This is a genomic window from Micromonospora sp. SL1-18 (assembly GCF_047921505.1).
Lineage (GTDB): Bacteria > Actinomycetota > Actinomycetes > Mycobacteriales > Micromonosporaceae > Micromonospora.
Genome location: NZ_JBLROA010000050.1, coordinates 1 through 46384, shown reverse-complemented (window position 1 = coordinate 46384; position 46384 = coordinate 1). Strand labels below are relative to the sequence as shown.

Annotated in this window: 32 protein-coding genes and 1 pseudogene; 20 read left to right on the top strand and 13 right to left on the bottom strand. The window is 68.1% G+C overall.

Going from position 1 to position 46384, the window contains the following annotated elements; translation table 11 throughout:
- Positions 1–300 precede the first annotated feature (300 nt).
- Entirely contained in the window at positions 301–627 is a 327-nt protein-coding gene (locus ACNAW0_RS21920) for a VOC family protein (protein ID WP_416289826.1), read from the top strand.
- Between the two features lie 40 nt (positions 628–667).
- Here ACNAW0_RS21920 and ACNAW0_RS21915 read toward each other — a convergent pair whose 3' ends face one another.
- Positions 668–1048, bottom strand: a complete 381-nt coding sequence (locus tag ACNAW0_RS21915) for a UTRA domain-containing protein (RefSeq protein ID WP_416289825.1) — start codon at positions 1046–1048, stop codon at positions 668–670.
- Positions 1049–1181: 133 nt separating this feature from the next.
- Complete coding sequence (locus ACNAW0_RS21910) at positions 1182–3842, bottom strand: glycoside hydrolase family 97 catalytic domain-containing protein (protein WP_416289824.1); 2661 nt, start codon at positions 3840–3842, stop codon at positions 1182–1184.
- A 736-nt stretch (positions 3843–4578) separates the two neighbouring features.
- Between ACNAW0_RS21910 and ACNAW0_RS21905 the strand changes: the two genes are divergently transcribed.
- A complete protein-coding gene (locus ACNAW0_RS21905; protein ID WP_416289823.1) occupies positions 4579–7224 on the top strand; it encodes an NPCBM/NEW2 domain-containing protein in 2646 nt (881 codons plus the stop codon).
- 151 nt (positions 7225–7375) lie between these two features.
- Here the strand turns inward: ACNAW0_RS21905 and ACNAW0_RS21900 are convergent, their stop codons facing one another.
- A complete protein-coding gene (locus ACNAW0_RS21900) occupies positions 7376–7927 on the bottom strand; it encodes a YceI family protein (protein ID WP_416289822.1) in 552 nt (183 codons plus the stop codon).
- Between the two features lie 519 nt (positions 7928–8446).
- Between ACNAW0_RS21900 and ACNAW0_RS21895 the strand changes: the two genes are divergently transcribed.
- A complete protein-coding gene (locus ACNAW0_RS21895) occupies positions 8447–11896 on the top strand; it encodes an alpha-glucuronidase family glycosyl hydrolase (RefSeq protein WP_416289821.1) in 3450 nt (1149 codons plus the stop codon).
- 207 nt (positions 11897–12103) lie between these two features.
- Here the strand turns inward: ACNAW0_RS21895 and ACNAW0_RS21890 are convergent, their stop codons facing one another.
- On the bottom strand, positions 12104–14947 hold the full coding sequence (locus ACNAW0_RS21890) for an InlB B-repeat-containing protein (RefSeq protein WP_416289820.1): 2844 nt from the start codon (positions 14945–14947) through the stop codon (positions 12104–12106).
- A 6-nt stretch (positions 14948–14953) separates the two neighbouring features.
- Positions 14954–17035, bottom strand: coding sequence for an alkaline phosphatase family protein (locus ACNAW0_RS21885; protein ID WP_416289818.1), 2082 nt, complete (start codon positions 17033–17035; stop codon positions 14954–14956).
- A gap of 253 nt (positions 17036–17288) precedes the next feature.
- On the opposite strand from ACNAW0_RS21885, the gene ACNAW0_RS21880 reads away from it, so the two are divergent.
- The 3 genes from ACNAW0_RS21880 (at position 17289) to ACNAW0_RS21870 (ending at position 23532) form a co-directional block, all read left to right on the top strand.
- Entirely contained in the window at positions 17289–17468 is a 180-nt protein-coding gene (locus ACNAW0_RS21880) for a VanZ family protein (RefSeq protein ID WP_416289817.1), read from the top strand.
- 180 nt (positions 17469–17648) lie between these two features.
- Positions 17649–18779, top strand: a complete 1131-nt coding sequence (locus ACNAW0_RS21875) for a HupE/UreJ family protein (protein WP_416289816.1) — start codon at positions 17649–17651, stop codon at positions 18777–18779.
- Positions 18780–18813: 34 nt separating this feature from the next.
- Complete coding sequence (locus tag ACNAW0_RS21870; protein WP_416289815.1) at positions 18814–23532, top strand: PQQ-binding-like beta-propeller repeat protein; 4719 nt, start codon at positions 18814–18816, stop codon at positions 23530–23532.
- Between the two features lie 391 nt (positions 23533–23923).
- Here ACNAW0_RS21870 and ACNAW0_RS21865 read toward each other — a convergent pair whose 3' ends face one another.
- Both ACNAW0_RS21865 and ACNAW0_RS21860 read right to left on the bottom strand, forming a co-directional pair.
- On the bottom strand, positions 23924–27031 hold the full coding sequence (locus tag ACNAW0_RS21865) for a S8 family serine peptidase (RefSeq protein ID WP_416289814.1): 3108 nt from the start codon (positions 27029–27031) through the stop codon (positions 23924–23926).
- Positions 27032–27079: 48 nt separating this feature from the next.
- A complete protein-coding gene (locus ACNAW0_RS21860) occupies positions 27080–27421 on the bottom strand; it encodes a hypothetical protein (RefSeq protein ID WP_416289813.1) in 342 nt (113 codons plus the stop codon).
- A gap of 59 nt (positions 27422–27480) precedes the next feature.
- Here ACNAW0_RS21860 and ACNAW0_RS21855 point away from each other — a divergent pair, with 59 nt between their 5' ends.
- Together ACNAW0_RS21855 and ACNAW0_RS21850 are read left to right on the top strand one after the other, a co-directional pair.
- Positions 27481–28152, top strand: coding sequence for a DUF998 domain-containing protein (locus ACNAW0_RS21855; protein ID WP_416289812.1), 672 nt, complete (start codon positions 27481–27483; stop codon positions 28150–28152).
- A gap of 131 nt (positions 28153–28283) precedes the next feature.
- Positions 28284–28736 carry a YdeI/OmpD-associated family protein gene (locus ACNAW0_RS21850; RefSeq protein WP_416289811.1) on the top strand — a complete coding sequence of 151 codons (453 nt, stop codon included), beginning with the start codon at positions 28284–28286 and terminating at the stop codon, positions 28734–28736.
- An 87-nt stretch (positions 28737–28823) separates the two neighbouring features.
- On the opposite strand, the gene ACNAW0_RS21845 is transcribed toward ACNAW0_RS21850, so the two are convergent.
- Positions 28824–29390, bottom strand: coding sequence for a dihydrofolate reductase family protein (locus tag ACNAW0_RS21845; RefSeq protein WP_416289810.1), 567 nt, complete (start codon positions 29388–29390; stop codon positions 28824–28826).
- A gap of 14 nt (positions 29391–29404) precedes the next feature.
- Positions 29405–29533 (bottom strand): hypothetical protein, encoded by a 129-nt coding sequence (locus ACNAW0_RS21840; RefSeq protein WP_416289809.1) that lies wholly within the window; start codon positions 29531–29533, stop codon positions 29405–29407.
- Positions 29534–29757: 224 nt separating this feature from the next.
- Here ACNAW0_RS21840 and ACNAW0_RS21835 point away from each other — a divergent pair, with 224 nt between their 5' ends.
- The 3 genes from ACNAW0_RS21835 to ACNAW0_RS21825 all read left to right on the top strand — a co-directional run bounded on the left by ACNAW0_RS21835 (position 29758) and on the right by ACNAW0_RS21825 (position 32858).
- Positions 29758–30579 (top strand): hypothetical protein, encoded by an 822-nt coding sequence (locus ACNAW0_RS21835; RefSeq protein ID WP_416289808.1) that lies wholly within the window; start codon positions 29758–29760, stop codon positions 30577–30579.
- Between the two features lie 118 nt (positions 30580–30697).
- Entirely contained in the window at positions 30698–31375 is a 678-nt protein-coding gene (locus ACNAW0_RS21830) for a response regulator transcription factor (protein ID WP_416289807.1), read from the top strand.
- Between the two features lie 133 nt (positions 31376–31508).
- Positions 31509–32858 (top strand): sensor histidine kinase, encoded by a 1350-nt coding sequence (locus tag ACNAW0_RS21825; RefSeq protein WP_416289806.1) that lies wholly within the window; start codon positions 31509–31511, stop codon positions 32856–32858.
- 32 nt (positions 32859–32890) lie between these two features.
- On the opposite strand, the pseudogene ACNAW0_RS21820 reads toward ACNAW0_RS21825, so the two are convergent.
- Together ACNAW0_RS21820 and ACNAW0_RS21815 are read right to left on the bottom strand one after the other, a co-directional pair.
- Positions 32891–33016: pseudogene (locus ACNAW0_RS21820) on the bottom strand (IS701 family transposase); the annotation flags it as partial.
- 106 nt (positions 33017–33122) lie between these two features.
- Positions 33123–34145: a LacI family DNA-binding transcriptional regulator gene (locus tag ACNAW0_RS21815; protein WP_416289805.1), complete on the bottom strand. Its 1023-nt coding sequence runs from the start codon at positions 34143–34145 to the stop codon at positions 33123–33125.
- Positions 34146–34320: 175 nt separating this feature from the next.
- Here ACNAW0_RS21815 and ACNAW0_RS21810 point away from each other — a divergent pair, with 175 nt between their 5' ends.
- From ACNAW0_RS21810 to ACNAW0_RS21785, 6 genes are all read left to right on the top strand, one after another.
- Positions 34321–35784, top strand: a complete 1464-nt coding sequence (locus tag ACNAW0_RS21810; RefSeq protein ID WP_416289804.1) for an alpha-N-arabinofuranosidase — start codon at positions 34321–34323, stop codon at positions 35782–35784.
- Between the two features lie 12 nt (positions 35785–35796).
- A complete protein-coding gene (locus ACNAW0_RS21805; protein ID WP_416289803.1) occupies positions 35797–37134 on the top strand; it encodes an ABC transporter substrate-binding protein in 1338 nt (445 codons plus the stop codon).
- Between the two features lie 6 nt (positions 37135–37140).
- The gene (locus ACNAW0_RS21800) at positions 37141–38097 is read left to right on the top strand and encodes a carbohydrate ABC transporter permease (RefSeq protein WP_416289802.1); all 957 of its coding nucleotides are present in this window, start codon (positions 37141–37143) and stop codon (positions 38095–38097) included.
- On the top strand, positions 38098–38928 hold the full coding sequence (locus tag ACNAW0_RS21795; RefSeq protein ID WP_416289801.1) for a carbohydrate ABC transporter permease: 831 nt from the start codon (positions 38098–38100) through the stop codon (positions 38926–38928). It begins immediately after the preceding gene.
- A 74-nt stretch (positions 38929–39002) separates the two neighbouring features.
- On the top strand, positions 39003–39260 hold the full coding sequence (locus ACNAW0_RS21790) for a family 43 glycosylhydrolase (protein WP_416289800.1): 258 nt from the start codon (positions 39003–39005) through the stop codon (positions 39258–39260).
- 75 nt (positions 39261–39335) lie between these two features.
- Positions 39336–41102, top strand: coding sequence for a family 43 glycosylhydrolase (locus ACNAW0_RS21785; protein ID WP_416289799.1), 1767 nt, complete (start codon positions 39336–39338; stop codon positions 41100–41102).
- Here the strand turns inward: ACNAW0_RS21785 and ACNAW0_RS21780 are convergent.
- Positions 41081–41959, bottom strand: a complete 879-nt coding sequence (locus ACNAW0_RS21780; RefSeq protein ID WP_416289798.1) for a transposase — start codon at positions 41957–41959, stop codon at positions 41081–41083. The two genes, ACNAW0_RS21785 and ACNAW0_RS21780, sit on opposite strands and share 22 nt — an antisense overlap.
- Before the next feature lie 405 nt (positions 41960–42364).
- Here ACNAW0_RS21780 and ACNAW0_RS21775 point away from each other — a divergent pair, with 405 nt between their 5' ends.
- The 3 genes from ACNAW0_RS21775 (at position 42365) to ACNAW0_RS21765 (ending at position 45515) form a co-directional block, all read left to right on the top strand.
- Positions 42365–44215: a CocE/NonD family hydrolase gene (locus tag ACNAW0_RS21775; protein WP_416289797.1), complete on the top strand. Its 1851-nt coding sequence runs from the start codon at positions 42365–42367 to the stop codon at positions 44213–44215.
- A 716-nt stretch (positions 44216–44931) separates the two neighbouring features.
- Positions 44932–45264: a hypothetical protein gene (locus ACNAW0_RS21770; RefSeq protein ID WP_416289796.1), complete on the top strand. Its 333-nt coding sequence runs from the start codon at positions 44932–44934 to the stop codon at positions 45262–45264.
- On the top strand, positions 45255–45515 hold the full coding sequence (locus ACNAW0_RS21765; protein ID WP_416289795.1) for a hypothetical protein: 261 nt from the start codon (positions 45255–45257) through the stop codon (positions 45513–45515). The genes ACNAW0_RS21770 and ACNAW0_RS21765 overlap by 10 nt, the downstream gene beginning before the upstream one ends.
- A 406-nt stretch (positions 45516–45921) precedes the next feature.
- Here ACNAW0_RS21765 and ACNAW0_RS21760 read toward each other — a convergent pair.
- The coding region (locus tag ACNAW0_RS21760; RefSeq protein ID WP_416289793.1) for an ester cyclase at positions 45922–46384 on the bottom strand (463 nt) is incomplete at its 5' end.

Sequence of the window (46384 nt, the reverse complement as noted above, 5' to 3'; positions counted from 1 at the left end):
CCGGCAGTTCCGGCCAATCGAGAGCGCGGTAGAAGCGGCGGAGGGCGCTGATGTCGCGGGTGCCGATGGTCACGACGGACAACCGCGAGGGAACTGCTCACGCTGCCGATCATGCCTTCTGCTGCCGCCCCATGGCCGCTGACATCACCAGTTGGCATCAACTCCGGTAGCTATCGGCGGCCGTCCTCGTACAAACCTTCGCCTTGACTTGGACGGGGCGGCCGCGGCATTTTCTGGCGAGATTGGCGTTGCCATGTCGGACCTCAGCATTATTGTCGGTGGATGATCAATGGCGCTCATATGATCATCTACAGTCGCGACCCGGAGGCCGACCGCGCCTTCTTCCAGGACGCGCTCGACTACCACCACGTCGACGCCGGCCATGGCTGGCTCATCTTCAAGCTCCCGCCGGCCGAACTCGCCATGCACCCGACCGAGGGCGAGCCGGCCCACGAGATCTTCCTCCTGTGCGACGACGTCGCGGCGACCATGGCCGACCTGGCCGCGAAGGGCGTCAAATTCACGATCCCGGTCACCGAGGAGCGATGGGGGCTGCGCACCGCGCTGCGGCTGCCCGGCGGCGGCGAACTTGGTCTCTACGAACCGCGCCACCCGGTCGCAATCTGACGCGCCGGCTTGCCGCCTCGTCGAGGGCCGACCCAGGCGACTACCGGTACCGGCAGGTCTGACGTGCCCGTCTGGTGGCCGCGGTCCGGCAGGTGTTCGACGACTCGGGCGGCACCTTCGGCATCGAACTGCGGTAGTGGGGATTGCCCCGTTGAAACGGCCTCGACCAGCGGGTGCGCTCGAAGTCTTCGCGGCATACCGAGCGCTCGAGCATCGTCGGCTGACCGTCGAGGGTGCGTAGCCGTAGGACGTGCACGGCGATGGTTTCGGGGTCGATGTCGAGCGCGGTCGCGGCGACGACTTCCGCCGGTCGGCGTATCAGCTCGATCGATTTTGCCCCCGCGGCGCGACCGGTGCCGCGGGCGAACCGCGAGAAGTACATGAACTCGACGACCGTTTGGCGAAGGGCACGGGACGCCACCCGGGCGACCCGCCCCTGGCTTGTCTCGACGAGACCCTCCGATCGCAGCGTCGCCAGCGCGGATCCGGGAGGGGCGGCGTGTTGACCGCACCCTCCCGGCCCCTCCCGGTGCCAGTGACTCCGCTGAGACGGCCTATCCGCAGGTCACCCGGGCCTCGCCCCAGTCGGCGTGATCGAAGTTTCTGCCGTCTCCACCGTCGGTGACCTTCAAGGTCAGCATGCGCACTCCCGCGACGTTGACGTCGAGTGGGCGCGCGCCGTCGGCACGCCGGACGACTCCGGTGTCGGCGAGTTGCCGGCCGTCGCCGAGGACCTGGAACGCGACCGAGCCGGACTGGGTAACCTCGTCGTCGATGCCGACCTCGGCCTGCAGTTGGCTGCAGGCTCCACCCAGCCACACGGTGAGTTCGCTCGGCGCGTGGGTCCCGATGCCCTTGGCGTACGTCCTGCCGTCGATGGACAGGGTCTGCCCGTCGCCGGTGCCCGTCTCCCCGTTGGATCTGTCGCGCTCGACCGGCCCCCACCCGTTGCTCTCGCTCAGGAACGGCAGGTCGCTAATGTACGCTGTTCCGCTCGGGCTAGGCGGCGGAACGAACACCCGGACCGCCTCCTCGACATGCACCGGGCGCTTCTGCGGGTCGTCGGAGAAGCGGTAGGTGGCGACGACCGGGACATCGACGTAGCCGGAGGCGGCATCCCCCGCGGCGGTGACCGTCCACGCGCCACTGATCGACTCGCTAGCCCGCAAACGCTTCGTCGATACTGACGCGCCGTTCACGCTCCAGCCCGCAGGCGGCGTCACCCGCAGCGTGACGTCGGTTATCGGCCCGCCGGCGGGCAGGGCGAACGTGCCGCGCACGTCGATGGTGCTGCCTGGCCGTGCCTCCGCCTGGGTGGGCGTCACCGCAAGATTCGTCTGCGGCACGCGGCGCACCGGCTGGTCACAGGTCGACATTCCCTTGGCGTACTTGCAGACCACGGAGACGAAGCCTCCGTTGGTGGCTACCGGCACCGCGAGCGTGTTGTCCGAGTTGACAATCCGCGCCTCCCGGACCAGGCCGTGCGGGCCGTCGCGGAGGGTCTCCACGAGCCATTGGCCCTTGCCCAGAAACGTCAGCGGCGTCTCGAACGTCTTTGCCGGCACGGCCGAGATCGCGCCGAGGTACCAGCGCTCACCCGCCCGTCGGGCGAGGAAGACCTCCTGCCCTGGGCGTCCGCCGAGCAGGCGCGTCTCGTCCCAGGTCGTCGGGAGTTGGTTCAGCGTTCGGAGCGCCTCGGGGCGCGATTCGTAGTTCTCGGGCTTGTCCGCGGCGTGCTGCCAACCCGACTCGTACACGAGGAACGTCGCCACCTCGTGCGCGGCAGTGGTGTCGCGGTCGGAGACGACGAAGGCGACCGGGGTGTAGTCCATGCCACCGACGACGTTGCGCGTGAACGGGAACATTGTGTTGGTCGCGGCCCGGGTACGGAACTGCTCCGCGCCGCGGATCCCCTCGACGGTCATGACGTGCGGCCACGTCCGTTGGATGCCGCGGGGGATGGTCGCGCCGTGGAAGTTGATCATGAGTTGCAGGTCGGCGGTCTTGCGGAGAATGTCGTCGTACCACGCAAAGCGCGCCTGGGAATCCGAGTCCATGAAGTCGACCTTCACGCCAGCGACACCCCAGGACTTGATGAGCGGGAGCATCTCGTCTCGTTCCTGCGCGGTGTCCAGGGCCGTCCAGTGGAACCACAGCAGCACGTCGACACCCCGAGCGCGCGCGTAGCGCACCACGTCCGGCACCCAGCTGCGGTTCCAGCCCTCGTCGATCAGGACGTAGGACCATCCGTTGCGGGCGGCGAAGTCGACGTACTGCTTCTGGCGTACGGGGTCCCGAGGGCTGTCGTGCTCCGACAGCCACGACCACGCGACCGTGCCGGGACGGGTCCACGAGGTGTCGGCCACCTTCGACTCCGGCGCCAGGTCGTCGACGAGCGTCGAGGCGGTCACCGTGGCCAGGTCGCCGACGATCGCGGTACGCCAGGGCGTGACCAGCGGGCCAGGTGAGGTGACCTCCCCGTCGGCGAGCTTGATCGTGTAGTTCCCCGATCCCGCCTGGTGGGTGAGGCGGCCACCCGAGTATCGCCCGTCGACGTCCGACTCGGTGAGCAGGACGTAGGTGTCCTCGACGTCGAACAGTGCCGGGAAGCCGAAGTCGCCCGTCGCTGCCGCTGCGGCGGTCGTCTCGATCCGGGTCCCCTCGTAGTTGGGGGTGTACGGCAGCAGCCACGCCGGTGCGCCGCCCGGCAGGGCGTACGACGATGTCTCCCGCTTGACGGTGACGCCGTCCGCGTCGGGAAGGACGTACCGGAAGGCCACGCCGTCGTCCGAGACGCGGACCACGAGGTCCATCCGCGTGCCGGCGGCGCCGGCGAACGAGAGCGTCGACTCCGCCAGCAGGGCGTGCCTGACACGCTGCTTTCCGGTGGTCATGGTGTAGTTCTCCGCCACGATCCGATCGGTGCGGCGGAGGAAGCTGAGGCCTCTGGTCAGGTCGGCGGCCGTGGTCTCGATGCCGACCGCGGAGGGCGCGAGCACGTTCCTGCCCCGGTAGGCGACGGCGAGCGACAACGTGCCGTCGGCGTCGAGCGCGACCGTCGCCGATATCGGCGTTACCGGCGACGAAGGACCGATCGCCCAGGTGGCGGAATCCGAAGCCGTGGCGGGGCTAGCCGCCACTGCCGCCGTAGCGGCGGCGAGTATGGGTACGACGCAGCGAACGAGGAGCCGGTGCCACGAGCTGTGCACACGCATAGATCATCCCTTCTACACGGGTTCGATCAGCGGATGCCGAAGCAGCAGGCACGTGCCAGGGCGAAGACGCGGCAGGTGATTGACGCGAGGCCCGTGTCCGCGCCGCCAGTTGCGGGACCCTCTCAAGCTGACCGCGGTCGCGTTGCCTACGACGGCAAGAGCCGGCCGGGTATGACCGGCGTGGGGAGCCAACCTCCATCCTGTCCGTTCACAAAAATCCAACACCAGTGAACAGGGGTGCCGATTGTGCGAGCGCCCTCACGGCCTTCGTGATGCGGAGCTTAAGGGACGGACTCGCCCCGGATCAACCGCTGCGTGTTTGGTTCGTAACGCTGAAGCGATGTGTCTCGCTGCGATTCCGCAGGGCAAAGGATCATAAATGATCGCAATAGGAACGGCTGGCCCTGAGTCGTTCGATGATGCCGTCAAATGTGCGTCCAGGAGCCTTTGTGGTGGAGGGGTCGGTTGGCTGCATGCGAGCGCGCCGCAAGCGTCCGTGATGGCCTGCGGAAGCTGGGGGTCAATGGGATGGGTTAACGGGCCCTGCCCCGCAACATCCAGTGTTCGTTCATGTCCATACTTGATCGATCCTGTTGCGGTCGTTATTCTCGCCGAACCACCCCCGTCGACGTGATCGCCAACGGCGGCTTCGCCGCCCTGACATGCCGCTGGCACGCGAACATCACCACCTGCGACCGGCCATATCCGCACCCGCGAGTTCCCCAGGAGCAGAGCCATGCGCACACCACCATCAGGCAGGTCGCCGTCCAGGCGACGCACCATCTGCGCGGCGCTGGCCGTGTCCGCGTCACTGCTGCTCGCACCGGCAGGCGTCGTCCCGGCCAGCGCTGCGGACCCCGCAACCACGGGCGCACCCGACGAGAAGACACTCACCGCCGCGAGCTCCTCGCCACAGCTCGCCGAAGCCGTCAACTGGGCCATGTCGCGCGCACGGCAGCATGTGCAGACCGGCAAGCACGGCCCGGTGAACAGGAACGGCAGTAACCCCGGCACCGGCGAGGCCGACTACATCCCGTCGTACTGGGCGGGCTACGCCCACCGCACCGCCTTCTACTCGCGCGACTTCGTCCACCAGGCCGCGGGCGGGCACCTGCTCGGCTTGGAAAAGGAGAACAAGTCGATGCTCACCGCCTTCGCGGCGAGCGCGAACGAGGCGCGCAAGTGGTACCCGCTGTGGGCGTTGAACTTCGACGGCAGCCCCTACAACGTGGACTACCGCAGCGACACGAACTTCGTGCGCGAAGTCCCCGCGGTGTTCGAGCTCGTGCAGGAAGCCGAAGAGCAGTACCGCTGGACCGGCGACGCCGACTACCTCAACGATCCCGTGCTCTGGCAGTACTACACCAAGGCAGTCACCGACTTCGTCGCGCTCCACGACACGCAGCTGCCCAACGGCATCGCCGAGGGCACCGGCCGTGGCATCTTCCAAGGCGCCGCGAGCTACAACGAACGCAGCGACCACGCCGTGATCGAAGCCGGCGACGGAGTGGCCTCCCAGTACCGCGCGTACCTCGCCTACGCGTACCTCGCCAAGGAAAAGGGCGACGCCGCTACGGCGGCCACCTTCGAGCGCAAGGCCGCGGAACTCAAGCAGTACTTCGAGGACGAATGGGGCGTCACCCGGGACGCCTGGGAGTACGTGCGCGGCCGAGGCCCAGCGAACGAACCGTACGCCGGCTTCGGACGCGAGAACTCGGTCTTCTACGCCGCCAAGGAGTTCATCGACGCCCACGACAAGCGCACGTGGGACTACCTCGAATACCTCGACCGCATGTACGTCAAGGACCGGCCCCCGAACATCGAGGCAACGACCTACGTCCCCGACGCGCTGTTCAACTACGGCTTCGACGCGCACGCGTGGACCTGGATGAAGGACATCATCTCCAAACTCCAACTCCCGCACGAGGTCCGCACTCAGGGCACGAACGGCGACTACCCCGAAACGAGCTTCACGCTCGTATCGCAGACCGTCGAGGGACTCGCCGGGGTTCGGCCGAACGCACCCGAGCACGCCGTGTCGGTGCGCTCGCACCTGCCCGCCGAGATCGGATGGCTCGACCTCGACCACATCAAGGTCGGCGCGCACGACATCGGCGTCCGCCACGACGGCACGACAAAGACGGTCGTCAAACACAACGACGGACCGCAACCGCTGACGGTCACCGTGCAGTTCCCGGGCGGCTGGTCGAAGCTCAAGGTCGACGGCACGCCCGTAGAGCCCGAATACGTACACGTGAACGGCCGAGCGCTCTCCCAGGTCACGCTGACCGTTCCCGTCGGCCGGTCCGTCACCGTCACCACCAGCGGCGACGTGAACCCGAACCGACACGGCGACCTCATCCTCACCCACCCGCAGGACTTCGCACTGCTCTCGCCGGCCAACGGCGCGACGCGCGTGCCCGCCAACGGCGCGACCTTCACCTGGGAGCCCGCGGTGAACGCCCGGGAGTACCGCCTGCGCGTCGCCCGGGACGCGGCGATGACCGACGTCGTCGCCGAGACCACAGTCAAGGAGCCGACCGCGACGATCGGTTCACTCGATGCCGGGCAGACCTTCCACTGGGAGGTCACCGCCGTGAACCCCCGCACCGGGCAGAAGCTCGTGGTGCCCACCGGGGAGTGGCACTTCCGCACCATGCCCACAGTGGTGCCGGATGCGCCGTCCCCGGTCGGCGCCTACCGCGTCGGGGACCACGTCGGCGTCACCTGGACAGCATCCGACGGCGCACTGACGTCGACGATCTACCGCGCGCCAGCGGGAAGCGACGACTTCACGGCCATCGCCACCGATCAGACGGGCACCTCCTTCCTGGACCGCGGCGCAGTCGGCGGGCCCTACCGGTACAAGGTGACATCGACGAACGAGGTGGGCGAGGGGCCGGGAACGGTCGCCGAGGAGCAGGCGGCACCCGCCGACGGCCCCGCCGAATACCTCAGCGACCGCAACTGGGTCTCGGCGACCGCCGGATGGAAAACGGTGCAGAAGGACCACGCCGTATCAGGCAACCCGATCCGCATCAACGGCACCGAGTACGCCAAGGGCATCGGCACCCACGCCAACTCCGAGATCGTCTACGACCTCGAACCGGCGGACACCAGGTTCATCGCGACCGTCGGCATCGACGACGTGCAACGCAACTCGCCGAACGCATCGATTATCTTCCAGGTGCTCGCCGACGGCAAGGTCATCTACGACAGCGGGCTCATGCGCGCGCAGCCGTACTCACCGCCGCAGCGCGTCGAACTCGACATCCTCGGTATCAAGCGACTCGTGCTGCGCGTCACCGACGCCGGCAACACCAACAACAGCGATCACGCCGACTGGGCGGACGCCAAGGTCATCCGCCTTCCGGGAAGCTGAAGATTGCCGCGGGCGGGGAGTCACTCCGGTCCTTCCCGCCCGCGGCATCGCCGCGCGTCCAATGGCTTCGCCTGCTGGCGTCTGAGGTCGCGATCCGGCCGGATCAGGTGCGCCTCTTCAGCCCCGCCTGGCATCACGGCCCCCGCGCCGTTCAGCGTCCGAGGTCGATCTCGATCTCCACCTCGACGTCGTCGCGGACCTTGAGCGCGCCGAGAAAAGCCGAGTACGGCTTGATTCCGTACGCCGACTGGGTGACCACGGTGGTGGCGCGGTACCGGTCGGGTGTCACCTCGCGTACTTCGACGTCGACGGGGGCGGCGACCCCGTGCAGAGTGAGCGTTCCGCTGATGGTGGCGGCATCGCCGCCGGTGACGACGCGGGTGGACTCGAAGGTGGCAGTCGGGTGGCGGTCGACGTCCAGCGTCCGCCGGGCGTTGTTCTCGATCTCGCCGCGGTCCTTGTCGGTCAGTGGTCGCGCACCGCCAGTGCCGGTCCGCACGGCCAGCGATCCCAGCTCGACGCGAGCCGTCGCGGTGGCATCCGCCGGCCCGGTTTCGGGAACGTTCACCTGCACCGACCAGTCGGTCACCTCGATGGTCAGGTCGTGGCCGACGGCCGACCCGGCGCCCTTGCGGCCGGTACGCAGCAGCATGCGCCCGCTGTCCGGGCCGAACCGCAACCGGCCGCCCATTCTGATCTCCACCCGCCAAGCGTAGGCGGATTCATCACCACCTGGGCCGCGATCAGCCGTTCCATGCCGATCGGCGTTGCCCGAGGGGCTGCGGCATCGACCCGGACTGGCGGCCCACTGCCCGCCCGCTGTCCGTGGCCGCCGAGTCCGCCGCGATACGGTCAGCGTGGCCAGGGCTCGGACAGCCCGGCCCAGGGGCCCTTCCCGTGTCACACCGACTCCCGGCCCCACGGGTATCCCCGGTTCTTTACGCACTGGCGCTGGGCGACCGCCTGATTGCATGACGGCTTTGAAACATGTTTCAGGCGCCGCCCGGCCGAACGAGCGGCGCGCCGTTAGGGGGCCGGCCACTCCGGACCGGCCGTCATCGATGAAACAAGTTCCAACATCGGCGACCGTTGACTGACGTGGTCCGGTTCTGGTGTGGTCATTCTCGGTTGCAAAGGATTTCACGCCGGCCGGCGAGGACGTGATGCCAGCGGGTCACCGCCAGGCACCCATCACGTTCCCTGTATCGAGGAGTAATTCGCGATGAACGTACAGGCGGTGTCCAAACCCCAAGGAAAGATCCTTGCGCTGTTCGTGGCCCTCATGATGGTCGCCACCACCCTCACGGTATCGGCGTCGCCCGCGGCCGCGGTTTCATCCGAGGACAGCTACAGCGGCTCCGACATGTGGCTGCACTATGTGCCAATCAGCAATCCGGGTCTGCTGCGCCAATACCGGCGTCTTGCCTCGACCGTCATCGTGGAGAACGTCGCCAGGAACAAGTTGTACCGCCACACGGCGGACCTGAGCATGGAACCCGGGTCCACCGAGAAACTGGTGGAGACCAGCCTCGAAGCGGCGCGGGACGAACTGGTCAGGGGCCTCGGCGGGCTGCTGGGCCAGGCCGTACCGGTGCAAACCATTGCGGACGACATCCCCGACGGCGCGGTGGTCGTGGGAACCCCCGACAGTTCACCGGCGGTGGCGCAGCACCTTCCCACCGGCGACCTGGCCTCGGTCGGCGACGAGGGATACGTCATTCGATCCGTGGTGAAGGGACAGAGAAACGTCACCGTCATCGCCGGCAAGACGGAAGTCGGCGCCCTGTACGGGGCCTTCGCCTTCCTGCGACTCATGCAGACACAGAAGCCCATCACGAATTTGAACATCTCACAGTCGCCGAAGGTCAAGAACCGTCATCTGGACAACTGGGAAGGCACGCGGCTCTACGCGGGTAACAGCCCGTCGGGAACGGGCGGGCTGAACGGAGAGAACGGGACGATCTTCAACTTCGCCGCCACCGGCGCCAGCGCCGGGCGTAACCTGCCCGTCATCCTCAACCGTTACATTGTGGTGGCGCGGGCCATGGCGTCCCTCGGGATCAACGGCTTCGAGATCAACCTGGTCAACGCCAATAACGTGTACCTGACGCCGGGCTACATTGCCCAGGAGGCTGCGCTGGCCGACGCCCTTCGGCCCTACGGGATCAAGATCTCCCTGGCCATCAACTACACGGCGCCCACCGACAACCGGTTCGCGCCGGACACGCTGACCAACCAGCAACTGGATCCCTACAGCGCCGAGTTCCGTGGATGGTGGAACCGGAAGGCGACGCAACTGCAGGCGTCGATCCCGGATTTCATGGGCTTCACCGTGAAGGCCAACTCTGAGGGCCAGCCGGGACCGCAGGATTTCGGTTACGACCACGGGGACGGCGCCAACGGGATCGCCGCGGCGGTGGCGCCGCTGGGCATGAAGGTGTACTGGCGCACCTTCGTCTACAACGCCAACGTGGACAACGACAGGCTGAAGCGGGCCTATCTGGAGTTCGGACACATCGACGACGAGCCCCAGGCGGACGGGACGACGGGACGCTTCCTGAACAACGTCTTCCTGCAGACCAAGAACGGCCCGCTGGACTTCCAGGCCAGGGAGCCCTTCCATCCGATGTTCGGCCGCATGGAAAACACCAACCAGGCCATGGAGCTACAGATCACCCAGGAATACACCGGCCAGGACAAGATGCTCGCCTACCTGGCACCCATGTGGGAAGAGGTGCTGAAGACCGACACCTACGCCACGAACAAGGAAGGCAAGCTGCTCAAGAAGCGGCTGGTGGGCGACATCCTGGACGGAACAGCCCAAGGTCACTCGGATACGGCGATCGTGGGTGTGGCCAACCTGGGCAACGCCGACAACCTGACCGGCCACCACTTCGCCCAAGCGAACCTGTTCGCCTTCGGCCGCCTGGCTTGGGATTGGACGCTGAAGTCCGCGGACATCGCGACCGACTGGGCGCGTATGACCTGGGGCAACGACGACAAGGTGGTCGACACCATCGTCAAGATGATGATGGATTCCCGGGAAGCGCTGGTGAGCTATCAGACCCCGCTGGGCATGGCGCATCAGTTCACCTCCAGCAACCACTACGGCCCTGACCCCTCCCAGTGGGTCACGCAGGACGACTGGAGCCCGGTGTACTACAACAAGGCGGACAGTGCCGGCCTCGGCTTCGACCGTTCGGCCACCGGTAGCGATTTCATCGCCCAATATTTCCCCACGCTGGAGCAACGGTACGGGAACATCGACACGACCCCGGAAAACCTGCTGATGTGGTTCCACCATGTGCCCTGGGATCACAAGATGAGCAGCGGCAGGACCTTCTGGGACGAACTCGTTTACCGCTATCAGATGGGCGTCCAGTACGTGACCTGGATGCGGGAGGCCTGGGATTCACTGAAACCCTATATCGGCACCCGCCGTTTCTCCGAGGTGAAGGCCAAGTTGGCGATCCACGAAACCGACGCGGCCAACTGGAGAGACACCAACGTCAACTACTGGAAGGAATTTAGTGGCCGGGACATCCCCGTGGATGGCGGCCCGCTTTCGGCCAAGATCGTGGTGAACGGGAAGGAGATCGGCGGGTTCAACCTGTCCGCCGGGTCCTACACGATCCCGGTGGCCGCCGGGGCGTCGCCAGCGATCACCCAGGTCATAGCGGCCGATCCCGCCGCGAAGTACGAAATCGTCTCCCAGGCGAGGAGCGTTCCCGGACGGGCCGTCGTCAAGGTCACGAAGGAGGACTTCTTCGGGCCCATCGTGAAGACCTACGTGTTCAACATGGTGAACGACACGACGCTGAAGAGCCTGAAGGTCAACGGCAAGGACCTGGCTTCCTTCAAGCCGGACGTCCTCAGTTACAACACCCTGGTTCCGGCGGACTCGGTCGCGAAGGTGGAGGCCGTCGCGAACGATCCCGCCGCCATCGTCGCCATCGACCAGGCGGCCAGCGCCACCGGGCAGGCGAAGGTCACCGTCACCAACGGCGGATCCTCGTCTGTCTACACGGTCGACCTGGGCACCGCCATCACCGGCAGCGATGAATTCGGATCGGCGGAACTGGGCTCCCAGTGGCAATGGCTGCGGCCGGATGACAGCAAATGGCGTCTCGCCGACGGCTCGCTGGTCATCACATCACAGAACGGCGACCTTCAGGGCAACGTGAACACGGCGAAGAACCTGGCGCTGCAGGACGTGAACGGAGACTGGACGGCGGAGTCGAAGGTCGTCTTCTCAAGGCCGCTCGCCAACAACAACGAACAGGGCGGCGTCATCGCCTACGCCAACGACGACAACTATGTGAAGCTGGCCTGGGAGATGGCGAGCGCTACCGCGCCCATCAACAAGCTCCGCGTCGTGCTCCTCCGCGAGCAGAACGGCACGGCGACCACCGTGCAGGTCACCGGATCCGACGCGCAGCGCATCGTGGGCGCGGACGGCGCGATCTGGTTCAGGCTCGCGAAGACGGGAAACACCTACAAGGCCTACTACTCAAACGACGGGAACGTATATAGGTACATGGGATCCGCGACGCTGAACGTGGAACCGGCGAAGGCGGGGCTGGTGGCCCTCAACCGGGGCGGCACCTCCACCGATCTTGACGTCGCCTTTGACTACTTCCGCATAGGCAGCAAGGGTGATCCGGTCTCATAGCTGCCGCCGGCTGTCGCGCACCCGCCCGCCACGGGAGCTGGTGCGGCGCCAGGGCCGCGTGGGCGAACCATCCGTCGCCCGGGCGGCCCTGCGCTACTTCTCCCGAGTCGCGCGAAGCGTGTCGCTGCTCCGCCGCTGTGGGCCAACCGCCCGCGTGGAGTGGGGGGCGTACCTGCGGGCTACGCCCCCCACTTCGAGGGTTGGTCGTTAGTGGGATTTGGTGGTGAGACGGAAGGTGGTTACTACTGCGGCGTGGTCGCTGGGCCAGGAGTTGGCTGACGGGTTGGTCGCCGACGGACGGCCGACGAAGAGGGTGTCGGAGGAAATCAGTTCCAGGCCGCCGGAGGTGGTGTAGTCGACGTAGTCGATCCGGTCCTGCGGCTCCGGCTTCCCGTTGGCGTTGGTGTTGATGACCGGCGACCAGGTGATGCCGGGCTTGGCGCTCGGGTCCGGGTTCGCGGTCCGGTAGGAGTCCAGCAGGCCCGCCGCGCGGAACACAGCGGGAACCGGCCAGTCGACCGCTCCCGCATTGCAGTGGGACGCTGCCGTGGCGGTGGCCCAGTCGGTCCCGGACGGAGAGGCCAGGTCGCCGAGCAGGACGAGCGGCGTACCCGACCGGAGGTCGGTGGCCATAGCCTTGGCGACAGCCTGCGCCTGGGCGTACCGGGTCGTCGACGTCTCCTTGGCTACTATGGACGCGACGTCGGCGCCGTCGAAGCAGGTGCCGTACGGACCGTAGTTCGACTCGTCAAGGTGGACGTCCCAGATCCGTACCGGCTTGCCGCCGACGCTGACCGTCTCCGCGGCAGCCGGAGCCGACGCGGTCGGGAAGACTGTCGTCGTACCGGGAGCCCTCGGGTACGACGACACGATGCCGAGATCACCAATTCCATGCACGGACCATCCCAGGGCGGCGCCGACGGACTGCGCCATCGCATAGCCGCCGTCCTGGAAGCCGATGACTCCGAGACCGCGAGCGGCGATGACAGCGAGGTTCTTGCCAATCGCATCATTGACCTCGCTGCCCGCGTTCCAGGCGTTCCACGTTGCCGCCTTGAAGTCCGGCGACGTGTTGGGGGCCGCGACCGGCACCTCGACCAGGATCATCGAGGTCGTACTGCCGCTCGTGGCCGAGACCGTGATTTCTCCGGCATTCTTCTGCCGGCGGTCCGGCGCGGTTCCGGTGACGGTGCCGTCGGCGGTCACGTCGAGCCACGCATCGCCCGAGACCTTGGTGAACGAGGTCGGCGCCGGGCCGTTCCACAAGCCCAGCAGCGGCTGGCTGACGGCCCCAGAGGCGGGCACCGCCGGAACCTTGAACGTATCGCTGACGAAGCCCTTGGGCAGGCTCGGCCAGTTGCCGGCCTGAACCGAGAGCTTGACCCACTGGGCGTACAGAGTGGCGACTCCACCGTTCTCGGCAATCAAGTTCTTCACCGATACCAGGTCGCTGTACACGACCACTCCGGTGGGAGTCGTGCTCCAGCCCGCGAAGCGGTAGTTGTCCCGGACGAAACCGTTGGGTGCCAGCGCGGCCGCGGTGTCGTAGGTGAACGTACTGGCGTCCGTCGTACCGGCCTCAGCGCCGTTGCCGTCAAAGATGACCTTGTACGTGTTGGCCTCGAAACGCGGCACGACCACGACATCGGCTGTCGGCATGGTGAAGCTGCCCGCAGCGTCGATGGTGAGACCGGAGGGCGTCGACACCTGCCAGTCGTCGAAGTGGTAGCCCGTCGCGGCCGATGGCGTGAGCTTGACGGAGTCACCGGGTGCGGCCGAGCGGACCGACGGCGTACCGCTCCCATGGTCGGCGTCATCGATCGAGACGAGGTACTGCCCGTGCGCGCGCCAGCGGGCGTACAGCGTGATCGACGCACCATCGGTCGGGACCCGGTCGGTGAAGTCAGCGCCATTGGCGTAGACGACAGGCCCGACGGGGGTGGTGGCCCAGCCGGCGAAGTCGGAGCCGCTCAGGGTGTAGCCATTGACGCGCAGCGGTGCGGCAACGTCGTACTGGACTGGCTGGTCGGCCATGGTCCCGCCGTCGGCGCCGTTGCCGTCGAAGTGCACGGTCGCCGAGTCAGGGACGAACGTGGCCTCCACGGCCACCGCCGCGTTCGGCATGGTGAAGGTGCCGTCGGCCGCGATCGTCAGGTCGCTCGGGCTGGTCACGTGCCAACCGGCGAACTTGTAGCCGCTGTCAGGCGTCGCGGTCAGCGTGACCTTGTCGCCCGGCGTCACCGCACTGGACGATGCCGAGGCGGTGCCGTGGCCGGAGGACTTCACACTCACCGTGTTGGTCGGGTAGACGATGTTGATGATGAGGGGCGATCCGATGATCGTGTGCCCGTCGTTGTAGAGCAGGCAGACGGCGTACGACCCAACGGTCATGCCGGTGAAGGTCAGCGTGCCGCCGGCGACCGGTGACGAATCGGCCGGCGGGTAGTTGTGCGTACCGGTCTGGGTGTACTGCCAGTACGTCGATCCCACGCCGCAGGTCGTCTTGCCGCGGTACCAACCGATCCAGTTGCTCGTGCTCAGCTGATTGGCGGGCGCCTCGTAGGAAAGGGATACCGGCGTACCCACCACGGCGGTCGTCTGTGACGCGGCGAGCGGGGCGTTCACCACGGTCATGGTGATCTTCGAGCCGATGATCGTGTAGCCGTCGTTGTAGAGGAAGTAGACCTCGTAGGTTCCAGCAGCCACGCCCGGGAACTGGAGAGTGCCGCTGGCGATCGCCGTACCAGGCACGGTCTGGCTGTTGGTCGCCGTGTACACCCAGTACGTCGACCCGACCTGGCCCGGCTTCTGACCGGGCTTGTAGAAGCCGATCCAGTTGGTGCGGGAGACCTGGTCGGCCGGGGCGGAGTAGCTGAAGGTGATCGGGGCACCGGCGGCCACAGTCGTGGTCGGGGTGCTCAGGGCCGGAGTGGCCTCGGTGGTAGACGTCGGCGCGGCCGGCGCGGCCGGCACCGCGACCAGAAGTGCGACGAGGAGCGCGACCACCGCCGTCATCGCGGCGGCGACGCGGGTGCGAAGCGTGCGGATCACCAGGACTCAGCCCTTTCCGATCGCCGCGACGCGGCCGGCGTACCGCTGGGTCCAGCCAGTGCCGGTGTCAGCGGTGATGACGAGGTCGTAGTACCCCTCCGTCGTCGGCCAGGGGACGACCTTGGACTTGCCGCCATCGAGGTGAACGACCTGGGTGCCGCCGAGGTAGTCGTGCGCGCTCAGCTTGTAGCGCACCGGCTCGGTGCCGTCGTTGTACAGCGTGACCTTGACCTTGCCCTCCTGGCCGTTCTCGGCCATCTTCAGGTCGACGTCGACACGCGGGATGCCGAGGTCCTGCTGCCCAGCGGGCACGAGCTGTCCAGCGAACGAGCGTACGAATCCGTCGTTGCAGTAGATCGAGAACGCGTACTTGCCGTCCGTGGTCGAGCTGTCCCAGGTGTACTCGCGCGGCGCGTTCGCACTGACGGTGAACGGCGTACTGGAGAACGCCCGGTACTTGTCCGGGAAGGCCTGGAAGCTCACGGCCTTGCCGTCGGGACCGCCGGCCAGAGTCATGGTGGCGGTGACCTTGCCCGTGACCCGGTCCTCGGACAGCGTGGCGTGCGGGTGGAACGAGAGCGGCCGCGGCTTCATGTGGTCGGCAGGGACCGACACCGGCTGCTCGTCGACCGGATTCGGGAAGGTCACCGGGTCGACCTGCGGATGCGCGAAGTCGAGCGCGCTGGTCAGATCGCCGGCGATCGAACGCCGCCACTCGGTGATGTTGGGGCAGGTGAACGGCTTGCCGAGGTAGGCGGCCCACTTCTCCAGGAACTTGATCGGCGAGACGTGGTCGAAGACCTCCGAGGCTACGTAGCCGCCGCGAGTCCATGGTGAGACGAGCAGCATCGGCACGCGCGGACCGAAGCCGAGCGGGTAGGAGCCCGCGTACTCGCCCGCCGTACCCGCCTCAGGCCACGGCGGCAGCACGTGGTCGAACTTCCCGTCGTTCTCGTCGTAGTTGAGGATGAAGAGCGTGTGGTTCCAGATCTCGGGGTTGCCCTGCAGGATGTCGATCACCCGCTTGACGTAGCGCTCGCCGTGCAGGGCGTCCGCGGACGGGTGCTCACTCCAGCCGTACGGCGCAACGATCCAGGAGACTGCGGGCAGCGGGAACGCCGCACCCGGCTGGCACGCGTCATGGAAGTCCTTCAGGACGACGTCGAGGTTCTGCTCGGAGTCGTTGTTCGGCGAGGACATGCCGGAGTAGTACGTGCAGTTGCCGCGCCAGATCAGGCCGGTGCCGGGCTGCAGCTTCGGGTCGTCGGGACTGAGCCCCTTCGGGTCGAACCCCTTGAAGTACTTCAGCTCGTTGTCGCCGTAGTCGCCGACCCAGGCGCTGATGTAGCCCTGCCGCCCGTTGCCGCTGTTGTCCGAGTAAAGGCGCCAGTCGATGCCGACCTCCTGGAGCTGCTCGGGCACGGTGATCCAAGGGCGGCTGTAGTTGGACTCGTCAGTGTTGCCGGTCTCGCTGTTGGCGGTACCACTCCACAGGTACTTGCGGTTGGGGTCGGTCGGCCCAAACTCGGAGCAGAAGTTCTGGTCGCAGATCGTGTACTGCGCGGCCATCGAGTGGTAGAAGCTCATGTAGCCGCCGGAGTGGTAGTTCATGCAGCTGGCGCCGTTGTGCCGCACCCACAGGTCCCACTTGCGGTGGTCGACGTCACCCCACGGCCCGTGGTCGTTGCCCCAGGGACCGTCGTCGACCTTCGGCGTGACGATCTTCCCGGTGCTGTCCTTCTGCTGGAAGACGTTCGTGCCGTCCTGGAAGGTGAGCGCCTGCTTGTCGCCGAAGCCGCGGACGCCGGGGAACTGGCCGAAGTAGTGGTCGAAGGACCGATTCTCCTGCATCAGGATCACGACGTGCTTGAGGTCGGACATGTCGCCGTGGAAGCCCGTGGGCAGGACATACTCGTCCGAGCTGCCGGCGAATGCACGGCTGGCCGGCCCGGCGAGCCCGCCAAGAGCCAGGGCGCCGGCGGCGAGGCCCGCGCCCTGCAGGACACGGCGCCGGGTGACGCCGGTGACCTGCCCGGCGCTGTCGCCTGACGCAGGCTCAGGTGAAGGGGTGGTTCGGTCGGTGGCCATCGATGAAGTCTCCTCTGGACCGACGGATAGGAATCTGGCGACCCTCACGCAATCAATCGGACCGAAACACCGCATGAACACTGCCGGACCGTCTCCTTCACGCCCCATGTCACCCCGACGCGTGTTCTACCTCGAGCGGCAGGCGGTCAAGTGGCGGTTAGCGTCACCGATGGCGGCGGCGCCGACTGTGGAGAGGAGTGACCCAGACTCGGTGCCCAGACCGGCCAGGAGCTGGCGAGTTCGTCCACCGAGGGTGAGTGCCTGGCCGGGCGGGCGTGGGGCTACGGTCGCGGCGTCGCTGCTCACCGAGCTCAGCCAGTTGCTGTTGAGCCGCGCTGCCGACGTCGACGACGTCATGCTCAGCTCGTGCGGGCGCGCCCTGGGGGTCGGGATCGTCGCCGGGCTCACCCGGCTTCGCGTGTGGGCCTCGTAGCCGGGCCCCAAAAAGCCGGCTTTCGGCGCCCCCAAAAACCCGGCTTTCGGCCGGTGGGGTGACCGGCAGCGGAAGGTTCGGTGAATTGGGCCGTCTTGAGTTGCCTGGTGTGGAGCGAGCACTGCAGGGTCAGGGAACGATCGTCGCCCCCCAACACACACACGACGGAAGTGCTTGCCTGTGCGTCCACTGGCGTTCCTCGCCGCCCTTGTTGCCGTGCTCCTCGTCGCCGCTCCGGCGCGGGCGCACGTCCGCGCGACCTCGGTCGCGGTCGACCTGCGCAGCCAGGGCGACGGCGTCGCAGCTGTCGTCGACGTGGAGTACGACGTCCTCGCCCGGCTGCTGAGTCTCGACGGCACCCTGAGCCCGGACGCGGTCGGCGTGGACGGCGCGGCCGCCGAGGTGCCGACCGAGCTGCGGCGCAGTTCGCTGGACGCGCACGCGAGCGACGTGGCGGCGTACGTCGGCGGGCGGCTGCGGCTGAGCCGCGGCTCGATCGGGTGCATCGCTGAGGACGACGCCCGCGTCGAACTCGCCGACTCCGGCGCGGTGCGGGTCGCGCTCGCCTACGACTGCCCGGCGTCCGGCGCGCTCACCGTCCGCAGCGACATCTTCCGCGCCTCCGACGGCGTCATCGACGACACCACCACGATGGTGGCCTACGACATCGACGGCCGCCGCGGTTCGACGTTGCTCGACACCGCCCGCACCAGCATCACCGTGGGGCGCACCGACCTGCTCAGCGAGATCCCGCGGTTCGTCCGGCTCGGGGCGGAGCACCTGCTCTTCGGGCTCGACCACGTGCTGTTCCTGCTGGCGCTGCTGCTGGGCGCGAAGCGGCTGCGCGACGTCGTCGAGGTCGCCACGGCCTTCACGGTCGCACACTCGGTGACCCTGGTGCTGGCCGCGATCGGCTGGGTCAGCGTGCCCGGGTGGATCGTCGAGCCGCTCATCGCGCTGTCGATCGCGTTCGTCGCGGTCGACAACCTGCTCTCGCCGAGGACGAGCCACCGGCTGCCCGTGGTCTTCGGCTTCGGGCTGCTGCACGGGCTCGGCTTCGCGGGCGCGCTCAGCGTCGACGGACCGCTGTCGGCCTCGACGCTGGCCGACCTGGTCTCCTTCAACGTCGGCATCGAACTCACCCAGTTGGCGATCATCGCGATCACCTTCCCGGCGCTGCTGTTCCTGCGCAGGGCCGCGACCACGCCGGTCGCCGCTCGCGCCCTCACGCTCGGCACCGTCGCGGCGACCGTCGCCGTCGCCGGTGCCGGTCTGGTCTGGTTCGTCGAACGCTCCCCGCTCCTGACCTGACACCCATCTCCCGCCCCCACCCCGAAGGATCCCGATGTCCGCGTTCACCTGGACACGCGCGCGCCTGCGCGTCGTCCTGTACACCACCACGCTGGGGCTCGCCGCCAGCGTCGTGGCGGGCCCGCTCACGTCGTACGCGGCGACCGCCATCGACCCGCCGGAGGCCACCGTCAGCGGCGTCGTGTACGTCGACGCCAACGGCGACGGCCAACGCAACCCCGACGAGGTCGGCCTGGCCGGCGTGCGCGTCTCCGACGGCAAGGTCGCCACCACGACCGCCGCCGACGGCTCCTACTCGCTGACGATCTCCACCGACCGTCGCAAGACGGACATCGTGTGGGCCGGCCAGCCGCGGGGCTACCGGTTCGGCCTGGACCAGTACAAGGAGCCCAGGTTCTGGGTCAACCTCGGCCAGCTCGCCGACGGCGCCACGCCGACCGCGGACTTCGCGCTCGTCCGTGACGACCTCTCCGACGGCGACACCTTCTCCTGGGCCAACATCGCCGACCCGCACGTCAACGCACAGCTGCCCGACCAGATCCGCGAGATCAACTCCACGGGCACCGACCTGCGCTTCATCGCGGTCAGCGGCGACCTCACCAACGACGCCAGCCAGGGGCAGTTCGACACGTATCGTCGCGGCACCCAGCAGTCGGCCGTCGGCGTGTGGCCGGCCGTCGGCAACCACGAGTACGCGAGCGGCTCTGCGTACGCGGACAAGATCGACAACTATCGCAAGAAAGTTGGTCCGGAGTGGTACTCGTTCAACTACGGCAACCGGCACTTCGTGGTGCTCGAGAACAACGGCTCGGCGCCGTTCGACGAGGAGCTGAACTGGCTCAAGGACGACCTCGCCGCCAACGTTCCGCTCGACGACGACCCGACCAACGACATCGAGGTCGTCGTCCTCACCCACCAGCCGATGAACGTCCCGTTCGGCTCGCCGTCGACGTACGACGCCTTCGGTGACGTGCTCGAGCACTACAAGGCGCAGCTGATCCTGGTCGGTCACGAGCACTCCAACCACGTCGAGAACCACTCGGCGTTCGCGTCGACCGCGAAGCACATCCAGACCGTGTCGAGCTCGTACACGATCGACAACGCGCCCCGCGGCTTCCGCTACATCCACATGGCGGGTCCGGGCTTCGACAACCCGTTCCGGATGTACGGCGAGAACGAGCACCTCACCATCGTCAGCCCCGCGCCGGGCTCGAAGGTGCCGGCCGCGAAGTTCCCGGGCATCCAGATCAACGCCTACGACACCGGCGACGAGGTCGTCTCGGCGCGCTACCGGATTGCCGGCGACAAGAACTGGATGCCGCTGCACCACAGCGGCGAGTTCACCTGGCAGAGCAACCTGCCCGACAGCCTGCAGACGGTCGGTGAGCACAGCATCGACGTGAAGGTGGTCGACGCGGCCGGCAAGACCTGGACCAAGTCGGCGGACTTCACGCTGACCGGCGAGCCCGCCCTCCAGGCGGTCGCCGGCGGCAACTGGGAGCAGCACCACGGCAACGAGGCCCACTCCGGTGTCGCGCCGGCGCAGGAGGCCGGCCGCCGCCTGGCCTGGAGCTTCCGCACCAACGGCACCTTCCTCACCGGGTCGCCGGTGATCCACGACGGCGTCGTCTACGCGGGCACCCGCGACGAGAACGGCGACGGCAACAGCCGGGTCCACGCCGTCCAGCTCAAGAACGGCAAGGAGCTGTGGAACTTCGAGGTGCCGCAGTCGATCCACGGCAGCATCGCCTACGGCGACGGCCTGATCTTCGCTCCGACCCTAGGCTCGGAGCTGTACGCCGTCGACGCGGTCACCGGCGAGCTCCGCTGGAAAGCGGTGCCGGAGCAGGCCCCCGCGCCCAACAACCAGCGCACCTACGGCTACTACTCGCCCGCCGTCTCCGGCCACACGGTGCTCTGGCCGTACCAGACCCGCTACGGCATCGGCAGCCAGGGCGTCCTGAAGGCGCTCGACACCAAGACCGGCGCCCAGATCTGGGCCTCCCCGATGTCGGGCAACCAGATGAGCGACGGCACCCCCGCCGTCATGGACGGCACTGTGTACATCGGCAACCAGACCGCCGACCGGGTGCTCGCCTACGACCTGGCCACCGGTGCCCGTAAGTGGACCGGCACCGAGTCGCTCGGCAGCTGGCAGGACGGCGTACCGACCGCCGCCGAGGGCAAGGTCTTCATCGGTGCCAACAACGGCATCGCCGCCCGTGACGCCAAGACCGGTGCCACGTTGTGGACCTACCGGAGCTCGCGCTCCTCGCTCGTCTCGAGCGGCTCGACGCCGAGCGCCGCGGCCGTCAAGGACGGCGTCGTCTACATGGGCTTCCCGAGCGGCGCCGTCGTCGCCCTCGACGCCCAGACCGGCAACGTCTTCTGGGAGCGGGTGCTGCCCGGCGACATCTACCACGGTGGCGTCATGTCCAGCCCGGTAGTGGCCGGCGACACGCTCTTCGTCGGCGCCAACAACGGCAAGTTCTACGCCCTGGCCACCGACACCGGCCAGATCCTGTGGAGCCACGAGATCGGCACCTGGGTGGGCGCCGGCCCGGCCGTCAGCGGCAACACCGTCGTGACGGGCGCCTGGGACGGCAACCTCTACGCCTACGTGCCGGGCGGCGAGTCCGCGCAGCGCTGGGCGACCGTGACCGGCACGGTCAGCGACCCGGAGACGGGTGCTCCGGTCGCCGGCGCGAAGGTCACCGCCGGAGCCGCCGGTCAGGACACCGCGGTGACCAGCACCGACGCCCAGGGCCACTACCGGATCGGCCTGCCGGCGTCGACCTGGACCATCGCGGCGGCCAAGCGCGGCCTGATCGCCGACGACCGTTCGGCGTCCAGCGTCACGATCGGCACCACCGGCAACGCGACGGCCGACCTGAAGCTGGTCAAGGTGACCCACCCGGTCGCCGGCAAGTCGACGTACGCGCCGGACTACGGCAACGGCAGCACGCGCCCGGACGTCGTCACGGGTATGGAGTACTACTACCTGGCCAACGACAAGATCCGGGCGTCCGTGACGCCGTACACCGCCGGCAACAACGGCGTCGGCGGCAACAACGGCGTCGGCGGTCTGGGCCAGGGCGCGCTGTCGGACCTCATGCTCAACGACGCCAACGGCGCCGAGACCCTCGACTGGGCCGAGATGCTGCTGCGTCCGAGCCTCACGCCGCCCGACTCGTGGGACCGGCCGAACGACCAGCTCGACCTGCCCGACCTCGCGGTCGACGGCGCCGCCGTGGTCGGCAACGGCCAGTACCGGGCGAACCCGGCCATCAAGGCGCAGGTCCGCTACGAGACCCTGCCCGACGCTCCGATCGTGAAGATGACGGTCAAGCTGAGCAACACGGGCACGACCGGCTACCAGGGCTACTTCAACTACATGATCGACCCCGACAGCTCGGTCGACAACGGCCGGATCCCCGGGTTCAGCGGCATCAACCCGGGTCTGAAGACCTCGGGCTGGACCGGGAACTACGTCTACGTCGGTGCTGACGCGGCCACCACGAACGGCCAGGCCGCCCACGGTCTCGCGTGGGCACTGGACACCCCGACCGCGGTCGGTGCGTACGGCTACATCGAGGGTCTCTACTACGACGCCACGATGGCGCCCGGTGCCACCAAGCAGTTCACCTTCTACCACCTGACCGACTACGCGACCGACGGTGGCGACCCCACCCGCAACATCGCGAAGTGGGCCGACGAGATCGACCTGCACGACGCGGCCGTCCCGGACGCCGCTCGCGCGGCCGGCACGATCACCGCGGGCGGCGCCGCCGTCTCCGGTGCCCGGGTCGCCCTCGAGCAGGCCGGCACGGTGGTCGCGACCGCGAGCACCGACGCCCAGGGCAGGTACCTCGTCAAGGCCCCGACCGGTCAGTACGACGTCCAGGTGTCCAAACTGGGCTACCAGACGGCCACCGGCACGGTCACCGTGCCGGCGGCGGGCAGCGGCGTCGCCGACGTCGCGCTGAGCCCGGTCAGGGTCGAGGCGAGCTACGGCAAGCAGATCGGCTCGGGTCTGGTCGAGGCGGGCTACGGCGACGTCATGCTCGAGAACGACAAGCTCTCGATGGCGATCGCCGACGCCTACAACGACTCTCAGCTCTCCGGTGGCACCCGCGGCAAGCCGGTCGACATCGCCGTCCGCGGCATGGCCGACCAGTTCGACTGGATCAACCTGCCCTACGTCTCGGCGACCCAGCCGACCGGCGATAGCGCGTGGGACATCCGGTCGGTGGCGGCGACCGACATCCAGATCATCCAGGCGACCGGCGACAAGGCCGTCGTCCGGGTGTCCGGGCCGGTTAAGGGCTTCACGGGTCTGACGGCGGCGACGACGTACACGCTGAAGCCGGGCGACAACTTCGCCACGGTCTCGACGGAGCTGAGCAACTCCGGCTCGGCTCCACTCAGCGTGTGGACCGGTGACGCGATGGACCACGACGCGGCCGGCCAGGCCAGCGTCATCCCGGGTGCCGGCATCGTGACGCCGGGTGCGACGGCGGCGTACGCCCCGACCAAGCCGTACATCGGCATGACCGGGACCGACCCGCAGGTCTTCGGTCTCGTCTACGGCACGCCGGCCAGCGCCTTCGACGTCTACGCCGCGGGCAACTGGGTGATGAGTCGGTTCAACGTCGACGTGCCGGCGGGTGGCTCCTACACCCTCACCCGCAAGCTCGTCGTCACCCCGGGCACCGACGCGGTGGGCATCCTCGACGGCGTCCCCGCGCCGTAACGCACAGCACCCCACCACACGGGGCCGGCCCGGACTCCAACCGCGCCGGCCCCGTGCGTCGAGCCGCCAGAACAGTGCGGCGGGTCGCGTCAGGTGGACCGCATTACCACGACGGGGGTGCGCGGGCCGATCGTGATCGACTGTCCCGCGGCCAGCGGCGCTCTCACGCCGAGGGCGGCGTCGGTCGACAGCACGACGGACGACACGGCGCTGGGCCCAGTCGTCCTCGGGCAGCACGGTGTCGAGCGGCTTGGCGGAGGCGTTGAACCAGGCCAGGAACGACGCGTCGACGAGTTGGTCCCGCGCCGGGGACATGTCCCACTCGCCCAGAGGCCAGTGGCGGCCGCCCCGGATCCAGGACGACCGCCACTGGTTTTGTACGGTCAGGCGGTCACTTGGCGTTCAGCTCGATGAGCTGCGCCTCGTCCGCGCTCGGGTTGTCGTGGCTGACGATCATCAGCCCGAGCGGCGGGGTCTTGGCGAACTCGGCCGCGTTGACCGAGACGGTCTCGGTCGCTGAGGCGCCCGGGGCCACCACGTCGAACATGCCGGTGCTGACCGCCGGCTCGAACGCGTTGAACGAGGCCACGCCGTCCACCACGTCCACGGTTCCGTCGGTCAGGCCGTAGGCGACCGCGCCGTACCTCAGCCGCGGGTTGCTCGCCGACAGGCACGGCGACGAGGCGGCACACAGCTGCGAGATGTCCACCGGCAGCACAATGCTGCTGCTGTCGGTCGGCGCATCGGCCAGGTATCGGATCGAGCCGGCGTTGGTCTTCAGGTTGAACACCGCTACGGCCATCAGCCCGTTGGAACTACCCGTCGTCAACGCACCGTAGTCCGCGCCAACCACGGCGTAGTCATCGACTCCGTCGCCGTTGACGTCCACCCGGATGTCGAACTCGTTGGCCGCCGCGTTGGACCACCGGTGGTACGTGCTGACCGCGAACGCCAGCACGCCCGGGAATGCCTGCACGCCGACGGCGCGGACGTCGTTCGAGCCGAGGCCCTTGTTCTTGCGGTCGGTCAGCCCCCAGGCGTACCAGTCGGCGGTACCCGTGGTGGCGCCCTTCTTGTTCGTCACCGTCGCGGTCGCCGAGCCGTTCTTGGTCAGCCCGTTCTCGTCGATCTTCGTTTCGATGTGCGACACCGCCTGCGGCACGAGGTAGTACGGCACGCGCAGCGCCACGCCGTCGCTCCCGCCGCTGATCGGGGTGAACTGCACCAGGCCGGCGACGTCGCGGAACTTGGACGAGTCACCCGCGGTGGCCGACGGTACGGACAGCCGGACCTCGACCTCCGCATCGCCGCGCGCCGGTACCGTCACCTTGGTCTTGCTGAGCGAGACCGAGTGCGGTTGGCCGGCGTCCCGGGTCGCTGCCACGTTGAACGAGGCGGCCACGCTGCCGAAGTTGTGCAGCTTGACCGTCTTCGTGGCCTCGTAGTCCTTGTCCAGCTCCGCGAAGCCGTAGTTGAGCGTCGCGGTGCCCTTGTCACCGAGCGCGACGACCTGGGTCTGCGTCGCCCCCACCGCCTGGATCAGGCCGGCACCGGCGATCCTGGTGCTGTAGTTGTTGACCTGGCCGGGGTCGGCCGTGTTGACGATCGCGGCCTTCCAGTTCTCCACCTTCTTCCAGGTCGGGTGCGCCTGGCGGACCAGGGCGGCCATGCCTGCGGTGTGCGGCGAAGCCATCGACGTGCCCGACAGCACCGAGAAGCCGTTGCCGGACCCGTTGGCGGCCGAGAAGATGCCGACGCCCGGCGCGGTGACATCCGGCTTGAGCCAGCTGTCACCGGTACGCGCGCCACCCGAGCTGAAGCTCGCCGGGGCGAGGAAGCTCGGGTTCGGGATGGTGAACGCCGACAGCGCCACCGAGCCGCCGTCCGCGGCCAGCAGCGCCGTGCCGCCACTCGCCCGTACCCCGAGGAACGGGATCGTGACGTTGTACTTCTTGCCGTCGTCCGGGTTCTCGGTGATCGGGCCCTCGTACGACGGCAGACTGTCGTCGGTGTTCACCATGATCACCGCCGCGGCCCCGGCCTGCTGGCCGAAGACGGCCCGCGCGACCCGCGCACACGTACCACGCTTGGTCACGACGATCTTGCCGGCCACGCCGGCGTTGACGTACTCCTGCGGGTCGCAGCCCAGCGAGATGGCCGATCCGGTCTTGAGCACCTTCACCGGGAGCGTGGTGCCGTCGGCGAACGCGACACCGTTGGCGTCGATGGCGTCCACCGTGGGCCCGGTGCTCAACGCGAGGTGGGCGCCCGGGTTGCTCGCGGTCGAGTCGCTGGCCGCGACGCTGATGACGCCGGTGCCGCTGGCAGGCGAACCGGTGATGTACGGGTTGGGCCCGCTGTTGCCGGCGGACGCCACGACGATGATGCCGGCCTTGGCGGCGTTGGAGGCGGCCACCGCGCTCGGATCGTCGGCGCTGCCGAACGACGAGCCGAGCGACATGTTGATGACGTCCATGCGGTTGTTGACGGCCCACTCGATGGCGTCGACGGTCATGTCCGTCGAACCCTGGCAGCCGAACACCCGCACGGAGTAGAGGTCGGCCTTGGGCGCCACGCCCGGACCGACCAGCCACGAGTGCCCGCTGACCGTGGTCTGGTCGTACGAGCCGGTGTAGGTGGTGCCGCCGGCGAGCACGCCGAAGCCGACCGCCGAGCCGGCGACGTGCGTACCGTGCCCGTTGCAGTCCAACGGGTTCGAGTCCGGGTGCGGCACCGGCTGGTACGACTTGCTGCTCGGGTCGGCGTTGTAGCTGTCGCCGACCAGGTCGATGCCGCCCTTGACCTTCGGCGCGTTGGGCCCGAAGTAGGCCGGGTTGGCCGGCTGGGTCTCGGCGGCGTGCGCCGCCTCGTAGGCGGCCGCGGTGCCGGGCCCGCCGAAGTCGGCGTGGGTCCAGTCGATGCCGGTGTCGATGACAGCGACCTTGATGCCCTCGCCGTGGAAGCCGTTGAGGCCGTTCCATACCGCGGGCGCGCCGATCAGCGGTACGCCGCGGACGTTGTCCGGCTCCATCAGCTGGACACGGTGCAGCCCGACCACGTTCGGGATGTCCATGAGCGCGGCGGCATTGCGCGCCGGGATCCGCACCTTGATGCCGTTGTACGCGGACTGGTAGTTGCCCACGACGTTGCCGCCCAGCTCCCGGACCCGCTGTTCGACCGGTACCTGCGCGGCGCGCAGTTGGCTGCGGCGGGACTGCTTCTCGCTGCTGGTCAGCGGCGTCGCGGCGGCGGCGTCGGCCACGGTGACCGGGTCGCCGGACAGCTCGACCATGACCGTGGTCAGCGCGTTGCTGAGCCCCAGGGGTAGGTGGGTGACGACGGAGCCTTCGGGAGCCGGTGTGAAATGGGGGGTCGGGGCCGAGACGGCCGGGGTGGCGCCGCCGATGACGGCGAGGCTGGTGGCAAGCACCCCGACGCCGGCAAGCCGGGCGACTTGCCGGCGTCGGCCTGTGAAGGGCAGCACTCTCCAGGGATGCATGTCTACTCCACTTCTACGCCCGCATGGTTGCGAACGCTCAGGTGACGTTTACACCACCGGGTGTCGATCAACAACCGACGTTCGGCGGATATCGGCCCAGAGGTGACCCGCCTCCTGCTGGGAGTCGGAGAAGGAGACCGGGACATTCTTAGCAGTGGGGACGCTACAACGACGCATCACCAAATAGGAGCACATCACCGGGCGAGAAGCCCCGTCGCCCGCGTTCGCGATCTGACTGATGTTCGACGTTTGCTCGCCGGGATGGCGGTCGTTACGTTCGCTCAGCGTGGCCGACCAAAAGGAGGAGATGGGATCAGCAGGTGGTTGCCAGGTTGGGCGCCGGGCATTGGCCGTGCGGCCCTGCTGCTCGTCCTTGTCAACCTCGAGCAAGTTCGGCATCGTGTGGACCGCGGTGCATGCACCAACAACGACCCAAAATGGAGTACGAAATGGCAGAAACAGAGCCCGGGTCCGGCTTTGACCGTGGCACGGCAGTCACCCGCTCGATGCTGGGGTGGGGAGTCGTCGCCGGCCCGTTCTATCTCCTCTTCGGCCTCACCCTCGCTGTCACCCGGCCGGGATTCGACCTGACCCGCGACGCGCTGAGCCTGCTGCTCATCGGAGACCTCGGCTGGCTGCAATGGCTGAACCTCGTCCTCTCCGGCCTGATGTCGATCGTCGCCGCGATCGGGCTGCTGCGCACCCCCGAGTGGTCGCGCACCGCCGGGGTGTTGGTCGCGGTGTACGGGGCATGCCTCGTGCTCAGCGCGATCTTTCCACCGGACGCGACCGAGAGCTTCCCACCCGGGGCCGGCGGCGGAGAGTTCACCACCGCTGGCATTCTCCACTTCGTGTTCGGCGGCGTGGCGTTCGTCAGCGTCGGCATCGCCGCGATCATCGCCGGCTCCTGGCTCAACCGACGCCAATCGCGAGGAACGACATGGTCGAGAATCGCGGGAGTGGTCATCATTGTGGCCTTCCTCGCCGGCGGGGCACTGTCCGCGTTTCCCGGCGGCGTCGGACTCATTTGGATCACGGTGCTGGTCACCTGGGCCTGGCTGGCGATGATCTCGATCGCCGCCTACCGCACGATCCCGCACCCCGTCATCGCACGACGCTGACCGGCAGCCCCGCATGCCAGGAAGGTTGGTCGCTGGACAAAACCGTTGGTCCTGTAGCAGACGATTTAGCGGTCGTTTATTCCGGTTTACCCTTGGCGGCGGCGAGACAATGACTTGATTGGTGGTACGTGATGAGGTTTGATGCCGAACTACGCCTCAATGGGATAACGGCAACGGGCGTTCCCGTTCCGGAGCACGTCATCGATGCCCTGGGCGGAGGCCGCAGGCCACGGGTCAACGTCACGCTCAACGGCTACGCCTTCCAGACGGGCCTGGGCACAATGTCCGGCCAGGTCATGATCCCGGTCAGCGCTGCGATCCGGAGCGCCACAGGCATAACGGCCGGTGACCGGCTCGACGTCGAGATCGAGCTCGCGACAGAGCCTGCGCCGGTCGCCGTCCCCGAGGACCTGCGTGCAGCTCTCGCCACCGATCCCGAGACGCAGGCCTTCTTCGATGGACTCACGACGAGCCAACAGCGGGGCTACACCGAATGGATTGAGCAAGCCAAGAAGGTCGATACCCGTCAGCGTCGGCTGGCGCAGACCGTGGAGGCGCTGCATGGCCGCCGCTCGCGTCGATAGCACGGACACCAGGATGGTCTCATTACCGCCTGTAGCTGTGCCGGGCGTCATGCTGCGAACGCGCCCATGAAGTGCAGGTTTCGACCCTCAGACGGCGCGTTCGTAGACCAGGAGGTGAACGCCGTCGCCGAAGGTTCGTACCGAGGCGAGCCGCAGGCGCTTCGTCTCGCTCGTGCCGTCGAACAGGCGCTTGCCCGCGCCGACGATGATCGGATACACGAAAAGGTGCAGGGCATCGACCAGGTCGTGCTCGATGAGCGCTTGAGACAGTTGCGGGCTACCGTGCACGAGGATGTCCCGGTCGTACTGCCCCTTGAGCCTGGTGACCTCTTCGACCAGATCGCCCTTGAGGACTGTCGTGTTTTTCCATTTCGGGTCGTTCAGCGTGGAAGAGACAACGTGCTTCGGCATCGCGTTGAATTTGTCGGCGAAATCGCCTTCGTATTGCGGCCAGGATGCCGCGAACAGTTCGTATGTGACGCGGCCGAGCAGTTGGGCGTCTGCGGCCATCGTCTCGTCTACCTTGAACTGGTCGCCGTCTTGGCCGCGGGAGAAGTGATCGGTCCAGCCCGTGCGTGCGAATTGTTCACTGCCGCTGGGGCCCTCCACGACTCCGTCAACGGATATGTATTCGGTCACTACCAGCCTGCCCATTTGATGTGCTCCTTTCAGTAGAGCGCGTGGATGTTGACAAGACGCCACGCGAAGCCGGGCGATCCGTCAGCGAGACCGTTGATGCGGTCGAGCGCATTGCCCGGCCAGCTCTGGCAGGACGTGAGCTCGATGTAGCTGTCCACCGGCGGAACTGTATTCGTCGCCCACCCTCTGGGGACAGGTGCGGCGGTCATCATGTCCGAGATTCTGGGAAACGTGTCCTGTTGGACCGCTTCACGCGCTCCTACGTGTGTATGAGCGGCGTGTGGTCGTCGTCGGCTATGACGGCATCGAGCTGGTGGACGTCTGACCGGGCCAGCGCGGCGCTTCAGGCTGCTCTCAGGATGAGAGTGGAAGTTTGCCGCGTATGACACTGAACACGCAAAGCGACCCGCTACGGGTCCGGCAGATGATGAACAAGGTTCCGCAAGTCACCGTCTACTTCTGGATCATCAAGGTGCTGTCGACGACAGTGGGCGAAACCGCAGCAGACTTTCTCAACGTCAACCTGCACCTCGGCCTGACGGGCACGACGCTGATCATGGGCGTCGGGCTGGCTGCCGTGCTGGTCTGGCAGTTCCGAGCGGCCCGGTATGTGGCGGGGATCTACTGGCTGGCGGTCGTGTTGATCAGCATTGTCGGCACGCTGATCACGGACAACCTGACCGATAACCTCGGCGTGCCGTTGGCGGTGAGCACCGCGGTGTTCGCCATGCTTCTCGTGGCCACCTTCGTTGTCTGGCACCGCAGCGAGGGGACGCTGTCGATCCACTCGATCGTCACCACGCGTCGGGAGGGCTTCTACTGGGCGGCGATTTTGTTCACCTTTGCGCTCGGAACTGCCGCCGGCGACCTGCTGGCGGAGGGTCTCGATCTGGGATACTGGCGCTCTGGGTTGATCTTCGTCGCGCTGATCGCCGTGGTGGCGTCCGCGTACGCCGGGTCGTGGATGAATCCGATCCTGGCGTTCTGGATCGCCTATGTGCTGACCCGCCCGCTCGGCGCGTCGCTGGGTGACTATCTCTCCCAGGCTCGCGACGACGGCGGTCTCGGTCTCGGCACCGTGCTCACCAGCGGATCCTTCCTGGTGGCGATCGTGGTCCTGATTCTCTACCTGAGCATGACAAAGCGGGACGTCCCCGTGCCGGTGGTTCCGGTGGACCGGAGGGCCGCGGTGCCACAGCGGTGAACGCGCGTCGAGGTACCCACGATGTCCGGGCCGGGTCGCCGGGTCATCCCGGAGGGATTATCGGAAGCGACGTCGACCCGCCGCGGATGGCGGGGCTTGGGACAGAAAGGCGGATCTGGTGCGACTACTCGTCGTCGAGGACGAAACGGCGCTTGCTGAGGTGCTCCGCGCCGGCCTGGCCGATGAGGGCTTCGCCGTCGACGTGCAGCACACCGGCTCGCATGGGCTGTGGGCGGCCAGCGAGTACGCCTACGACGTCGTCGTGCTGGACATCATGCTGCCCGGCCTCAGCGGCTACGAGGTGTGCCGACAGTTGCGGTCGCGGGGAATCTGGACGCCGGTGCTGATGCTCACCGCCAAGGAGGGCGAGTACGACCAGGCCGACGCCCTGGATCTCGGCGCCGACGACTACCTGACCAAGCCCTTCTCGTTCGTGGTTCTGGTGGCCCGGCTGCGGGCGTTGGTCCGTCGGGGCGCCCCCGCCCGCCCGGTGGTGATGACTGCGGGCGACCTGGCGGTGGATCCCGCGCGGCGGCTGGTCACCCGGGGCGGGCAGCCGGTCCGGGTGACCGCACGGGAGTTCGCGTTGCTGGAGTTTCTCGTCCGGCACCGCGGCGACGTGGTGTCCAAGGCCCAGATCATCGAGAACGTCTGGGACGCCCACTTTGACGGCGATCCCAACATCGTCGAGGTGTACATCGGCTACCTGCGCCGCAAGATCGACCAGCCGTTCGGCCGGGCGGCGATCCAGACGGAGCGCGGCATGGGATATCGGCTGGCGGCCGACGGTGGCTGACGGCACGACCGGCGAGAGCGCGCCGCCAGTCATCTCAGGACTCCCTCGGTGTCAGGGTGACCACGCTGCCGTGGTGGTGGGCACACGCGAGCCCCTCCGGGGGCTGGTCCGATGGGTGCGCCGGCGATTGGGAGTGCGCCTACGATCGGCGCTGGCCGCCGCGTTGGCGGTGGCGTTCGCCTTCGCCGTCGCGGCGGCGGCATTCGTCTACCTGGCCCGCGCGGATCTGATCGGCAACGTGGACGCGGCGGCGCGGCAACGGGCCGCCGAGGTGGCCTCGGCAGTGGCCGCCGGCGGCCAGGGCGCGATCGACCAGACGTTGAAGCCCAGTCCCGGGGAGCAGACCTTGGTGCAGGTCCTCGCCCCGTCCGGAAAGGTGGAGGCCGCCTCGGCGGCGCTCGTCGGCATCGCGCCGCTGTCCCCTCTGCGCCCCCAACCCGGCGAGGTGCTGCGGGAGCAACGGTTGCTGCCGTTCGCCGACGAGGACCCGTATCGGGTGGTCGCCGAGGGGGTGGTTACCGGCACTGGCGCCCGCACGGTGCTGGTGGCGCAGTCTCTGCGGCCGGTCAACGAGAGCACGGAGGCCGTCGCCGCGATCCTGGCCGTCGGGCTGCCGCCGATGCTGTTGGTGATCGGCGCGGCGGTGTTCCTGTTCGTTGGTCGGTCGTTGCACGCGGTCGAGGCGATCCGCGGCCGGGTCGCCGGCATCACCGCCCGCGACCTGCACGCCCGGGTGCCGGTGCCCGAAGCGCACGATGAGGTGGCGGCGCTGGCCGAGACGATGAACGGCATGCTCGACCGCTTGGAGACGGCGGCAGCGAGTCAACGGCGGTTCGTCGCCGACGCGAGCCACGAACTGCGCAGCCCGCTGGCCACCTTGCAGGCGGGACTGGACCGGCTGGCGATCGCGTCACTGCCCGGCGCCACTGCCGAACTGGTCGGGCTGCTGCACCGGGAGTCGGAGCGCCTCGGTCGCCTCGTCTCCGACCTCCTCCTGCTGGCGCGCATCGACGAGCGCGGTCCCATCCGGCGCCACGACGACGTCGATCTGGACGACCTCGCCTATACCGAGCGGGACCGGATCGCCACCCGTCGACCGGACCTGACCGTCCGTGCCCAGCTCGCCCCCGTACGGGTCAGCGGCGACGCGCACGACCTCGGCCGGGCCCTGCGCAACCTGGTCGACAACGCCGCCCGGCACGCACGCACCGAGGTGGTCCTGCGGGTGGCCGTCCGCGACGGGTGGGGTTGCGTTGACGTCGCCGACGACGGGCCGGGCGTTCCCGAGGAGCAGCGCGAGCGAATCTTCGACCGTTTTGTCCGGCTTGACGACAGCAGGTCCCGCGCAGACGGTGGCAGCGGCCTGGGCCTGCCGATCACCAAGGAGATCATCGCTGCGCACGGCGGAACCGTGCAGGTGTTGCCTGGCCCGGGAACGACCGTCCAGATCCTCCTGCCGCTCGACGGCGCCCCACCCCGCTGACTGGCCCGGCTTACCAGGCGTTTCAGGTGACGGCCCTTCTTCAGATCTCCCGTTTCGTCCACGACCAGAACCGCATCCGAGTCACCCAGTTGCTGCGCGACGAACACACGCACGTCCGCGCGGACCTGCCCGTCATCCCACTTCGCCCGGGCAAGCAGATCGCGCTCCTGGCCAACGCCCGCGACGCCGCCCGCGCCTACGGCAATCAGATCCGATCGACGCCCTGGGCGTCGTCCGTGCCGCACTCCGCCAAGACGGCGCTCGTCACGGGTGAGGGCTGAGCGCCGTCCCGGTGCTTTCGCGGGGAATCAGCCGGTGCGGCACGGTCTGTTCGCGCGGTGGCGGATCGGTGGCTGCCAGCCGGGCTGCAAGCAGGTCGACGGCGATCCGTGCGAGATCGGCCTTGTCCGGCGCCACCGTCGTCAGCGTCGGCACGGAGAACCGGCCGTCCTCGATGTCGTCGAACCCGACCACCGCGACGTCGTCCGGCACTCGCAGGCCGGCGTCGTGAAGCGCCCTCATCGCGCCCAGTGCCAGCGTGTCATTGAAGCAGACCACCGCGTCGGGGCGGGCTCCGGCGGCCAGCAGGGCGCGCATCGCCTCGGCGCCGTCGGCCCGGTGCCACGCCAGCGCCGGGACGATCAGCTCCTCGTCGCGGGCGAGGCCGGCGGCGCGCAGTGCCTCGCTGTAGCCGGCCAGCCGCAGCCGGGCGGTGGCGGCTTCGGCCGTGTGCTGGGCGCCGATCGCGGCGATGCGCCGGCGCCCCAGCGCCACGAGGTGTGCGGTGACGTCCTGCGCTGCGGCGACGTTGTCGATCGCGACGTGGTCGGCCTGGCCGTGGGTGACCCGTTCGCCGAGCAGGACCATGGGAGTGGTCGTGGCGCTGGCGTCGAGGTCGGCGCCGGCCAGCGCCAGGGGGCTGAGGATGAGCCCGTCGATCATGTGGTCGCGGATGCCCGATGCCACCAGCCGCTCCTGCTCCGGGTCACCGTTGGTCTGGTCGATCAGTACGGTCAAGTCGTGCCGCGCGGCGGCGCTGACCACGTGCTTGGCGAGCTCGGCGAAGTACGGGATGTCGAGCTCGGGCACGGCGAGCGCGATTATGCCGGTGCGGCCGCGGCGTAGGTTGCGGGCGCTGATGTTGGGCCGGTAGTCGAGCGCGGCGATGGCCTCCAGGACGCGGGCGCGGGTGTCGGGTCGCACGTGTATGTACCCGTTGACGACGTTCGACACGGTCTTTACCGATACCCCGGCCCGTTCGGCGACGTCCTTGAGCCTGTGCCGCACGGCCGCACCCTCTCTCTCCCGACGTTACGGATCGCACACTACCGGTTGTCGAGCTCTTTACAACGTTGCTTACAACGTTGTAAGAAGGCTGCACACGCTCGAAGGAAGGGCTGGGGTGGAAACGGCGCGAGTGAGCATCGATCCGGCATTTCGTATCGGGCCAGTCAGCCGGCGCATGTTTGGATCGTTCATCGAGCACATGGGTCGGTGCGTCTACGGCGGGGTGTACGAGCCGGGACACCCCACCGCAGATGAGGATGGCCTGCGGCGCGACGTCCTCGAGCTCACCCGTGAGCTGGGGGTGTCGGTGGTGCGCTACCCAGGCGGCAACTTCGTCTCGGGGTACCGCTGGGAGGACGGAGTGGGTCCGGCCGCCGACCGGCCGCGCCGTCTCGACCTGGCCTGGAAGACCATCGAGACGAACGCGTTCGGGCTTGACGAGTTCATGCGCTGGGCCCGCGCCGCCGACGTCGAGCCGATGATGGCCGTCAACCTCGGCACGCGGGGTGTGCAGGAGGCGTGCGACCTGCTCGAGTACGCGAACCATCCGGGCGGCACGCACTTCTCCGACCTGCGCCGTAAGTATGGAGCCGAGGAGCCGTACGGCATCCGGCTGTGGTGCCTGGGCAACGAGCTCGACGGTCCCTGGCAGGTCGGGCACAAGACGGCCGACGAGTACGGCCGGTTGGCGGCCAAGACTGCCCGCGCTATGAAGATGATCGATCCATCCGTGAGCCTTGTCGCATGCGGCAGCTCCAACCGGGGGATGCCCACGTTCGCCGCGTGGGAGGCCACCGTTCTGGAGCACACCTACGAACACGTCGACTACATTTCCGCGCACACCTACTACGACCCCTCGGACGGCGACCGGCCCAGCATCCTCGCCTCCGCCGTCGACATGGACGCCTTCATCCGGGAGGTCGTCGCCACCGCCGACCACGTCGCGGCCAAACAGCGGCACAAGCGCCGCCTCATGGTGTCCTTCGACGAGTGGAACGTCTGGTACCAGCAGCGCCTGCAAGCCGACTTGGGCCGGCGCGGCTGGGTCGAGGCGCCGGCGTTGATCGAGGACACCTTCACCGCCACCGACGCGGTCGTGGTCGGCGACCTGCTGGTCACGCTGTTGCGCCACGCCGACCGGGTCGGTGTGGCGTGCCAGGCCCAGTTGGTCAACGTGATCGCGCCGATTCGCACCATCAACGGCGGGCCGGCGCGGCGGCAGAGCATCTTCCATCCATTCGCGCTCAACGCGCGGTACGCCCGCGGCACGGTGCTGCGCACCGAACCGGTGGGGCCCTCGCACGACACCGCCCGCTACGGTGAGGTGTCCTCGGTGGACACCGTTGCCGTGTACGACGAGGAGACCGGAGGGCTCGTCGTCTTCGCGGTCAACCGCGGGGGTGACGACATTCGGCTCGACATCGATCTACGCGGCCTGCCGGGCCTCGCCGGCGCGGAGCACCTCGCTCTCGACGCCGGCACCGAACCCGACGCCGTGAACACCGCGGACGACCCGGACCGGGTCGTGCCCCGTGCACGGGAGCGGCCCTCGGTCGACGCCGGGCGGTCCGCCGTCCGGCTCCTGCCGGCCTCCTGGAATCTCATCCGCTATCACCTTCCCACCTCCGAGACTCCCTGAAGGAGGGCTCACATGACTGTCCAGCGCGCCGAGGTCAGCCGTCGTCGGCTGCTCGGTTTGGGCCTCGGCGTCGGAGCCGCCGCCGCCCTGGGCCTCGCCGGTTGCGGCGACGATGACCACCAGGGCGGCACCGCATCAGGCAACGGCGGCAAGACATACGACGGCCCGAAGGTTTCGCTCAACCTGTGGAACGGCTTCACCGGCGGTGACGGCGACATCTTCAAGAAGTTGGTCGACCAGTTCAACGGCGAGCATGCCAACATCGCGATCACCGTCGCCACCTACCGGTGGGAGGACTACTACGCGAAGCTGCCCGGCGCGGTGAACAGTGGCAACGGCCCCGATATCGCGGTCATGCACATGGACCAGCTCGCGACCTTCGCGGCTCGCAAGGTGATCCAGCCGGTCGACGACGTCGCCTCGGCCCTCGGGCTGACCGAGGCGGATTTCGCTCCGACGGTGTGGAAGGGCGGCCTGTACCAGGACAAGCGGTACGGTATCCCGCTGGACATGCACCCGGTGGGCTTCTACTACAACAAGACGCTGCTGCGGCAGGCCGGCCTGGATCCGGACAAGCCGCCGACGGACCGGTCCGAGCTGGAAGAGGCGCTGGCCGCCTTGAAGGGCAAGGGAATCCAGGGCTTCTGGATGAGCCCGTTCCAGTTCACCGGCGGCATGACCGGATACTCGCTGGTGTACCAGTTCGGCGGCTCGCTCTACAACGGGGACGCCACCAAAGCGACGTTCAACTCGCCGGAGGCGGTGGAGGCGGTCACCTGGTGCGTGAAGCTGGTCACCGACGGGCACTCACCGGCCAACGTCGGCCAGGACGCCGACTACCTCGCGCTCAAGAGCGGCAAGAACGCCTTCAACGTCAACGGGATCTGGCAGATCAACGATCTGAAGAAGAGCCCGGAGGTCCAGTGGGGCGTGGCGGCGATGCCGCAGATCGGGTCGAAGAAGTCCGTCTGGGCCAACTCACACAACTTCACGATCGTCCAGCAGCCGCGCGGTGCCGACGTCAACAAGGTCGCTGGCGCCAAGGTGTTCGTCAACTGGCTCAGCCAGCACTCGCTGGACTGGGCCGCCGGTGGCCAGGTGCCCGCGCGCCGTTCGGTGCTGGACGACCCGAAGTTCGCCGAGCTGACCGAGGTCAACACGCTGGCCACCGAACTTCCGGATGCCGCGTTCCCACCGGCCGCACCGGGCATCGGCGACGTGACGAACCTGTTCTACACCGCCTTCAACGAGGCCGTGCTGGGCAAGAAGTCACCGAAGCAGGCGCTGGACGACGGCGTCGCGAAGGCCGACAAGCTCCTCGAGGACAATCGCAAGAAGTACGGGAGCTGACAGACGATGGCCGCTCCGCCTGTGGCCGAACCGACCGTGACGGGGACGGCGCGGGTCGACGCGTCGCCCCCGGCAGCCCGGGTCATGCACGGCCGGGCGACCCCCTACCTGTTCCTGCTGCCGTACCTGCTCATCTTCGGGGTCTTCGGCCTGTTGCCGATCGTGCTCGGCGTGTGGCTCAGCCTCCACCAGTGGGACTTCCAACTGCCGAACAAGCCGTTCGTCGGCCTGGACAACTACGCGGAGCTGTTTTCGTCCGACTCGCTTGTGTACGGGGACTGGTGGGAGAGCATACAGGCCACCGTGATCTTCACCGTGGCGTCGGTACCGCTGCTGGTCGTGCTACCGCTCGGCATGGCGCTCCTGCTCAACCGGTCGTTCCCGGGACGGACGTTCTTCCGCGCCCTCTACTTCGCTCCGTACGTGCTCGGCGTGGCGGTCATCGGCCTGCTGTGGCGGTTCCTGCTCGACGCCAACCTTGGCTTCGTCAACCACCTCCTCGGCCTGTTCGGCCTGCCGTCGGACACCCCGTGGGTGACGGCCACGCCGTGGGCGTGGGTGTCCCTGGTGGGCGTCACGGTGTGGTGGACCTGCGGCTTCAACGCCGTCATCTACCTCGCCGGCCTGCAGGACATCCCGGCCGAGCTGTACGAGACGGCCGCTATGGACGGCGCGAGCACGTGGGACAAGTTTCGCAACGTGACGCTGCCGGGGCTGCGGCCGGTGCTGCTGTTCGTCGTCACCACGACGATCCTGGCCTCGGCCAACATGTTCGGCCAGTCCTACCTCATCACACAGGGCGCGCCCGGCAACGAGACCCGCACGGTTGTGTCGTACGTCGTCGAGCGGGGCCTCGCGCAGAACGACGCCGGCCGGGCGGCTGCGATGAGCATCACGTTGACCCTGATGCTGGTGCTCGTCAGCGTGGCCAACTTCCGGATCTTCCGGTACCGGGAGGACTGAATGAAGACAGAGAGGAGCCGAATCCCGCGCTACCTCGTCCTGGTCGCCCTCGCGGCCGTGTTCGTGGTTCCGCTGGTATGGATGGTGCTCACCTCGCTGAAGAGCTACTCGACGGCACAGCAGAGCCCGCCCACCTGGCTGCCGGACCCGGTCTCCACCTACGGCTACGACCGGCTCTTCCAGCCCGGCTCACAGAACCCGGTGCTGCTCTGGTTCGTCAACAGCATGCTCGCCGCGACCCTGCACGCCGCATTGGTGCTGGTGACGGCGTCGACGGCCGCGTACGCGTTGGCCCGCATGCGCTTCGTCGGCCGTCGAATGATCTTCGCCATGATCGTCGCAACGCTGTTCGTACCGCCCGCCACGCTCATCATCCCGGGCTTCCTCATCGCCGACACGCTGGACTGGCTGGACACCCTGGCCGTCGTGGTGGTGCCCAGCGCCGCCAGCGCGTTCGGCGTGTTCTTCCTGCGACAGTTCTTCCTGACGCTGCCGCGCGAGCTCGAGGAGGCCGCGATCCTCGACGGCGCGAACCAGTGGCAGGTGTTCCTGCGGGTGGTACTGCCGTTGTCCAGGCCCGCCCTGGCCACGCTCACGGTGCTGTCGTTCCTGAGCAACTGGAACGACTTCCTGTGGCCCATCTTCGTGTTGTTCAGCGCCGATCGGCTCACGCTGCCGGCCGGGCTGGGCCTGCTGCAGGGCGCCTACATCGCCGACTACCCGGTCATCATGGCCGGTGCCGTGCTGGCCAGCGTTCCCGCGCTGCTGCTGTTCGTCCTCGCCCAGCGGTACGTCATCGAAGGCGTCTCGCGCAGCGGGCTGAAGGGGTGAGCCGTGCACTGGCCGCAGCAGTCCTCGCCGTCCTCGTGTCGGGTGGGTGCGAGCCTTCCGACAAGACTCCCGCGGTGAGCACCTTCACCAACCCCGTGTACGCCGGCGACGCGGCCGATCCGCAGGCGTTCCGGATCGGCGACACGTGGTACCTGGTACACACCAACGCCGGCGGGCGCAACGTCCCGGTGCTGACCTCGCCCGACCTGGTCACCTGGACGCCTGCCGGCGACGCGCTGCCGAAGCTGCCGGCGTGGGCCGCCCCGGGCAGGACGTGGGCGCCCGAGGTGATCGCACTCGCCGCCGACCGGTACGTGATGTACCTGGAGTGACCTGGTCCGACGGCCGGCCGACCGTCAACGGACCGACTGCAGGACCTCAACGCCGTCCGTGACCGAGGAGCCCTCATGAAACCGTCCCACCGAATCGCCATCGTGGCCGCGATGCTCAGCATGATCGGCGTCGGCGTAGCGCCGCCGGCGAGCGCCCAACCCGGGCAACCGGCAAACCAGCCCGCCACCTACGTCAACCCGGTCTCCGCCCCCGCGGCGGACACGTTTGCCGATCCGGCCGTGATCCGCGACGACGACGGATCCTGGTACGCCTTCGGCACCAGCGACCCGCTCAAGTCCGGCGAGACTACCCACCGGATGCTCCCGATCCTCCGCTCGGACGACCTCGTGAGCTGGACGTACGCCGGTGACGCGTTCTCCGCCGTCACCCGACCGGCGTGGGCCACGCCGACCGCTGGCCTGTGGGCGCCGGACATCCGGCGGATCGGCGACCGCTACGTCCTCTACTACACCGTCACCGACACCACGCTCAATGCCGGCGCCGACTCGGCGATCGGCGTCGCGACCGCGCCTACACCGCTCGGACCATGGACCGACAGCGGCGGTCCCATCGTCGGACCGCGCCCCGCGCCAAACGGCGGCTTCCTGTGGACATTCGACCCGGCCCATCTCGTCGACGCCGAGGGCCGACAGTGGCTCTACTACGGTTCCTACTTCGGCGGCGTCTTCACCGTGCCGCTCACGGCCGACGGACTCCGGACCGCCGGTACACCCACCCAGGTCACGATCGACAACCGCTACGAGGGTGCCTACGTCATCCGTCGTGACGGCTGGTACTACCTGTTCGGATCGGCGGCCAACTGCTGCGCCGGTCCGACCACCGGATACAGCGTGTTCGCGGGCCGCTCCCGCAACCCCGCCGGTCCGTTCGTGGACCGTGCCGGCGTGTCGCTGCTGACCTCACGGGTCGGCGGCACCCCGGTTATCCAGCCCAACGGCAACCGATGGATCGGCACCGGGCACAACGCGGTCGTCACCGATCTGGCCGGTCAGGACTGGCTCGTGTACCACGCGATCGACCGCAACGTGCCCCACCTCAACGAGCCGTACGGCATCAACCGCCGACCGATGCTCATCGACCGGCTGGACTGGCAGCACGGCTGGCCGACCGTCCGCAACGGGCGGTGGGCCTCCGACACGCCGCAGCCCGCGCCCGTCACGCGCCGGCACCAGGGTAGCGGCGGCGCGGAGCCGCCGGCGCACGATCCGCAACCGGGCGGGCTAATCCGGTCGGCGTCCGACGAGTTCGACGGTTCGACGCTCAGCTCCAGTTGGAGCTGGGTCCGGGAGGACCTGAACGCAACAGTCGGCGGCGGCGCGCTGCGGTGGCCGACGCAGGCCGCCGACCTGGTGGGCACCGGCAACACCGCGTCGGTTCTGGTCCATGACGCACCGGCCGGCGACTACATCGTGGAGACCAAGCTCAGCATCGATCTGGGCGTCGATACGGTGCGGAACTTCCAGCAGGCCGGCCTGATCGTGTACGCCGCCGACGACAACTTCGCTCGGCTGAGCCACGTAGCCATCTGGAACACCCGCCAGATCGAGTTCGGCCGCGAGATTCCGTACGCTGGGCGGCTTTCGTACGGCGGCATGGTCGAAGGCCCGCCCGCGGACACGACCTGGCTTCGCCTGGCGCACACCGTCGTTGGGAGCGAGCACCGGTATCGGGCCGGCTACAGCACCGACGGCCAGCACTGGGTATGGGGCGGTGTGTGGACGTTCGACACCGGTACGGCGCCTCGGATCGGGCTGATCTCGCACGGCGGCAGCGATCCGCAGGCAGTGGCGGAATTCGACTACTTCCGCGTGTACCGCTGATACTCGAGCCGTTGTCGGGGAGCGTGGTGCCGACGGTGCGATGACGCCGAGGCTCGCCACCCAGCGATGAGCGACGAGCCTCGGCGTGGTGCGGTCAGTCGACCCTTCAGCAGTGCTCGCGCGGGTGTGCTCGCGTCACCAGAGAGGTCGATCCGTATGACCCGTCGAGCCAGACGGCACCCTGTGCCGGTGTCGGCGTTGACCATGAAGTGCACACCGGTGGCACAGGTCATCGGGCGGATCGACGAGCCGTTGATCGCGATCTGGTTGATGCTCGGTGGGGCGTCGCCCGGCCAGTCCTCGAATGTCACGGCCGCGTCGGTGGCGTCGTAGTCACCGAGCATGGGCGCGTCGGCGCTCTCTTCGTCGATGAGCTGTGCCGGCTCTGATCCGTCGAGGTTCATGCTCCACAGGCCGGCGGCCAGATTGGGATGCTGGTCCACCCCGATCACGAGCCTCTTGGCCGTGAGCAGTGGCGCATAGAGTCGGGCGCTGGTGTGTCCGTCCGCGGTCAGGATCTCCGGCAGATTGGTGTCCTTGCCGGTGGCGAGATCCCGAACGGTGATCGTGAGGTGGTAGCGATCCTGCTTCGGCTCGCTGAACAGGTAGTACAGCTTGCCATCCTTGACACTCCCGAAGCCGCGCAGGTCATCACGGACGGCGTCGGCGTCCCACACCGCCCGGTACAGCAGCCGCTGCATCGCGTCCGGACGGGCGTGCCCGGCCTGCTCCGCCAGCTGCCAGCACGTCTTCGCCTCAAGATCGGCCAGCAGCCCCGTCACGAACGCCGCCGCCGCACGGCGAGGCTCCACCCGCCCGAACCGGCCCGCGAAGCACTCCAGCACCCCGGCCAGCACACGCTCCCACCGGCCAACCGATACGCTGTGACACGCGGCCACCGCAAGATCTGATGTTGTGTCCACAACGCACAGACGATCACGCGGTGGCCGTCTCGCGTCCACCCCGGTTCAGCAGCAAGATCTCAAACGGCGGCTGCCGTATTAGCTGACCAGAGACGCTGATAGCTGGTCTGGCGACGGGATAGGCGCGGGCTCCGTTCGCATCGTCGACACCGGAACAGCCGGTACAGCACGACATTTGTCGTAACTGAGAAGAGCTCCTTCGCTACGGATGGTCATTGACCCGCTCGATCAATATCGATCACGCTGTATCAACCATGTGTCTCTGGAGCTGACGGAGGTGGGGACATGGGAGTTGTGCGGCGATGGCTAGCCGTCGGAACTGTTGTCGGGGTGGTGATCATGAGTGCGCCCGCCTCGGCGAGCGCTACGGCCGACACACCCGGGATCGTGATCGAAAACGGTGTGACCCAACCGGTCTTCTCATACGGCGAGGCGGTCCAGGAGGTCGTCTACGTCGAGGCTCCGATGGACAGTGACGCCGACGGCCGCCGGGATCTGATCGAGGTCGACGTGATCCGGCCAGCGGAGACCGAGGCGGGCCTGCGGGTGCCCACCATCATGGAGGCCAGCCCGTACTACGGCCGGGACCCCGGTGACCCGCTGCCAGACAAGACCCGCGGATTCCCCGGCTGGTGGGACGACTACTTCGTCCCCCGGGGCTACGCCGTCGTCCAAGTGGAGATGCAGGGCACCTCGCGGTCCTTCGGCTGCCCGACCACCGGCGGGCCCGAGGACACGATCAGCATCAAGGCGGTTGTCGACTGGCTCAACGGTCGCGCGCCGGGCTTCCACCCCGACGGCAGCACGGCGGTCGCTGACTGGAGCACCGGGAACGTGGGGATGCAGGGCGTGTCCTACGTCGGCACCCTGCCCAACGCGGTCGCCACCCAGGGCGTACCCGGCCTGCGGACCGTGGTACCGATCTCCGCGATCTCCAGCTGGTACCGGTACGTGAACGACCAGGGGATCGCCTGGTCGACCTGGAGCGAGAACGTCAACTTCCGATACACCGAGTACCTCGCCGACTACGTCTCCGTCGGCCGGACGCTACCGGGTTCCGTGTCTTCACCGGCCTGCGAGTCGGTCATCACCGGGCTCGGCGACGCCGAGCAGGCCAGCGCCTCCGACTTCACCCCGTTCTGGCAGGAGCGGAACTACCTGCCAGACGCCAACAAGATCAAAACGGGCGGAACGTCCGTGTTCATGGTGCACGGCCTCACCGATTTCAACGTCAAGACCATGCACTTCGCCGATCTGTGGCGTGAGGTCGAGAAGCGCCAGATGCCGCGCAAGATCTGGCTCCACCGCGGCGCGCACGTGAACCCGACCAGCTTCCGGCTCACCGAGTGGCAGGCGGTCATGCACAGGTGGATGGACCACTGGCTGTACGACATCCCCAACGGGATCATGGACGAGCCGATGGCGGACATCCAGCGTCCCGACGGCACCTGGGAAACCCACTCGACCTGGCCGGACGCCGCCGCCGAGAAGGTGGACCTGCGCTTCGGTCCGACGACAGCCGACGCGGCGGGCACCCTCTCGCTCAACACGCCGAAGGACAACCCCTCGCAGAGCTTCGTCGACCAGATCGAGTCGCAGGCAGTCAAGATCGGTAACGCCGAGCAGACCAAGCCCGGCCGGCTCGCGTACGTGACCCCTCCGCTCGCTGCGGACGTACGCCTCTCCGGCACGCCGGAGCTGGCCGTCCGGATGTCGACGACGGCCGAGACGGCGCTGCTGTCGGCCCTCCTCGTCGACTACGGCGCGGGGCCGACCGTCACCGTGGCGGGCAAGGACCCGCTGGAGGTGGTGCAGGAGTCCTGCGAGCCCGAGGACCTGGCCGGCCGGACCGGGTGCGCCGAGCCGATGGAGGCGAGCGTTGCGATCACACCGGAGCGCGTTCTGGCCTGGGGCCACATCGACGTGAAGAACTCGCCCGACCTTCGGCGGAGCCACGCGCTGACGCCGGGCGAGGAGTACAACGTGCGGTGGAAGACCCTCCCGTCCGAGCACGTCATCCCGGCCGGACACCGGATCGGCGTCGTCATCACCGGCAACTACAACGCGAACCCGACGTCCAACCGCCCGGCGCGCGACGCGGCCGCGGTGGGCAGCCAGGTCACCGTGTACCTGAATGGCAGTGCCCTGACGCTTCCCGTCGTGGGGGGCACGAACCGCCTGGGCTTCTGACCAGGAAGCCCCGTTGTTGACTGCCTGAACGAGCGGACGGTCCCTCACCGGGGCTTGTAACCGAGGTGAGGGACCGCCCGCCAGGTGACACGTCAGGCTGCCTCCGGCCGCCCAGCTCGCGCGGCAACGGTCCGCCCGCGTTCCGATCCCGGAAAGCGGTCGAGCATGACGCACAGCACGTCGGCGCTCACGTCGGCGCCGGACAACTCGCTGGCCGCTATCGCCGACGAGAGAAAGACCGACAACCAGTATCGTGCATCATCTCCAGGGACGGATGAAAGCCGTAGGCGTCGGCACAGGTCCACCGCCTGCGGGCATGCCCAGGCATCGATCCCTGATCTCGCTACTCGTCTATTAGGGCAGGCCGAGCAGGTCGCTGGGCGACCCCGCCGCCTCTCCGAGTCGGGCTGCCAAACGCGGGGTGGTGTCTGTGGAGCGCCCGGTGGTGCTGGACGCGGTCCAGGAGGTTCGACGACACTCATGATGTGCGCTCGGGGACGCGGATTCGACTCACAGTGCTGGCCGTCTGCATCGTGGTCGCCGCCGCTGTTGGCCTATGGCAGGGCTGGAGGAGTGTGACTGTCGGCCCACCCGGGCCGCCTCCGGTGTGTCAACTCATCCGACCCGAGGTCTTCGACCTTCTCGTGCCCGTGCACGGGCCGCTGCAGAGCGAGGGCGAGGAGGGGAGCCAGCCCGGCACCCGCTCGAACACCTGTATGACCGAGAGCACGTCCACCAAAGACGACGCATGGGCCTCGCTGTGGGTGGCGTTGGTCCGCTGCGGCCGGCACGATGGCCAGGGCCCGCGATGCATTGAGCGAGACGGGGCGCTGCTGACTGTTGTCAACCGGGCCAGCCACCGAGTCGCGCTCGGCGACCGCGCTGTCTACCTCGTTTCGGGCAACCCCGTCACCGGGCAGGTCATCAACTTCACTGCCTGCCTTGGCACCTATCTCGTCTATGTCCGGTACGAGGCTCGCGGTGCTACCGAGGCAGCGATCGTCGAGTCGGCCACCACCGTCGCCCAGGAGGTTCTGTCATGGCTGTGATGTGGCCGCTTTGGACAGGAGATCTCAAGAGCGGCCTGCCATCGCGCCGTCCCGCCGACCGGCGAGTGCTTCTCCGTAACTGGCTGTTCGGCCTGGCAGCGGTGTCGCTCGTCGTCGCCGTGGGCCTTGTCGGCTGGCAATTCGCCCGGCTCGCGGCGCCCACCGTCGTGCGATGGCAGATCAGTGTCATCGATGCGAACAGTGACGCGCCGCCCCGGCCCCACCTGCCTGCGTCGCCGTTCGCGCGATGACGCCGCCGTGCGGGAACGGTTCGCTCGGTTCACCTGACACCTGCGCTCTGGCCGGACGTGATGCTCGCCGATCCTCTCGCCACCACAGGTGGGCGGCGCGGGTCACGCCGGGACCGGCCGGCACCGGGTAGGTGTCGGCCGACTCGACGGTGCGTGACCACCTCCGGCAGCACCACGGCTGCTGTGGGGATGGTGGGTCCGCCACCCGGGCTACGGGTCGCGATGATGGCAGCCGCGACCAGGTCACGGTGCCCAGAAAACTCGCAGCCCGGGCAGGACACGCCCACGGGGTTTCGGCACCCGCCGCAGACAGGCAGGATAGGTCGAGGAGGTGCTGCGCTCGCCAACGGGGTCGACGGTGATGCCCGCCCTGGGCGGCCTTGTCTTTCGGCGGGCCGGCGAGGTACTACGCCTGGATGAGGCCGAGTTGCTGCAGTTGTGAGTAGAGGTCGACGACTCCCCACATGTCGGTGACCTGGCCGTCGGCGAAGCGGGCGATGAAGATCTCGTTGTAAGTAACGGATTTGCCGGTCGGAGGCATGCCCCGGTATTCACCGGAGTTGGTCCCGGTGACCGTCTGCCGAGCGACGATCTTGTCTCCTTCGGCGAGCAGGTCCTCGAGCGTTACGTGAATATCGGGGAACGCGCGCAGGAGGATCTCCCATACGCGCTTTTGTGCCTGCACCGCGGTCACGTCGGTCCGCTCCGCCGTGTGGAACCGCCCCTCCGGGTGAATGAAGTCGTCGATCGCCTTCGAGATGACCTCCAGGTCGCCGCTGTTGATGGCGTCATGGAAGCGGTGGTACGTCTCCTTGTTTCGTACTTCCTGGGCTGTTGGCATGTCGCCCCTGCTTCCTACTAGCTGCTCA

Excerpts from the sequence above, each read along its gene's own strand:
- ACNAW0_RS21920 (WP_416289826.1), top strand. The coding sequence starts at position 301 with ATGATCATCTACAGTCGCGACCCGGAGGCCGACCGCGCCTTCTTCCAG.
- ACNAW0_RS21910 (WP_416289824.1), bottom strand. The coding sequence starts at position 3,842 with ATGCGTGTGCACAGCTCGTGGCACCGGCTCCTCGTTCGCTGCGTCGTA.
- ACNAW0_RS21905 (WP_416289823.1), top strand. The coding sequence starts at position 4,579 with ATGCGCACACCACCATCAGGCAGGTCGCCGTCCAGGCGACGCACCATC.
- ACNAW0_RS21895 (WP_416289821.1), top strand. The coding sequence starts at position 8,447 with ATGAACGTACAGGCGGTGTCCAAACCCCAAGGAAAGATCCTTGCGCTG.
- ACNAW0_RS21885 (WP_416289818.1), bottom strand. The coding sequence starts at position 17,035 with ATGGCCACCGACCGAACCACCCCTTCACCTGAGCCTGCGTCAGGCGAC.
- ACNAW0_RS21870 (WP_416289815.1), top strand. The coding sequence starts at position 18,814 with ATGTCCGCGTTCACCTGGACACGCGCGCGCCTGCGCGTCGTCCTGTAC.
- ACNAW0_RS21865 (WP_416289814.1), bottom strand. The coding sequence starts at position 27,031 with ATGCATCCCTGGAGAGTGCTGCCCTTCACAGGCCGACGCCGGCAAGTC.
- ACNAW0_RS21855 (WP_416289812.1), top strand. The coding sequence starts at position 27,481 with ATGGCAGAAACAGAGCCCGGGTCCGGCTTTGACCGTGGCACGGCAGTC.
- ACNAW0_RS21850 (WP_416289811.1), top strand. The coding sequence starts at position 28,284 with ATGAGGTTTGATGCCGAACTACGCCTCAATGGGATAACGGCAACGGGC.
- ACNAW0_RS21845 (WP_416289810.1), bottom strand. The coding sequence starts at position 29,390 with ATGGGCAGGCTGGTAGTGACCGAATACATATCCGTTGACGGAGTCGTG.
- ACNAW0_RS21835 (WP_416289808.1), top strand. The coding sequence starts at position 29,758 with ATGACACTGAACACGCAAAGCGACCCGCTACGGGTCCGGCAGATGATG.
- ACNAW0_RS21810 (WP_416289804.1), top strand. The coding sequence starts at position 34,321 with ATGTTTGGATCGTTCATCGAGCACATGGGTCGGTGCGTCTACGGCGGG.
- ACNAW0_RS21805 (WP_416289803.1), top strand. The coding sequence starts at position 35,797 with ATGACTGTCCAGCGCGCCGAGGTCAGCCGTCGTCGGCTGCTCGGTTTG.
- ACNAW0_RS21800 (WP_416289802.1), top strand. The coding sequence starts at position 37,141 with ATGGCCGCTCCGCCTGTGGCCGAACCGACCGTGACGGGGACGGCGCGG.
- ACNAW0_RS21795 (WP_416289801.1), top strand. The coding sequence starts at position 38,098 with ATGAAGACAGAGAGGAGCCGAATCCCGCGCTACCTCGTCCTGGTCGCC.
- ACNAW0_RS21785 (WP_416289799.1), top strand. The coding sequence starts at position 39,336 with ATGAAACCGTCCCACCGAATCGCCATCGTGGCCGCGATGCTCAGCATG.
- ACNAW0_RS21775 (WP_416289797.1), top strand. The coding sequence starts at position 42,365 with ATGAGTGCGCCCGCCTCGGCGAGCGCTACGGCCGACACACCCGGGATC.
- ACNAW0_RS21770 (WP_416289796.1), top strand. The coding sequence starts at position 44,932 with ATGACCGAGAGCACGTCCACCAAAGACGACGCATGGGCCTCGCTGTGG.
- ACNAW0_RS21765 (WP_416289795.1), top strand. The coding sequence starts at position 45,255 with ATGGCTGTGATGTGGCCGCTTTGGACAGGAGATCTCAAGAGCGGCCTG.